At 60.7% G+C, this 57671-nt stretch carries 50 protein-coding genes (2 of these 50 cut by a window edge); 19 read left to right on the top strand and 31 right to left on the bottom strand.

Annotated features, from left to right (window positions below):
- Positions 1-25: the 5' end (the start) of a carboxymuconolactone decarboxylase family protein gene (locus QZR30_RS09840; protein WP_056845868.1), read on the bottom strand. Its footprint begins 452 nt before the window's first position; only the first 25 of its 477 coding nucleotides appear in the window; its start codon is at positions 23-25; the stop codon falls past the left edge of the window.
- A gap of 131 nt (positions 26-156) precedes the next feature.
- Between QZR30_RS09840 and pdxR the strand changes: the two genes are divergently transcribed.
- The gene (gene pdxR / locus QZR30_RS09835; RefSeq protein ID WP_311903253.1) at positions 157-1578 is read left to right on the top strand and encodes a MocR-like pyridoxine biosynthesis transcription factor PdxR; all 1422 of its coding nucleotides are present in this window, start codon (positions 157-159) and stop codon (positions 1576-1578) included.
- On the opposite strand, the gene QZR30_RS09830 is transcribed toward pdxR, so the two are convergent.
- From QZR30_RS09830 to QZR30_RS09810, 5 genes are all read right to left on the bottom strand, one after another.
- Positions 1529-2839 (bottom strand): MFS transporter, encoded by a 1311-nt coding sequence (locus QZR30_RS09830; protein ID WP_046067987.1) that lies wholly within the window; start codon positions 2837-2839, stop codon positions 1529-1531. The genes pdxR and QZR30_RS09830 overlap by 50 nt on opposite strands.
- Before the next feature lie 185 nt (positions 2840-3024).
- Complete coding sequence (locus QZR30_RS09825; RefSeq protein WP_043049872.1) at positions 3025-3657, bottom strand: N-carbamoylsarcosine amidohydrolase; 633 nt, start codon at positions 3655-3657, stop codon at positions 3025-3027.
- Positions 3658-3667: 10 nt separating this feature from the next.
- Positions 3668-4420, bottom strand: coding sequence for a maleate cis-trans isomerase family protein (locus tag QZR30_RS09820; RefSeq protein ID WP_311903252.1), 753 nt, complete (start codon positions 4418-4420; stop codon positions 3668-3670).
- Positions 4421-4430: 10 nt separating this feature from the next.
- Positions 4431-5231, bottom strand: coding sequence for an alpha/beta fold hydrolase (locus QZR30_RS09815; RefSeq protein WP_046067989.1), 801 nt, complete (start codon positions 5229-5231; stop codon positions 4431-4433).
- Positions 5228-6361, bottom strand: coding sequence for an FAD-dependent monooxygenase (locus QZR30_RS09810; RefSeq protein WP_311903251.1), 1134 nt, complete (start codon positions 6359-6361; stop codon positions 5228-5230). Before QZR30_RS09810 ends, QZR30_RS09815 begins: the two co-directional genes overlap by 4 nt.
- 305 nt (positions 6362-6666) lie before the next feature.
- Between QZR30_RS09810 and QZR30_RS09805 the strand changes: the two genes are divergently transcribed.
- The 4 genes from QZR30_RS09805 (at position 6667) to QZR30_RS09790 (ending at position 12522) form a co-directional block, all read left to right on the top strand.
- Complete coding sequence (locus tag QZR30_RS09805; protein ID WP_043049868.1) at positions 6667-7719, top strand: 2,5-dihydroxypyridine 5,6-dioxygenase; 1053 nt, start codon at positions 6667-6669, stop codon at positions 7717-7719.
- Between the two features lie 214 nt (positions 7720-7933).
- Entirely contained in the window at positions 7934-8368 is a 435-nt protein-coding gene (locus tag QZR30_RS09800; protein WP_056845872.1) for a MarR family winged helix-turn-helix transcriptional regulator, read from the top strand.
- Positions 8369-8509: 141 nt separating this feature from the next.
- Positions 8510-8995, top strand: a complete 486-nt coding sequence (locus QZR30_RS09795; protein ID WP_046067992.1) for a (2Fe-2S)-binding protein — start codon at positions 8510-8512, stop codon at positions 8993-8995.
- Between the two features lie 2 nt (positions 8996-8997).
- Positions 8998-12522, top strand: a complete 3525-nt coding sequence (locus QZR30_RS09790; protein WP_311903250.1) for a molybdopterin cofactor-binding domain-containing protein — start codon at positions 8998-9000, stop codon at positions 12520-12522.
- A 54-nt stretch (positions 12523-12576) separates the two neighbouring features.
- On the opposite strand, the gene QZR30_RS09785 is transcribed toward QZR30_RS09790, so the two are convergent.
- Complete coding sequence (locus QZR30_RS09785; RefSeq protein ID WP_046067993.1) at positions 12577-13245, bottom strand: TetR/AcrR family transcriptional regulator; 669 nt, start codon at positions 13243-13245, stop codon at positions 12577-12579.
- A gap of 159 nt (positions 13246-13404) precedes the next feature.
- Here QZR30_RS09785 and ggt point away from each other — a divergent pair, with 159 nt between their 5' ends.
- Positions 13405-15129, top strand: a complete 1725-nt coding sequence (gene ggt, locus QZR30_RS09780) for a gamma-glutamyltransferase (RefSeq protein WP_056845874.1) — start codon at positions 13405-13407, stop codon at positions 15127-15129.
- Between the two features lie 60 nt (positions 15130-15189).
- The gene (gene xth / locus QZR30_RS09775; RefSeq protein WP_311903248.1) at positions 15190-15984 is read left to right on the top strand and encodes an exodeoxyribonuclease III; all 795 of its coding nucleotides are present in this window, start codon (positions 15190-15192) and stop codon (positions 15982-15984) included.
- On the opposite strand, the gene QZR30_RS09770 is transcribed toward xth, so the two are convergent.
- The 4 genes from QZR30_RS09770 to QZR30_RS09755 form a co-directional block, all read right to left on the bottom strand.
- Entirely contained in the window at positions 15981-17498 is a 1518-nt protein-coding gene (locus QZR30_RS09770) for an FAD-dependent oxidoreductase (protein ID WP_311903247.1), read from the bottom strand. The two genes, xth and QZR30_RS09770, sit on opposite strands and share 4 nt — an antisense overlap.
- A gap of 85 nt (positions 17499-17583) precedes the next feature.
- A complete protein-coding gene (locus QZR30_RS09765) occupies positions 17584-18114 on the bottom strand; it encodes an AAA family ATPase (protein ID WP_198719496.1) in 531 nt (176 codons plus the stop codon).
- The gene (gene pnuC / locus QZR30_RS09760; RefSeq protein WP_043049860.1) at positions 18111-18674 is read right to left on the bottom strand and encodes a nicotinamide riboside transporter PnuC; all 564 of its coding nucleotides are present in this window, start codon (positions 18672-18674) and stop codon (positions 18111-18113) included. The genes QZR30_RS09765 and pnuC overlap by 4 nt, the downstream gene beginning before the upstream one ends.
- A 111-nt stretch (positions 18675-18785) precedes the next feature.
- Positions 18786-20420 (bottom strand): methyl-accepting chemotaxis protein, encoded by a 1635-nt coding sequence (locus QZR30_RS09755; RefSeq protein ID WP_056845878.1) that lies wholly within the window; start codon positions 20418-20420, stop codon positions 18786-18788.
- 227 nt (positions 20421-20647) lie between these two features.
- Between QZR30_RS09755 and QZR30_RS09750 the strand changes: the two genes are divergently transcribed.
- Genes QZR30_RS09750 through QZR30_RS09740 form a run of 3 tightly spaced genes read left to right on the top strand, consistent with a single transcriptional unit; the run spans position 20648 to position 23209 of the window.
- A complete protein-coding gene (locus tag QZR30_RS09750; protein ID WP_274358451.1) occupies positions 20648-21478 on the top strand; it encodes an undecaprenyl-diphosphate phosphatase in 831 nt (276 codons plus the stop codon).
- Complete coding sequence (locus tag QZR30_RS09745; RefSeq protein ID WP_274358452.1) at positions 21475-21858, top strand: DUF1294 domain-containing protein; 384 nt, start codon at positions 21475-21477, stop codon at positions 21856-21858. The genes QZR30_RS09750 and QZR30_RS09745 overlap by 4 nt, the downstream gene beginning before the upstream one ends.
- 40 nt (positions 21859-21898) lie before the next feature.
- On the top strand, positions 21899-23209 hold the full coding sequence (locus QZR30_RS09740) for an amidase (RefSeq protein WP_059397412.1): 1311 nt from the start codon (positions 21899-21901) through the stop codon (positions 23207-23209).
- Here QZR30_RS09740 and QZR30_RS09735 read toward each other — a convergent pair.
- On the bottom strand, positions 23198-23554 hold the full coding sequence (locus QZR30_RS09735) for an MmcQ/YjbR family DNA-binding protein (RefSeq protein ID WP_046068006.1): 357 nt from the start codon (positions 23552-23554) through the stop codon (positions 23198-23200). The genes QZR30_RS09740 and QZR30_RS09735 overlap by 12 nt on opposite strands.
- Entirely contained in the window at positions 23551-24459 is a 909-nt protein-coding gene (locus tag QZR30_RS09730) for a LysR substrate-binding domain-containing protein (protein WP_056845880.1), read from the bottom strand. The genes QZR30_RS09735 and QZR30_RS09730 overlap by 4 nt, the downstream gene beginning before the upstream one ends.
- Before the next feature lie 125 nt (positions 24460-24584).
- Between QZR30_RS09730 and QZR30_RS09725 the strand changes: the two genes are divergently transcribed.
- Positions 24585-25196 carry an FMN-dependent NADH-azoreductase gene (locus tag QZR30_RS09725; RefSeq protein WP_046068008.1) on the top strand — a complete coding sequence of 204 codons (612 nt, stop codon included), beginning with the start codon at positions 24585-24587 and terminating at the stop codon, positions 25194-25196.
- 190 nt (positions 25197-25386) lie between these two features.
- The gene (locus QZR30_RS09720; protein WP_046068009.1) at positions 25387-26424 is read left to right on the top strand and encodes an alpha/beta hydrolase family protein; all 1038 of its coding nucleotides are present in this window, start codon (positions 25387-25389) and stop codon (positions 26422-26424) included.
- Here the strand turns inward: QZR30_RS09720 and QZR30_RS09715 are convergent.
- From QZR30_RS09715 to QZR30_RS09705, 3 genes are all read right to left on the bottom strand, one after another.
- Positions 26418-27590 carry an MFS transporter gene (locus tag QZR30_RS09715; RefSeq protein WP_046068010.1) on the bottom strand — a complete coding sequence of 391 codons (1173 nt, stop codon included), beginning with the start codon at positions 27588-27590 and terminating at the stop codon, positions 26418-26420. The genes QZR30_RS09720 and QZR30_RS09715 overlap by 7 nt on opposite strands.
- 118 nt (positions 27591-27708) lie before the next feature.
- A complete protein-coding gene (locus tag QZR30_RS09710) occupies positions 27709-29295 on the bottom strand; it encodes an ABC-F family ATPase (RefSeq protein WP_080944606.1) in 1587 nt (528 codons plus the stop codon).
- Between the two features lie 142 nt (positions 29296-29437).
- Positions 29438-30676: an MFS transporter gene (locus QZR30_RS09705; RefSeq protein WP_274354696.1), complete on the bottom strand. Its 1239-nt coding sequence runs from the start codon at positions 30674-30676 to the stop codon at positions 29438-29440.
- A 154-nt stretch (positions 30677-30830) separates the two neighbouring features.
- On the opposite strand from QZR30_RS09705, the gene QZR30_RS09700 reads away from it, so the two are divergent.
- Positions 30831-31643 carry a class I SAM-dependent methyltransferase gene (locus tag QZR30_RS09700; RefSeq protein WP_046068013.1) on the top strand — a complete coding sequence of 271 codons (813 nt, stop codon included), beginning with the start codon at positions 30831-30833 and terminating at the stop codon, positions 31641-31643.
- Between the two features lie 139 nt (positions 31644-31782).
- Here QZR30_RS09700 and QZR30_RS09695 read toward each other — a convergent pair whose 3' ends face one another.
- Complete coding sequence (locus QZR30_RS09695) at positions 31783-32169, bottom strand: TIGR03067 domain-containing protein (protein WP_046068014.1); 387 nt, start codon at positions 32167-32169, stop codon at positions 31783-31785.
- Positions 32170-32508: 339 nt separating this feature from the next.
- On the opposite strand from QZR30_RS09695, the gene QZR30_RS09690 reads away from it, so the two are divergent.
- Both QZR30_RS09690 and lpxO read left to right on the top strand, forming a co-directional pair.
- Positions 32509-33843 (top strand): LPS O-antigen chain length determinant protein WzzB, encoded by a 1335-nt coding sequence (locus QZR30_RS09690; protein ID WP_046068015.1) that lies wholly within the window; start codon positions 32509-32511, stop codon positions 33841-33843.
- A gap of 262 nt (positions 33844-34105) precedes the next feature.
- Positions 34106-35005 (top strand): lipid A hydroxylase LpxO, encoded by a 900-nt coding sequence (gene lpxO / locus QZR30_RS09685; RefSeq protein ID WP_059397409.1) that lies wholly within the window; start codon positions 34106-34108, stop codon positions 35003-35005.
- 17 nt (positions 35006-35022) lie between these two features.
- Here lpxO and ligD read toward each other — a convergent pair whose 3' ends face one another.
- Complete coding sequence (ligD, locus tag QZR30_RS09680) at positions 35023-37521, bottom strand: DNA ligase D (protein ID WP_311903245.1); 2499 nt, start codon at positions 37519-37521, stop codon at positions 35023-35025.
- A 24-nt stretch (positions 37522-37545) separates the two neighbouring features.
- Entirely contained in the window at positions 37546-38385 is an 840-nt protein-coding gene (ku, locus tag QZR30_RS09675; RefSeq protein ID WP_046068018.1) for a non-homologous end joining protein Ku, read from the bottom strand.
- A 185-nt stretch (positions 38386-38570) separates the two neighbouring features.
- Between ku and QZR30_RS09670 the strand changes: the two genes are divergently transcribed.
- Entirely contained in the window at positions 38571-38885 is a 315-nt protein-coding gene (locus QZR30_RS09670) for a hypothetical protein (protein WP_046068019.1), read from the top strand.
- A gap of 11 nt (positions 38886-38896) precedes the next feature.
- Positions 38897-40054 (top strand): PQQ-dependent sugar dehydrogenase, encoded by a 1158-nt coding sequence (locus QZR30_RS09665; protein WP_046068020.1) that lies wholly within the window; start codon positions 38897-38899, stop codon positions 40052-40054.
- A gap of 69 nt (positions 40055-40123) precedes the next feature.
- Here the strand turns inward: QZR30_RS09665 and QZR30_RS09660 are convergent, their stop codons facing one another.
- Both QZR30_RS09660 and QZR30_RS09655 read right to left on the bottom strand, forming a co-directional pair.
- On the bottom strand, positions 40124-40603 hold the full coding sequence (locus tag QZR30_RS09660; RefSeq protein WP_046068021.1) for a nuclear transport factor 2 family protein: 480 nt from the start codon (positions 40601-40603) through the stop codon (positions 40124-40126).
- Positions 40604-40658: 55 nt separating this feature from the next.
- Positions 40659-41222, bottom strand: a complete 564-nt coding sequence (locus tag QZR30_RS09655; protein WP_056845939.1) for a TetR/AcrR family transcriptional regulator — start codon at positions 41220-41222, stop codon at positions 40659-40661.
- Between the two features lie 125 nt (positions 41223-41347).
- Between QZR30_RS09655 and pssA the strand changes: the two genes are divergently transcribed.
- Positions 41348-42691 carry a CDP-diacylglycerol--serine O-phosphatidyltransferase gene (pssA, locus tag QZR30_RS09650; RefSeq protein ID WP_046068022.1) on the top strand — a complete coding sequence of 448 codons (1344 nt, stop codon included), beginning with the start codon at positions 41348-41350 and terminating at the stop codon, positions 42689-42691.
- Positions 42692-42764: 73 nt separating this feature from the next.
- On the opposite strand, the gene efeO (QZR30_RS09645) is transcribed toward pssA, so the two are convergent.
- The 4 genes from efeO (QZR30_RS09645) to efeU are packed head-to-tail and all read right to left on the bottom strand — an operon-like array spanning position 42765 to position 46984.
- Positions 42765-43583: an iron uptake system protein EfeO gene (gene efeO / locus QZR30_RS09645; RefSeq protein ID WP_046068023.1), complete on the bottom strand. Its 819-nt coding sequence runs from the start codon at positions 43581-43583 to the stop codon at positions 42765-42767.
- A gap of 24 nt (positions 43584-43607) precedes the next feature.
- Positions 43608-44912, bottom strand: a complete 1305-nt coding sequence (gene efeB / locus QZR30_RS09640; protein WP_056845940.1) for an iron uptake transporter deferrochelatase/peroxidase subunit — start codon at positions 44910-44912, stop codon at positions 43608-43610.
- 13 nt (positions 44913-44925) lie between these two features.
- Complete coding sequence (efeO, locus tag QZR30_RS09635) at positions 44926-46128, bottom strand: iron uptake system protein EfeO (RefSeq protein WP_311903244.1); 1203 nt, start codon at positions 46126-46128, stop codon at positions 44926-44928.
- Positions 46129-46138: 10 nt separating this feature from the next.
- The gene (efeU, locus tag QZR30_RS09630) at positions 46139-46984 is read right to left on the bottom strand and encodes an iron uptake transporter permease EfeU (RefSeq protein WP_059397407.1); all 846 of its coding nucleotides are present in this window, start codon (positions 46982-46984) and stop codon (positions 46139-46141) included.
- Between the two features lie 169 nt (positions 46985-47153).
- Between efeU and QZR30_RS09625 the strand changes: the two genes are divergently transcribed.
- Positions 47154-48176, top strand: coding sequence for an AraC family transcriptional regulator (locus QZR30_RS09625; protein ID WP_046068026.1), 1023 nt, complete (start codon positions 47154-47156; stop codon positions 48174-48176).
- 285 nt (positions 48177-48461) lie between these two features.
- Here QZR30_RS09625 and QZR30_RS09620 read toward each other — a convergent pair whose 3' ends face one another.
- The 6 genes from QZR30_RS09620 to QZR30_RS09595 form a co-directional block, all read right to left on the bottom strand.
- Positions 48462-49175: a zinc-dependent metalloprotease family protein gene (locus QZR30_RS09620; RefSeq protein ID WP_311903243.1), complete on the bottom strand. Its 714-nt coding sequence runs from the start codon at positions 49173-49175 to the stop codon at positions 48462-48464.
- Positions 49176-50161: 986 nt separating this feature from the next.
- The gene (locus QZR30_RS09615) at positions 50162-50686 is read right to left on the bottom strand and encodes a hypothetical protein (protein WP_046068028.1); all 525 of its coding nucleotides are present in this window, start codon (positions 50684-50686) and stop codon (positions 50162-50164) included.
- 290 nt (positions 50687-50976) lie between these two features.
- Positions 50977-52392, bottom strand: a complete 1416-nt coding sequence (locus QZR30_RS09610; RefSeq protein WP_057022387.1) for an efflux transporter outer membrane subunit — start codon at positions 52390-52392, stop codon at positions 50977-50979.
- Entirely contained in the window at positions 52389-55568 is a 3180-nt protein-coding gene (locus tag QZR30_RS09605; RefSeq protein WP_311903242.1) for an efflux RND transporter permease subunit, read from the bottom strand. The genes QZR30_RS09610 and QZR30_RS09605 overlap by 4 nt, the downstream gene beginning before the upstream one ends.
- A gap of 15 nt (positions 55569-55583) precedes the next feature.
- Positions 55584-56825 (bottom strand): multidrug efflux RND transporter periplasmic adaptor subunit MexE, encoded by a 1242-nt coding sequence (gene mexE / locus QZR30_RS09600; protein WP_046072445.1) that lies wholly within the window; start codon positions 56823-56825, stop codon positions 55584-55586.
- 265 nt (positions 56826-57090) lie between these two features.
- Positions 57091-57671, bottom strand: the 3' portion of a protein-coding gene (locus tag QZR30_RS09595; RefSeq protein ID WP_046068031.1) for a LysR substrate-binding domain-containing protein. Its footprint extends 337 nt past the window's final position; only the last 581 of its 918 coding nucleotides appear in the window; its start codon lies off the right edge, out of view — the gene reads right to left on this strand; it ends in the stop codon at positions 57091-57093.

Raw genomic sequence — 57671 nt, 5'->3', positions numbered from 1 at the left:
GGGCGTAATCGAGACGGTGTTTCATCGTGCGATCCTTGTAGGTTTGGGGGATGCGCCATTTTCGCGGCGGCAGTTGCCCGTCGACAGGGGCATGATTGGACAAGTGGGTTGGGACATGATCAGACTCCCATCCGCCTTGCCAACGAGCTGAATACGATGCCGTCACTGCCCAAATACCAGGAAATCTATCGGCGCTTTCGCCTGGCTATCGACCGGGGCCAACTGCGTCCTGGCGAGCGTGTCCCTTCGGTTCGCGCACTGGCCCAGGAGCTCAAGGTGGCGCGGGGTACCGTTGAGGCGGCGTATCAGTTGCTGGTCAGCGAAGGTTTTTTCCAGGCCCGTGGGCAGGCCGGTACGGTGATTGCCGCAACGCTGGCACCGGTCAAGTTAAAGCCATTGCCCAGGCAGCCATCGCTGGTCAGCGGGCCGCGCCCACTGCAAATGGGCTTGCCAGCGCTGGATGCCTTCCCGCGTAAATTGTGGGCACGCCTGGTCACCCGGCAAGTGCGGCGCATCGATGCCGACAGCCTGGCGATGGGCGACGAACAGGGAGCCCAGGCATTGCGGGTGGCGATTGCCAGCTACCTGGCGTTGTACCGCGGCGTGGAATGCACGCCCAGCCAAGTGTTTGTGTGTGCCGGCTACGCCGGGTGCCTGACACTGCTGTGCGATGCATTGGGCATGGCGGGACAGGCTTGCTGGTTCGAAGACCCGGGCTACCTGCATGCACGACAATTGTTGCGCCATCAGGGGGTGACGCTGGTGCCGGTGCCTGTGGATCACGATGGGCTGGATGTGCAGCAGGGCATCCAGAGCGGCGAGCAGGCGCGACTGGCGATCGTCACACCGGCGCACCAGAGCCCGCTGGGGGTGGCTCTGAGCCCGACGCGGCGACGGGCCTTGCTGGGGTGGGCTCGGGCGCAGGCCAGTTGGGTGGTCGAGGATGATTATGACAGCGAGTTTCGCTACCAGGGCCAGCCCTTGGCTGCGCTAAAGAGCCAGGACGCCGATGACCGGGTGATCTATGCCGGCAGCTTCAGCAAGATGCTGTTTCCCGGTTTGCGCTTGGGTTACCTGGTGGTGCCGGCGGCATTGATCGACACATTTCAGCACAGTGCCAAGGTGTTGCAGCAGCGCAGTGCACAGCTACTGCAGCTGACGGCGGCGGACTTTCTGGAGCAGGGGCACTTCACTCGGCATTTGAAGAAGATGCGCGGCTTGTATGCGCAGCGCAGGGCCATGCTGGTGCAAGCGCTGCAGGCGCATTGTGCAGCGTTTCTGCAGGTGGATGAGCAGGCCGGCGGGATCAATTTGCTTGCGCGATTGCGCGTGCAGGTGCCGGATGTGCAGGTTGCAGAGGCCGCCAACATGGCCGGCCTGGGCGTTCAACCCTTGTCCGGCTGGACCCTCGAAGCCGGGGGCGAGCAGGGATTGCTGATGGGGTTCACCAATGTGGCAACGCCAGGGCAGGCCACGGACCTGGCCCTGAAGCTGTTGGAGATCTTGCAGGCGTGTGCGGCTCAAGCGCTCAACGGTTCACCAGTTTCGCTGGCAGCGCAATCACCAGCAAACTGCTGAGCATCAGGCAGCCGGCAAAAAACCACAGCGCGCCCGCACTGCTGCCGGTTAGGTCGATCGCCACGCCCATCAGCGAGTTGCTCACCAGGCCTGCGATATTGGCAACCGAACAGGCCAGGGCAAACCCGGTGGCCGCGGCAGTGCCTTTGAGAAAGGTCGCCGGCAGGCTGAAAAACACCGGCACGGCACCGATGATGGCGGCTGAGGCAATCGCGAACAACGCCACGGTGGCAGCTACGTTATGGGTGAAGAAAGTGCTGGTGGCCATCGCCGCTGCGCCGATGAAAAACGGCACGATGATGTGCCAGCGGCGTTCGCGGTGCTTGTCGGAACTGGCGCCGATCAGCAGCATGCCGAGCAGTGCGGCCACGCTGGGCAGCGCGGTGAGCATGCCGATATGGAAGGTGTCGGTGACCCCGGCATTGCGAATGAAGGTGGGCATCCAGAAGCCCATGGCATAGGCACTGAGCAGTATCGAGAAGTCGATACCGCCGAGCATCCACACCTTGAGGTTGAAGAAACCGTCACGGAAGCTGTGCTTGCTGCCGACGCCATCGGCGTCGTCTTTGCGCAGCTCGTTTTCCAGCAGGGCCTTTTCCTCATCCGACAGCCATTTGGCTTGCTGGTAGCTGTTGGGCAGCGCCCAGAACGTCAGCACCCCAAGCAACACGCTGGGTACCGCTTCGATCAGGAACAGCCATTGCCACCCGCGCAGCCCGGCCATCTGGTCGAAGTGGCCCATGATCCAGCCAGACAGCGGACCGCCGATCACGCTGGACAGCGGCAGGCCGATCATGAACAGCGCGATGATGCGCCCACGCCTGTGAGTGGGAAACCAGGTGGTCAGGTAATACAGCACCCCCGGCAGGAAACCGGCTTCGGCGGCACCGAGCAAAAAACGCAGGATGTAGAACTGGGTGGTGGAGGTGACCAGCATGGTGCAGGCCGAGAGCAAGCCCCAGGTGATCATGATGCGCGCGATCCAGATCTTCGCGCCGACCCGCTCCAGCACCAGGTTGCTGGGCACTTCAAAGATGATGTAGCCGACGAAAAACAAGCCGGCGCCAAGGCCGAAGGCGGTTTCGCTGAAGTGCAACTGGTCGAGCATCTGCAGCTTGGCGAAGCCGATGTTGATGCGGTCCAGGTAGGCAGCCAGATAACAGAAACACAGGAACGGGATCAGCTTCCAGGTGATCTTGTGGTAGAGCGTGGTGACGGGGTCGGCGACTGTAGTCGCGGGCACAGCATTCGCAATGGGCATGGGGTGTCTCCTGGCGGTGACTTATGGTTTTTATACAGCCGCTTTTGTTCCAGCACTTCGGCGTGCTGTTAAAGCGACGTCCAAAGGCAGTGTCAGAAGACTGAAAGCTGCGCCGAGGTTATCAACCTCGGCGGCTCACAGTTTTGTGCAGGACCGCACTCTATGGCGCGGTTCCGGATGAAACGTCATTGCTCCTTGAATTGGCGCATCGCGTCTTGCTTGCTCACCACATCACCGTACTTGCTGTCGATATCGAACAGGTTGGCTTCGTGGGGCGCCGGATGGCGGTCGCCGACGCATTCACGCACGACAATGGTGCGGAACCCGTGCTGCACCGCGTCCACCGCCGTTGCGCGGATGCAGCCGCTGGTGGAGCAGCCGGCCAGCACCACGGTATCGATACCTTGGGCGTGCAGCATCGGGGCCAGGCTGCTGCCGAAAAATGCGCTGGCGTACTGTTTGCTGATCACCACTTCATCAGGCTGGGGCAATACCTCGGTGCAGAACGCCGCCAGTGGGTTGCCTTCGATCATGTCTTTCATCACCGGGGCCTTTTTTACCCAGATACCGCCGTCGGCGAAATGGCCGGGATGGTAGCGGATATTAGTGTGCACCACCGCAATCCCGTATCGGCGTGCACAGGCCAGCAGTTCGACGCTTTCAGCCACGGCGCTGACCACGCCGGGCGCGAACAGTGGCGCGCCTTCGCGGGTGTAGCCCTGCATGAAGTCGATCATCAGTAGCGCGGCTTTGTTGCCGAAGCCGATGCGGTTGCCCCACACGCCCTGATAGTTGGCGTCGGCGGATTGTTCACTCATTTCAATTTCCTCAGTAGGCGCCGGAAAGCAGGGCTCCGGCCCCGGGAACGATGGGTTCCAGGTCCAGGGCCTTGAGCATGGCGTAGGTGGTGGCGATGGCGGCGGTGAGCACAGGTTTGCCGGTTTGCGCCTCGACCTTGGCCACCACCGGCAGCGACTGCATCTGCACGCAGGCCGACAGCACGATCACGTCGACGCCTTCCAGGTTCATGCCGGCAACGATGGTCGGCAGGTTGGCCGGGTCGTGGCGGGCCACTTCGAGGTTGTCCGGGATCTCCAGGGCGCGCCAGTCGACGACTTCAAAGCCTTCTGCGCGGATGTAGTTCACCACCAGCTCGGTCAGCGGTTTCATATAGGGCGCAACAATCGCGATACGCTTGGCGCCCATCACCTTCAAGCCTTCAATCAAGGCGCCTGCGCTGGTGATCACCGGGGCATTGGCGTCGTTGTCAGCCGTAGCCTGGCGCAGGCGCTGTTCGGAGTTGCGGTGGTAGCCCAGGCCCTTGGCCATGATCGCCACCAGGCAGGCGTACCCCAGCACGTCGACCTTGGCGTCTGACAATTCGATGGCGCAACGGTCGGACTCGCCATCCATCGCCGCCAGTTCTTCCTTGCGCACTTGCTTCATGCGCATGCGGCTGGAGTGGAAGGTAAAACGTTCAGGACGGATCGCCTGGCGCGCGTTGAGCATGGCCGGGATCTCGGTTTCCATGGTGGTGTTGGAACTGGGCACGATCTGGCCGATGCGGTAGGGCTTGAGCATGGGGGTGTCCTTATTGTTGGGTGAGGAAGTCGCCAAGGGCATCGAAAAAGCCCTCAAGGTCGTCCCACGGGATCATGTGCCCGGCATTCGGCACGCGCGCGACCTGGATACTCGGTTGCAGGGCCTGGATTTCGGCGATGTCTTGATCGAGGATCACCCCGCCGCGCCCGGCCACCATCAGCAGGGCAGGGGCCTTGAGGTGGGGCAGGTGCTGGTGGAAGTCCACCGTGTGGAAGTCATTGAAGGCACGCACGATGGCCGGTTCGTAGCAGGTGTGCAGCCACTCCGCGCGCAGTTGCAGCTGCTCATCGGTCCAGGTGGCGCAGAAGGCGCGCATCGCCTGGGCATCCATGCCAATCAGTGACTGGCGGATCGAGTCGACATACCAGGGCAGTTTGCTCGGGTATTCCCGCCGGCCAGGACCGGACACCGGCGGGTCGATCAACACCATGCGGTTGACGCCTTGCGGGTGCTTGATCGCACTGTGCACGGCAAAGCGCGCACCCATGGAATGGCCGAACAGGTGGTAGCTGTCCAGGCCCAGTGCGTCGGCAAATGCGCCAATGTCCTCGGCGCAGGTGTCGGCGCTGTAATCCAGTTCCGGCCCGGTGGACGACAGCCCGCGCCCGCGTACATCCAACACGTAGGTATCGAACTGCTCACCCAGGCGCTCGGCGACGAAGCCCCAGGTAATCGCCGGGCTGGTGATGCCCGGGATCAGGATCAGCGCCGGGCCTGTGCCGCCGTAGCGCAGATAGTGCTGGCGAATGCCATTGGCCTGCACGTTGCCGCCATGGAGAAAGGTACTCATGCGGCCACCCCCGACTTCAGCTCCTGGGCATACAGGTCGTAGCCGTACACCCAGGCCGGGTCTTCCTGGGTGCGTAGCCAGGTGTTGGCATTGGACACCGCTTGTACCCGGGACGCGCGTTCCTTGCGGTTGGCTTCATACAGTTCGAAGGCGTTGCGGTAGTCGCTGATCCCGGTTTCCTGCAGGCAGCGGGTGAGCATGGCGGCATCTTCGATGGCCATGCCGGCGCCCTGGGCCATGTGTGGCTTCATCGGGTGGCAGGCGTCGCCGAGCAAGACCAGGCGACCGCGACTCCACAGCGGCAGCGGGTTGCGGTTGCGCAGCGGCCACTTGGTCACGCTGTCGGTGGATTCGATCAGCGCCTGCACGGTGGGGTGGTAGCCCTTGAAGGCTTCGAACATTTCCTCGCGGCTGCTGTTGACGAAGGCGCCCTGGAAGTCCCATTCGGCATGGGGTACGCCGGTCACGTAGTAGTACTCGTCGCGCTTGCCTGTGGTGTAGTAGACCATCATGTGGCGATCCTCGGTCCACCACTTGATGCAGTCTTCGAACTTGAGGTCGTACTTGGCCAGTTGCTCGCCTCGGATCAATGCGCGGTGCGCCACCCAGCCGCTGTACAAGGGTTTCTCCACCCCCAGCAGTTCTTCGCGAATCTTCGAATTGATGCCGTCGGCGCCGATTACGATGTCGGCATAGGTCACCGTGCCGTCGGCGAAGGTCAGGCGCACCTGGGTATCGGTTTCTTCGAGGGTTTCCAGGCGCTTGTTGAAGTGCAGGGTGTCAGGCTGCAGCGTGGACATCTGCAACGCATGCAGGTCGCCACGGTGCACGGTGATGTAAGAGGCGCCATAGCCGGTGAGCGGGATACGCGAGAGGTAATCACCACTTTCGCCGCAGCGGCTGAACCAGTGCTCAGGGTGCGACCCCATCAGGTCCAGCTGGTTCTCGATGCCCATGCGGCGGAAGATTTTCATGATGTTGGGCCCCATGTGGATCCCCGCGCCCAAGCGGGAGAACTCCGGCGCCTGTTCGTAGACATCTACGCTGAAGCCGGCTTGCTGCAACAAGGTGGCCGCAGCGGCACCGCCCAGGCCGGCGCCGACTATGGCGATTTTTTGTGTGCTTCCCATGGGGCGTGATCCTCTCTTTTTGAATTCAGGCGGCGTCTGTCCGCAAGGTTTTTAAAGTGTATACGCTCATTTTTTAAAATGGGAAGCCTGTGTGAGGAAATTTATTTTTTGGTATTTATAGGCTGGTGTAACCAGCTGTGGCTAATGAATATTGAATATGTGTGGATTGGTAACGTTTTTATCTGGCACTTGCAGTCCGTCTGCAAATCAGGTCTCATCATTCTTAAATGGTGTATACGCTATAAAAATGCACTAAGTTGAAGCGCGCTGCCCGAACAGGGTGCAGCCCCTCAGGAGACAGGAAAATGCCGGTAAGCGACTGTGAACTGACCCAGATGTTTGAACACGTGTTGAAGCTGTCCAAGGTCGACCCGACCCAGAGCGTCGCGGTGCTCAAGAGCCATTACTCCGACCCGCGTACTGTGCGTGCCGCCATGGATGCGGCGCAGCGCCTGGGGGCCAAGGTGTATGCGGTGGAATTGCCGTCGTTCAACCATCCCCGGGCGATGGGCAACGACATGACCGCCTACTGCGGCGACACCGCGCTCACTGGCAATATTGCCGCCCAGCGTGCCCTGGAGGCGGCGGACTTGATCGTCGACACCATGATGCTGCTGCACTCGCCGGAGCAGGAGCAGATCCTCAAGACCGGCACGCGCATCCTGCTTGCCGTCGAGCCGCCGGAAGTGCTGGCACGCATGCTGCCGAGCGAAGAGGACAAGGTGCGTGTACTGGCCGCCGAACAGCTGCTGAAGAAGGCGCGCTCGATCCACGTCAAGTCCCGCGCCGGCAGCGACTTCCGCGCTGCTTTGGGCCAATACCCGTCGGTGACCGAGTACGGCTTCGCCGATGAACCGGGGCGCTGGGACCACTGGCCCAGCGGCTTCCTGTTCTCCTGGCCCAATGAAGAAACCGCCGAGGGCGTGCTGGTGCTGGACATCGGCGACATCCTGTTGCCGTTTAAGACCTACACCCGTGAAAAGATCACCCTGGAAATCGAAAAGGGCTTTATTACGCGGATTCACGGTGGGTTCGAGGCGCAGTACCTGAGCGACTACATGAAGTACTTCGACGACCCCGAGGTGTACGGCATCTCCCATATTGGCTGGGGCCTGCAACCACGGGCGCAATGGACGGCCATGGGCTTGCACGACAAGAACGACGGCATGTGCATGGATGCGCGGGCGTTCTATGGCAACTTCCTGTTCTCCACCGGGCCGAATACCGAGGTGGGCGGCACGCGCAAGACGCCGTGCCATATGGATATCCCGCTGCGCAACTGTGATGTATATCTGGACGATGAGGCGGTGGTGCTGGGTGGCGATGTGGTCGCGCCAGCGCGATCGCTGGCACGCTGAGTATGCGTGTGGGAGCTGATAGATATAGAGATCCAAGTGTGGGAGGGGGCTTGCTCCCGATGAGGGCGTGTCAGTGAGTGCATCAATACCTGACCCACCGCCATCGGGAGCTAGCCCCCTCCCACAGGTTGAGCGTGATTCTTCAAGGGCATCTTGAGTCCGTTCACTAACCCCGCCATCATGCCACCCATCCAAACCACCCACCGAGCCCGCCGTGCCTGATTCCTACGTTTTTTCTGAACAAGTCGGCCACCTGCTGCGCAAGGCCTACCAGCGCCACTTAGCGATATTCCAGCAGAATGTCGGCGACTCCCAGCTCACCGCCGTGCAGTTCGTGACCTTGTGTGCGTTGCGCGATCAGGGTGCAAGCTCCCTCACTGAATTGGTCAAGGCCACCGCCGTGGACCAGGCGACCATCCGCGGTATCGTCGAACGTCTCAAGGCCAAGGCGCTGATTACCCTGGACCCGGACCCTGCAGACAAGCGCAAGGTAGTAGTCGACTTGTCTGCCTCAGGCGCCGAACTGGTCGCGCAAACCGCACCGCGTGCGGCCCAGATCAGCGAATTGACCATGAGCAATCTCAACCCCGCCGAGCGTGTGGCGGTCCTGTTTCTGCTGCGCAAGATGATTGACGATCCCCAGGAATAACCTGCGCTGGCATCGTTTTTGCTCTGTGTTGATGTAGTAGCCACTTCACCAGTCGAGTGTGTCGCGAGGCCTCAGGTCCGCGACGTTTTTTTTGACTGTTTGATGTAGTAGGCACTTCATCAACCGGCACAGGCGAAGCGAATGACCAGCCAACCCATCACGGTAACGCTTGAGGTCAACGGCCAGACAAGCGAAGTCAGCGCCATGGCGGATACACCGCTGTTACTGGTACTGCGCAACGACCTGCAACTCAATGGCCCCAAGTACGGCTGTGGCCTGGGGGAGTGCGGTGCCTGCACCGTGATCATTGATGGCGTGGCCGCACGTTCCTGCGTGTTCCCGCTGTCGGGTGCATCAGGGCGCAGGATCGTCACCCTTGAAGGCCTGGGTACGCGCCATGCGCCGCACCCGGTGCAGCAGGCGTTCATCGACGAGCAGGCCGCGCAATGCGGCTACTGCCTCAACGGCATGATCATGACCGCCAAGGCCCTGCTCGACCGCAACCCCAAGCCCAGTGAAACCCAGGTACGCAACGAGCTGTCGGGCAACCTTTGCCGCTGCGGCACTCATATCGAGATCCTGCGCGCGGTATTGCGTGCGGCACGCCTTATGAACGTGGATGGATGATCATGACCGAAACGACCCTTTCCCGTGAGCAGTGGCTGGCCAAGGCCGGTGTATTGTTGATTGTCGATGATGTATTGCCGCCTTCGGGGCCGGTGGCCAAGGGCGGCACGCCCACGGTGAAACCCAAGGAGCTGGGGCTGTTTATCGCCGTGAACGATGATGGCCTGGTGTATGCGTTCAATGGCCATGTGGACCTGGGTACCGGCGTGCGCACGGCGTTGGCGCAGATCGTCGCCGAAGAGCTGGACCTGGGCATGGACCAGGTGAGGATGGTGCTGGGCGATACCGCGCGTGCGCCGAACCAGGGCGCGACCATTGCCAGTGCGACCTTGCAGATTTCCGCTGTGCCCCTGCGCAACGCAGCGGCAGAGGCGCGACGCTTTTTGCTGGCGCGGGCGGCAGGACGCTGGGGCGTCAGTACCGCCAGCCTCAAAGTCGAGGCCGGTGTTATCCACGCCGCCGATGGGCGCACCACCACCTATTCCGAGTTGGTCAGCGGCCAGCATGACCAAGTGCGCATCAGCGGCAACGCGCCGCTCAAGGCCACCGCGGACTACCGCCTGGTCGGCCAGGATACGGCCCGCGTGGACATCCCCGGCAAAGCCACCGGCGAGCTGACCTACGTGCACGACATGCGCGTGCCGGGCATGCTCCATGGCCGGGTGGTGCGCCCGCCGTATGCGGGGCTCGACTGTGGGGAGTTTGTCGGCAATAGCCTGTTGAGTGTGGACGAAGCCTCCATCGCCCATATCCCCGGCATCGTCGCGGTGGTGGTGATCCGGGATTTTGTCGGCGTAGTAGCGTTGCGCGAAGAACAGGCGATCAAGGCTGCCGCCGAGCTGCAGGTGCAATGGAAACCGTGGGCTCACGCGGCGCCGGATATGCGCGACGTGGCGCAGGCCATTCGCGCTAACCCGCGCGTGCGCCGCACCGTGCTTGATCAGGGCGAGGTCGACGCCGCCCTGGCCACTGCCAGCCAGCGTATGCCGCGCACTTACCTGTGGCCCTACCAGATGCACGCCTCCATCGGCCCATCCTGCGCGGTGGCGGATTATCAGGACAACGGCAGCCGCGTATGGTCCGGCAGCCAGAACCCGCACCTGCTGCGTGCCGACCTGGCCTGGCTGCTGGAATGCGATGAAGCCCTGATCGAGGTGATCCGCATGGAAGCCTCCGGCTGTTACGGGCGCAACTGTGCCGACGATGTGTGCGCCGACGCCTTGTTGTTGTCCCGGGCGGTGGGCAAGCCAGTGCGCGTGCAATTGACCCGTGAACAGGAACATCTATGGGAGCCCAAGGGCACCGCGCAATTGATGGAGGTGGACGGCGGCGTGAACGCCGATGGCAGCATCGCCGCCTATGACTTCGAAACCAGCTACCCGTCCAACGGCGCGCCGACCCTGGCACTGCTGCTGACCGGCCGCGTCGAACCGGTGGCGGCGATGTTCGAAATGGGCGACCGCACCTCGATCCCGCCTTATGACATCGACAATATGCGCGTAACCATCAATGACATGGCGCCTATCGTGCGGGCCTCGTGGATGCGTGGCGTGTCGGCTTTGCCCAACACCTTTGCCCACGAATCCTATATCGATGAACTGGCCTTCGCCGTCGGCGTCGATCCGGTGGAATACCGCCTGCGTTACCTCAAGGACCCGCGCGCCATCGACTTGGTGAAATCTACCGCCGAACGCGCCGCCTGGTCCCCACGCACCGCGCCGATGCAAACCGCCAGCGATGACCACCTGTTACGTGGCCGCGGCTTTGCCTATGCGCGCTACATCCACAGTAAGTTTCCCGGCTTCGGCGCGGCCTGGGCCGCATGGGTAGCGGACGTGGCCATCGATAAACACACCGGCGATGTATCGGTGACGCGGGTGGTGATCGGCCATGACGCAGGGATGATGATCAACCCGGCGGGAGTTGAGCATCAGATTCACGGCAATGTGATCCAGTCCACCAGCCGTGTGTTGAAGGAGCGGGTGACCTTCGAGGAGTCCACGGTGGTGAGCAAGGAGTGGGGCGGTTACCCGATCCTGACCTTCCCCGAGGTGCCGAAGATCGATGTGCTGATGATGCCGCGCCAGGACCAGCCGCCCATGGGCGCCGGTGAATCGGCGTCGGTACCCAGTGCGGCGGCGATTGCCAATGCGATCTATGACGCCACCGGTATTCGTTTTCGCGAGTTGCCGATCACCCCGGAGCGAGTACTGGCGGCATTGAATGCCGGCACCTTGGCTGAGCCGGCCAAGTCGCCACAAAAACGCCGCAAATGGTGGTTCGGCGCGCTGTTCGCGACCCTCGGAGCACTGCTGGCCACGGCTTGGCCGTTGCACAGCGAAATCGCGCCTATCGCACCGCCAAGCCCCGGCACCTGGTCCAAAGCCACCCTGGAGCGCGGGCGCCTGCTTGCGGCGGTCGGCGACTGCGCGGTGTGCCATACGGCGCCGGGCGGAGCGCCCAATGCCGGCGGCCTGGCAATGCAGACGTCGTTCGGCACCTTGTACAGCAGCAACATCACCCCGGATGTGAACACCGGCATTGGCGCCTGGTCGTACCCGGCATTCGAACGGGCAATGCGTGACGGCATCGGGCGCGACGGGCGTAACCTGTATCCGGCGTTTCCCTATACGGCGTTTCGCAATATCAACGAGGCGGACATGCAGGCGCTGTATGCCTACCTGATGTCCCAGGCGCCGGTCAGCCAGGCACCAACGCCGAACGCGATGAAGTTTCCGTTCAATTTCAGACCCTTGATGGCGGGGTGGAATGCACTGAACCTGAGACGCGGCGAAATCACCCCGCAGCCTGAGCGCAGTGAACAATGGAATCGCGGCAATTATCTGGTCAATGGCCTGGGACACTGCGCCGCGTGTCATTCGCCGCGCAACCTGATGGGGGCGCAAAAGGGCGGCAAGGCATTCCTCGCCGGCGGTGTGGTAGATGGTTGGGAAGCCCCGGCGCTGACGGGGTTGTCCAAGGCCCCGACACCATGGACCGAAGACCAGCTGTTTACCTATTTGAGCACTGGCTATTCCGACGCCCATGGTGTGGCGGCGGGCCCGATGGGGCCAGTGGTGAGCGAATTGTCGAAGCTGCCGAAGGCGGATATTCGTGCAATGGCGGTGTACCTGGCTTCGCTCAGTCACGAAGCAGCAGCGCAGGCACAGGTCGCAGCAGCGGCTGTACCGAATCCGAACGGGCGACGCGTCTTCGAAGGTTCATGCAAAGCCTGCCATGCCGATGGGCTGGGGCCGAAACTGTTTGGGGTCAGCCCGTCATTGGCGACCAACACCAATGTGTTCAGCGACCAGCCGGATAATTTGATCAAGGTGATTTTGCAAGGCATCCTCCAGCCGGCGACCCGCGACCTGGGGTATATGCCGGGGTTCAAGGACAGCTTGTCGAATACCCAGGTGGCGGATCTGGTGGCCTACTTGCGCGGGCAATTTGCGCCGAACGCGCCACAGTGGCAAGGGCTGGAACAGAAGGTCGCCCACTTGCGTGCCAACCCCGGCAGCCATTGATTGTGCGAGGGGGCGGTGGCGCAGCGATTCGACTTGCCCCCCGATGCCAGTAGTTCAGTTAATAAAACCCTCGGCTGACACACTGTCAGGCATGACGCCGCGCAGCACCAGGTCGGTGATAAATGCCAGCCAATCCTGCTGTTGGCCTTTGTTCGACAGGTCTTCACCCAGGAACGAACTGAGGGTATGGCGGTTGGAGTTGTAGAAGTAGCACAGCGAAGCAATCATCAAGTACACATGCTTGAGGTCGATGTCCTGGCGAAACACGCCCTGGGCCTGGCCGGCCTCGATGATCGGGCGCAGCACGCCGACCGCCTCACCGGACAACCGGCGCATTTCGCTGGACTGCCGGGCATGCTTGCCCTGATGCAGGTTCTCGATACTCAGGATCGCCACGAATTCGGGATGCTTGACATAATAGTTCCAGATAAACGCCACCAGCTCGCGCAGGGCCTGGGCCGGTGCCGCAAGGTCCAGCTTGAGCTTGCTCTCGGCCTGGTTGAACTGCTCGTAGATATGCTCCAGCACGCAGGTGAACAGTTGTTCCTTGCTGCCGAAGTAGTAATAGAGCATGCGGTCGTTGGAGTCTGCGGCCTTGGAAATGCTGTCGACGCGCCCGCCGGAATAGCCGTCGCGGGTGAACACCTTGACCGCCGCCTGCAGGATGCGCGCCCGCGTCTGGTCGGCCTGTTGGGCGCGGATACCACTCTTCTTGATCGCCATCTATAGGGCCTTGCTAGACACTCAGGGCGCGAAATATAGCATGGGCGTTTTCGGGCCCGTTCTACCACCGACAGGTTCTGTAATAAAAACGCCATTGCGCTGGGGAATAAATCCGCGAGGGGCTATTTTGGTGCATCTCAATAACCAGAGTAGCCATGGATGAAATACCTACCTTTGAGCCGCACCTTGATTGCCACGGTGCTGGTGTTGACGCTCAGCGGCGTGCAAGCCGCGTCACAGGCCCCGGTCGCCGGTGAAAATGGCATGGTGGTGACGGCCCAGCATCTGGCCACGCATGTTGGCGTGGATGTACTCAAGGCCGGGGGCAACGCGGTGGACGCGGCAGTGGCCGTAGGCTACGCGCTGGCCGTAGTGTACCCGGCGGCGGGCAATCTCGGCGGCGGCGGTTTCATGACTGTGCAACTGGCCGACGGGCGCAAGACCTTCCTCGACTTCCGCGAAAAAGCCCCGCTGGCGGCGACTGCCGACATGTACCTGGACAAGGCCGGCAACGTGGTCGAGGGCCTGAGTGCCAAAGGCCATCTGGCGGTTGGCGTACCGGGCACCGTTTCCGGCATGGAACTGGCCCTGAGCAAATACGGCACGCTCAAGCGTGACCAGGTGATAGCCCCTGCGATCAAGTTGGCGGAAAACGGCTTTGAACTGGAGCAGGGCGATATCGACCTGTTGCATACCGCCACCGGCGAGTTCGAAAAAGACCAGGATTTGCGCGGGATCTTCCTGCACAACGGCCAACCGCTGCAGGTGGGCCAGAAACTGGTGCAGAAAGACCTGGCCAAGACCCTCAGGGAAATCTCCGCCAAGGGCACCGACGGGTTCTATAAAGGTTGGGTGGCCAAGGCCCTGGTGGACTCCAGCCAGGCCGGCAAAGGCATCATTACCCAGGCCGACCTCGACAAGTACAAGACCCGCGAGCTGGCGCCCATCGAGTGCGATTACCGTGGCTACCACGTGGTGTCGGCACCGCCACCCAGCTCGGGCGGCGTGGTGATCTGCCAGATCATGAACATTCTCGAAGGCTACCCGATGGCCGATCTGGGCTATCACTCGGCCCAAGGCCTGCACTACCAGATCGAAGCGATGCGCCATGCCTATGTGGACCGCAACAGCTACCTGGGCGACCCGGATTTCGTGAAGAACCCGATCGAACACCTGCTCGACAAGAACTACGCGGCGAAACTGCGTGACGCCATCGAGCCGCACAAGGCCGGGGATTCCCAGGCGATCAAGCCGGGGGTGTCGCCACATGAAGGCAATAACACCACCCACTATTCCATTGTCGACAAGTGGGGCAACGCGGTTTCGGTGACCTACACCCTCAACGACTGGTTCGGTGCCGGCGTCATGGCGAGCAAGACCGGGGTGATCCTCAACGATGAAATGGACGACTTCACCGTCAAGGTCGGCGTGCCGAACATGTACGGGCTGGTCCAGGGTGAGGCCAACGCCATCGCGCCGGGCAAGGCGCCGCTGTCGTCGATGAGCCCGACCATTGTCACCAAGGATGGCAAGGCGGTGATGGTGGTCGGTACGCCGGGGGGTAGCCGTATCATTACCGCTACCTTGCTGACCATCCTGAATGTCATCGACTACAAGATGAACATCCAGGAAGCCGTGGATGCACCGCGCTTTCACCAGCAATGGATGCCTGACACCACCAACCTGGAGACCTTCGCCGTCAGCCCGGACACCCAGAAAATCCTCGAAAGCTGGGGCCACAAGTTTGCCGGCCCCCAGGATGCCAATCACCTGGCGGCGATCCTGGTGGGGGCGCCGTCCCTGGATGGCAAGCCGGTGGGCAACAACCGCTTCTATGGGGCGAACGACCCACGGCGTAATACGGGCTTGTCCTTGGGGTATTAAAGGAACATCCGGGTCCCTTCCAGGCTCTACCCCAAGAGCCCTGGAAGAGGATCCAACCTGATGAAAGCGCTGAAAATCGCCACCTTCAACATCAACGGTATCCGCGCGCGCCTGCCTAACCTGTTGCACTGGCTGCAGCGCGAGCAACCGGACATCGTCTGCCTGCAGGAACTCAAGGCGCCGCAAAGCCTGTTCCCCTATGCCGAGTTTGAAACCGCCGGCTACGGCGCGATCTGCCTGGGCCAGGCGTCGTGGAATGGCGTGGCGATCCTGGCGCGGGATGCGCAGCCCTTGGAAAGCCGGCGTGGTTTGCCCGGCGATGACAGCGACACCCAGAGCCGCTATATCGAAGCGGCAGTGCATGGCGTGTTGGTCGGCTGCCTCTACCTGCCCAATGGCAACCCGCAACCGGGTCCGAAATTCGACTACAAACTGGCCTGGTTCGAGCGCCTGATCGACTATGCCAAGGCCCTGCAAGCCAGTGAGCATCCAGTGTTGCTGGCGGGGGATTTCAATGTGGTGCCCACCGACCTGGACATCTACAACCCGCGGTCCTGGCTCAAGGATGCCTTGTTGCAGCCCGAGAGCCGTGCCTGCTACCAGCGATTGCTGGAGCAGGGCTGGACCGATTCCTTGCGCCACCTGTATCCCGAAGAACGTGTCTACACCTTCTGGGATTACTTCCGCCAGCACTGGCAGAAAAACTCCGGCCTGCGTATCGACCACCTGTTGCTCAACCCCGCGCTCAAGCCGTACTTGAAAGACGCCGGCGTCGATGCCTGGGTCCGCAATGAAGCCCACGCCAGCGACCACGCGCCGACCTGGATTCAGCTGGGTACGCGCAAAAAGCGCTAACCTTCGCGAATCAATCCAAGGGCCTCGGCCTTGTTCAGCGGATGCTGCATACGCTGGGACAGGCGTGCCATCGCCTGCGGGTACTCGCAGGCGACCACGGCTTGCACCTGATCGTCATGACAGAGCAGGGCGATGAAGTGGTGTTGCTGCAAGTCGCCTTCGATGTGCAGGCGGTTCCAGTGCTGTCCATGGCCGAGTACCTCGAAGGTCTTGCCGAAGTGGTAGGTCCAGAAGAAGGGCACGTCGGCGTAGGCCTGGGCGGCGCCGAGCATGTTGCGTGCCGCCAGCACCCCCAACTGCTGGGCCAGGCGCCAGTGTTCGATGCGTGTTGACTGATGGTTCCAAGGGAAGGTCAGGTTATCGCCGGCAGCCCATAACCCAGGGGCGGCTTGCAGGTGGTGATCGGCCAGCAGCGACTGGTCCTCGGCTTTACTGACACCCTCGATAAAACCCGTGGCAGGCGTTACGCCGACACCGATCACCACCAGATCGGCAGCCAGTCGTTTACCGTTTTTCAGCAGTACCGTACCGACCGCGCCGTGGCCGTCCAGGCTCACCGGCTCGGTATTGCTGTGGAAGATCACGCCATTGTCTTCATGCAACTGTCGCAGGGCGGCGCCGATGCGTCGGCCCAATTGCGCGGCAAGTGGAACGTCATGGCGGCTGACCACTTGCACCACCAGGCCGCGCTGGCGCAGGGCCGATGCGGCTTCCAGGCCGATGAAGCTGTCGCCGATGATCACTGCGCAGGCTGCCGACTCTGCGGCCGCGTCGATGCGTGCGGCATCTTCGCGGCTGCGTAGCACGAATACGTTGCTCAGCACGGTGCCGGGAATATCCAGTGACTGCGGCTGGCCGCCGGTGGCAAGCAGCGCAGCGTCGTAGTCGAAGTGGCGGCCGTCGGCCAGTTCGATGCGTTTGGCAGCGGCATCCAGACGCTGCACCTCACCCTGGATACCGAGGGTGTCGAAGGGCGCGTCTTCCAGCAAGGGTGGCGTATCCTGCGGCGCCATTTGCCCTGCGATCACGAATTTGCTCAAGGCGGTGCGGTCGTAGGCCGGCGCCGATTCGCGGTCGATCCACAGCAGGCGCCCAGTAAAACCCTCGCGGCGCAAGGTGGCGACCGCTGCGGTACCGGCCGCTCCCGCGCCGATCACCGCGAAGCAACGCGAGTCATCGACCACGACCGTGGGTGCAGGGTCAACTGGCGCGTCACCGACACTGACCACACCATCGCGAACCTGCACCGGATATTGCTTGAGCGCCACTAAGGCTGGCGGTTCGAGCACCGCCCCATTGGCCACGGCAAAGGTTGCCTTGTGCCAGGGGCAGACGATGCGGCCTTGGCAGATAACCCCTTCTTCCAGTGGCGCACCGGCATGGGGGCAATCGGCCTGGAAGGCGCGTACCTGGCCTCCACTGCGTACCAGTAACAGCGGGTGCGCCGCCGTTTCGACGCGAACGCCACGGTTCTCGGGCAAATTGATCAGGCGGGCAACGATGCGCATATTCATAGGCCAGTCTCCTTTGAAAGGTTGACTGGCGGTCACAGCGATGGACTGCGTTGACCCGACGGTCGGTGCAGGTGGCGGTGCGTTGCTATGCGGGTTGGGCGAGCAGTCGCTCTACTGCAGCGAATGCCGCCGTGCGGCGGTCTTGCCAGCTTCCGCGAATCACCAGCACCGGCTGTCGATGCTGCTGCATCCAGTCCAGGCTCGCCTGAAAAAACGCGCGGCGGTCTTCAAGCTCCGGCTGGCAGCGCTGGCCGTCGGCGCACCATTGCACATCCTCGGGAGAGAGCAGCAGGTGCAGGTCGTAATGCCGGGCCAGCAGTTCGCTGTCGAGCCAGCCGGGGTAGTCGCCGAACAGGGTCTGGCTCCACAGTTTGTTGGCCAGCAGGTGCGTGTCGAGCACCAGCAGGCCAGGGCGTTCGGCGCGGGCAGCGTCTTCCCATTCCAGCTGCCCACGGGCAATCGCCGGGATATCCGCCAGGCAGGTGTCACGCTGATGGTGATCGATGAAATATCGCACGTACTCGCCGACCATCAGCCCGCCGAAGTGTGCGTGCAACTCGGCAGCCAGCCAACTTTTACCGCTGGATTCCGGGCCTGCCAGCACTACCACCTTCATGGCTGTAACGCCGGGTCGGCGCGCCATTCACGCCAGCCTTGCACAGCGATGGCGGTGAACAACGCGTAGAGCGCGGCGGTGAGGTAGAGGCCTTTGTAGAGGAAGAGCCCGACGAATATTACATCCACCACAATCCACAACGGCCAGCACTGCAGGCGTTTTTGCGCCATCCACATTTGCGCCACCAGGCTGAAACCGGTAAGGGCCGCGTCGAGCCATGGCTGTGCGGCGTCGGTCCAGTGGGCCATGGCGGCGCCGAGCAACAGGCTGCCAACGGTGCCCACGGCCAGGCTGGTCATGATCGCAGGTACCCCCAGGCGGGTGACCTGGCGACCCTGCCTGACCTCGCCGGCGCGGGTCCACTGCCACCAGCCATAGACTTGCAATGCGGCGTAGACCACCTGCAGCAGCATGTCGGAGTAGAGTTTTACCTCGAAGAATACCCAGGTGTAGAGCAGCACCATCACCAGGCCGATGGGCCAGCACCAGGGGTTCTGCTTGACCGTCAGCCAGACAGCGATCACCCCCAGGGCGGCGGCGAACAGTTCAAGCCCGGACATGGTGGATCCTTGGGAAGTGGGAGAGGGCGGTGATTGTACCTAGAGGCCAGCGATCTTCAAACTTGCGTGCAATGGGCATACATCGCACCGCCCCTCCCACAGTTGCCGGCGCTAGATTCGGAATTGGCGCAGCAACCCATCAAGCTGCTCACTCAGCCCACGCAACTGCCCACTCGCCACGCTGGATTGTTCCGCCGCCAGCGCCGTGCTGTGGGACAACCCTGCGGCCTGGGTGACGTTCTGGTTGATATCTTCGACCACATGGGCCTGTTGCAGGGTGGCGCTGGCAATCGAGGCGTTCAAACCGTTGAGGTTGTGCAGCGCCTGGCCGATGGCGGTAAGGCTGGCCCCCGCCTGGCCGGCCTGCTCGATGGTCAGTTGCGAGGCGCTGTGGCTGTCGCTGATGACCTTGACCGCCGCTTCCGAGTGACCTTGCAAGCGCTCGATCATTGCCTGGATTTCGGCGGTGGATTTCTGCGTGCGCTGGGCCAGCAGGCGCACTTCATCGGCGACCACCGCAAACCCACGACCCTGTTCGCCGGCGCGGGCGGCTTCAATGGCGGCATTGAGGGCGAGCAGGTTGGTCTGGTCGGCGATGGAGCGGATCACTTCCAGGACGCCGCCGATCTGAGTGCTTTCGCTGGAGAGCGTGCGAATCACCTCTACGGCCTGGCTGATGGTGCTGGAGAGCTGATCGATCTGTTGCAAACTGCCGTCGATGTTGACCTGGCCCTGTTGCGCCTGGGCTTGGGCATCGCGCATTTCGCTGGCGGCATGTTCGGCATTCTTCGCCACGTCCTGCACGCCGTAGGTGACTTCATTGATAGCAGTAGCCACCAGCTCCATCTGCTGCGATTGCTGCTGGCTGCGGTCGTGGGCCTGGCTGGCGTTGTGGCCCAGCTCCGTGGACGACTGGCCCAGGGCGGTCGCGCATACCTGCAATTGGCCGACCACCTGGCGCAACTTGGCGGTGAAGCTGTTGAAATGCCGGGCCAGTTGGGTGAGCTCGTCGCTGCCGTGGGTGTCGAGGCTGCGGGTCAGGTCGCTTTCGCCGCTGGCGATATTGCCCATGGCGTTCACCGCCGCCTGCAACGGCTGCACGATACTGCGGGCAATCAGTGATACCAGCAGCCCCATGACCAGCACGATGCCCAGCACGATGAACGAGGCTTTCCACACCTGAGCGTTGAATTCGGCCTGCACATCATCCACATAGACGCCGGAGCCGATAATCCAGCCCCAGGGTTCGAACAGCTGGATATACGAAGTTTTCTCCACCGGTGCTTCGGCCCCAGGCTTCGGCCAGCGGTAGTTGACGATACCGGCGCCCTTGGCCTTGGCCAGGCTCACGAACTCGTTGAATACGGCAAAGCCGTCCGGGTCGCGAATCGCCGAGAGGTTCTGGCCATCGAGCTTGGGGTTGGCCGCGTGCATGATCATCACGGGGGTGAGGTCGTTGATCCAGAAGTAATCATCGTGGTCATAGCGCAGCCCGCGCACTGCGCTGAGGGCTTGCTGCTGCGCGGCATCACGGGTCAGTACGCCGGTCTTTTCCAGGTTCTGGTAATAGCTGAGCACGCCGCTGGCGGTCTGCACCACATGCTGGGTCTGTTGGCGCTTGGCCTGGTAAAGGTCGCCACGGATCTGGTTGAGCATCAGCAGCCCCAAGGCCAACAGCATCAACACGGCGACTATCAGGATCAGCCAAAGGCGGCGGCTGATCGACATGCTGCGCAAACTGTTCATCGTCCTGTCACTCCATGCTCTTTATAATTGTGGTGCTGCTTCGAGATTTCCGGCGTGTCTGATAGGCTTTCGGCCCGGAATCGGAAAACCTGAGTACTGCCTGATTTTTCACGGAATTTTTGCAGACCGGCGTTGAGAATCAACCGCGGGCGCTTGAGTGCGCTCGTCGTCAGTGAACTTTAAAAAAACTTAAGAGGCATGCCCCGCGCGTGACCTTTGGAGACAGCATGGATTTTTGGACCGCCATACAGGCATTGATTCTCGGCATCGTCGAGGGGCTGACGGAGTTCCTGCCGATCTCCAGCACCGGCCACCAGATCATCGTCGCCGACCTGATCAATTTCGGCGGCGAACGTTTCGAAGCCTTCAATATCATCATCCAGCTCGGTGCGATCCTCGCGGTGGTCTGGGAGTTTCGCCGCAAGATCCTCGACGTGGTCATCGGCCTGCCGACCCAGCCCAAGGCCCGGCGCTTCACCGTCAACCTGATCATTGCCGTGTTGCCGGCGGTGGTATTGGGGGTGATTTTTGCCGACCTGATCAAGCACTACCTGTTCAACCCGATCACCGTCGCCACCGCCCTGGTGTTGGGGGGCGTGATCATGCTGTGGGCCGAGCGCCGCCAGCACGCGGTGCGCGCTGAAACCGTGGATGACATTACCTGGAAAGACGCCCTCAAGGTCGGCCTGGCCCAGTGCCTGGCTATGATCCCGGGTACTTCGCGCTCCGGTGCGACGATTATCGGCGGCCTGCTGTTTGGCCTGTCGCGCAAGACCGCCACCGAGTTTTCGTTCTTCCTGGCCATGCCGACCATGGTCGGTGCGGCGGTGTACTCGGGCTACAAGTACCGTGACCTGTTCCAGCCGGCCGACCTGCCGGTGTTCGCCATTGGCTTCGTCACCTCGTTCATTTTCGCGATGATCGCGGTCAAGGCATTGCTCAAATTCATCGCCAGCCACAGCTACGCAGCGTTTGCCTGGTATCGGATCGCCTTCGGCCTGGTGATCCTGGCGACCTGGCAGTTCGGCTGGATCGACTGGACAGCGGTCAAGCCATGAGCATCCAGCACCCACGCCTGAAAGCATTTATTTTTGTGCTGCTGTGCGCCGCGCCGCTGTTGGGCTCGGCTTTGCTGTGGTATCGCGGTGAGACGGTGATCCCGTTAGCGGCATATGGCGTGGTCAGCGTGGTGGCGTTTTTCCTGTACTGGAGCGACAAGCGCAAGGCGCAGACCGAAGGCTGGCGCACCCCGGAAAACATCCTGCATGCCGTCGAGCTGGCAGGCGGTTGGCCGGGTGCGTTGATCGCCCAGCAGGTGTTCCGGCACAAGACGCGCAAGGTGTCCTATCAGGTGCTGTTCTGGGTCATCGTGCTGTTGCACCAGGTGTTCTGGTTGGATCAGCTAGTGCTGGGCGGTACGCTGTTGTCGATTTTGTAGGGACCTGCTCAACGCACTGGCACGCATTGGAATAATAAGAATGTCATGCTCTGATTCATTGCTACGCCACTCGGCGACTGAGCTTGCGACGCTGATCCGGCAACGCAAGCTCACCTCCACGGCTGTTGTGTCGGCCTATCTCGCCCGCATTGAAGCGCTCAATCCACCGATTAACGCCCTGGTGCAAGTGCGCACGCAGGCGGCGCTGGCCGATGCCTGGTCGGCGGATCGTGCACTGGCTCAAGGCAACTGCCGGGGCCCGCTGCATGGCGTGCCATTTACCGTTAAGGATGTGTTCGATACCCAGGGCGTGATATCGGCAGTGGGCCTGACTGATCGGGCTGACTATTTGCCGAAGCAGGACGCCGTGGTGGTCACACGCATGAAGGCCGCCGGTGGCATTCTGCTGGGTAAGAGTAACTGCCCGCCGGGTGGTGGCGGTGGGGTGACCGACAACCCTGTCTACGGCGCGACGCGCAATCCCCATGCGCTCTCCCATGGCCCTGGCGGCAGCAGCGGTGGCGAAGCGGCGGCGATTGCCGCAGGCCTCTCACCCTTGGGGCTGGGCAGTGATTCCGGCGGCAGCCTGCGAGTGCCTGCGCATTTTTGTGGTATCTGCACGTTGAAGCCCACCAGCGGCCGAGTTCCTAATACCGGCGTTTTTGATCACCCAGGCGGTTTGAGCGACCCGCGCAGCCAGATCGGCCCGATGGCCCGGCATGTGGACGACTTGGCGCTGGTGCTCCGGGTGATTGCTGGTGAGGATGGGCGCGATTCAGGGGTAATTCCAATGCCCCTGCACGATGCGCCCGTTCACGGCGTCAGCGGCTTGAAGATCGCGTGGTACAGCGACGGCGGCATTGAGCCCGTTGACTCGATCACCGAGGCCATGCTGCAGGCTGTCGCCGGTCACCTGGAAAGCGCAGGCGCGTTGGTTCACACGGCTTTTCCCTCGGTACTGAGTAGCGCTCGCGGTATAACCGAGCGTTATTGGTCGATGAGCGCGGGAACGGGCGCGCAGTCCGTCCAGTTGTTATCAGACTGGGACCGGTTTCGCAGTGCCATGCTGGAATTCATGGCGAGCTACGACCTTATCCTGTGCCCGGTCGACGCCGCCGCGGCGCCACGCCTGGAAGAGCTTCGGCCAGGGCTGTTCAACCATACGTTGCCCTACAGCCTGGTCGGCTGGCCCTGTGTAGTGGTGCGTGCGGGAACGGATGCCGGGGGCCTGCCGTTGGGCGTGCAGATCGTCGCTCGGCCGTGGCACGAGCACCTGGCGTTAGCAGCGGCGCGCGTCATTGAGCGGGCGCTGCCGTTCACACCATGTGTCGTCGCCCAGTCAGCCATCTAGCCTGAGCCCGACCTGGGTGCGCTTGGGCAGCTTGCTCACCACCAATTGGTGGGAGCGCTGCAACAGGCCGCGCAGCTCGTCGGCGCCCAGCGGGTAGGGCGTGTTCATGATGATCCACTGTGCTCGGGCCAGATAAGGCGCCGGGTGGATGCCCGGGCGGTCGACGTGGCCCAGGAACAGGTCCTTGTCCACTTTGAACGCCAGCGATTCACCACGCAGGTTCTGCAGGGCGAACATCTTGTTGCCGGCAATCGAGAACACGCGCACGCCGCCCCATTTGTAGTCTTCCCGCGCACCAGGCAGGCCCAGGCAGAACGCGGCGACTTGTGCTTCGCTCAGGCTCATAGCAAACGGTCTCCACAGCCTTTGAAGCCTTCTTCCAGGTAGTCGATCCAGGCGCGGATGGCTGGCAGCACACCACGTCGATGCGGGTACACGGCTTGCAACCAGCCACCCGGCAATGACCATTGCGGCAGCAATTGCACCAGGCGGCCACTGGCCAGTTCTTCCTCGCAATACATCATCGGCAGCACCGTGAAGCCCAGACCCATGATGGCGCTGGCCTTGCGCACGATAAAGTCTTCGATGCCCAGCCGGGCCTCCATCACCAGGTCGTAGGGGTTGCCCTGAGGGTCGAGGATGCGCTGGTGCACCATGCGATCCGCCTCAAGTGCACCAAGTACGGGCAGTTGCCTGAGGTCGTCGAGGGTATGTACCTGCCGCTCACGCATCAGCGCGGGGCTGGCGACCAGTACGGTCTGGGCCTGGCGCAGGCGCTTGGTCACCAGCAGCGGGTCTTCATCGCCCAGTTCGCGTACGCGCAGAGCCACATCGATGCCTTCGGCCACCAGGTCGACGCGGCGGTTGACCAGGGTCATATCCAACTGCACCAACGGATGCGCGGCAAGAAACCCGGCCACCAGTTCCGGCAGGATGTGTTGGGCCAGGCCCACCGGGCAACTGACCCGCAGGCGCCCACGGGGCTCGCTGGACATGCTCGCCACGGCCTCATCGGCCATCTCCGCTTCCAGCAACATGGCCTGGCAATGGCGCAAGTAGCGCTCGCCGACGGCGGTCAGCGTCAGTTGCCGGGTAGTGCGTTGCAACAGGCGGGCGCCCAGGCGTTCTTCTAATTCGGCGATGCGCCGTGACAGCCTGGATTTGGGAATCCCGAGTAGCCGCCCGGCCGCAGCGAAACCGCCGGCTTCGACGACTTTGGCGAAATAGTAGAGGTCGTTGAGGTCTTGCATGCTGGGCCTATTGTCCTGTCAGTGGGACAAACTATCGCATTTTAGCTAGCTTATCGACCATTGGTTTCATGCGTAGCATCACCACCATCTGATCGCCACTGTCGATCCCACCTCGGAGATCCACCATGAAACTACTGCATATCGATTCCAGCATCCTCGGCGACAACTCCGCTTCCCGCCAGCTCAGCGCCGGTGTGGTCAAGGCGTGGCAAGCGGCTGAACCGGGCGTGGAAGTGACTTACCGTGACCTGGCCAGCGAAGGCATCAACCACTTCTCCGGTGCCACCCTGGGCGCATTGGGTACGGCCGAAGAACTGCGCGATGCGGCGCAAAAACACGAGGCTGAACTGAGTGCAACGTCGCTGGCTGAATTCCTGGCTGCCGATGCCGTGGTCGTGGGTGCGCCGATGTACAACTTCACCATTCCTACCCAGTTGAAAGCCTGGATCGATCGTATCGCGGTCGCCGGCCAGACCTTCCGCTACACCGAAGCCGGCCCGGAAGGCCTGTGCGGCAACAAGAAAGTCATCATCGTCTCCACCACTGGAGGCTTGCATGCGGACCAGGCCTCGGGCGCCGCCCATGAAGGCTACTTGAAGCTGCTATTCGGCTTTTTCGGCATCACCAATATCGAAATCGTTCGCGCCGAAGGCCTGGCCTACGGTGATGAAGCTCGCAGCAAAGCGTTGAGCGATGCCAACGCGCGGATCAACCAGCAGTTGTTCGCAGCTGCGTAAGGCTTTTGTAAATAGCATCTTTCCCGGTTTCATTCTGAGGCCGGGCGCCTAAACTCTGTATTCTGATCGCCTGAACGCGAGCGGAGTACGGAGTTTTTTTGTTTATGGCCCAGGTTATGCAACCATTGCTCCAATACCCTGGGCTTTTATTCGCCATGCCGGTTTTTGCGCAGCAAAGGTGGACGTCCCCATGATGCGTCTTTGTGCTGTTTTGGCTCTCTCCCTGCTCGGCGGCCTGTTTTCAGTGCATGCCGCCCCGGCACCGCACCCCCATTGGAGTGTGGGCTTTCATCGCATGAGTGTGCTCGACCCGCTGGATTCGCAGCCGATGAAAGCCATTGCGTTTTACCCTTCCACCGAGGCCGAGCACACCACGCCACTGGGCGCGTATCAGGTCGCCGCCAGCGAAGATTCCAAGGTCGCCATCGGCCGTTTCCCGATGCTGATGCTGTCCCATGGCAATACCGGGACGCCTTTGGCCTTGCACGACCTGGCTACTTCCCTGGCACGCAAGGGGTTTGTGGTGGTGGCAGTGCTGCACCCTGGCGACAACTACAAGGACCACAGCCGCCTGGGCACCGTGAGCAACCTGTATGGCCGGCCGATCCAGATTTCCCAGGCCATTACCGCCGCGCTGGCCGACCCGATGCTGTCGCCTTTCGTCGATATTGATCAGATCGGCGTCATCGGCTATTCAGCCGGTGGCGAAACGGCGCTGATCCTCGCGGGCGCCAAGCCTGATTTCGAGCGCCTGCGCCGCTACTGCCAGCAACGCCCCGAGGACCGCGATGCCTGCACCACCAACGGCGAGCTGGTGGTCGACCGCGATGACTTGCAGCCCCAGGCCGACCCGCGTATCCATGCCCTGATGCTGATGGCGCCGCTGAGCCTGATGTTTGGTCGCCATACCCTGGCGGACGTGCACGTGCCGGTGCTGCTCTACAGTGGCGACGGCGACCAGTTGGTGGCGGTGGACAAGAACGCCGCCGCCCTGGCGCGTAAGCTGCCGCAGCCGCCGGATTTCAAGCTGTTGGCCGGGGCAGGGCACTTTGTGTTCATGGCGCCGTGTGACAGTAATCAACTGGCGACGATGCCGGCGATCTGCACCGATGCCGATGGGGTTGACCGGGAAGGTATCCATCGCGACATGGTCTCCGAGGCCGGGCGCTTTTTCAGCCATACCCTCGGCGAGGTGACCCGCGCCGGCTTGCAGACCGCTGATCAGTAGGCGCGGCGCCTGAGCAGTACGGTGAGGGCGAGTGCACTGACCGACAGCAAGGCCGCGCAGAAAAAGATCCAGCCGTAGCCGAGGTTCAACGCCACGGCGCCCATCAGCGGTCCGGCAATCGCCAGGGCCAGGTCGAAAAATACCGCATAGGCACTCAACCCCGCACCGCGGCTGCTGTCCGGCACCTGCTTGATGGCCTCCACCCCCAGCGCCGGGTACACCAGCGACAAGCCAAAGCCAGTCAGGCCGGCGCCGATCAAGGCCGCGCCGGTGGACGGCGCCAGCCACAACAGGGTCAGGCCCAGGGTTTCGATGAGCATGCAGCCGATGGCGGCGGTGAACCCGCCAAAGCGGCTGATGGCGGAGATAAACACCAGGCGCGACAGGATAAAACACACGCCAAATACCGTCAGGCAGTACGCCGCACCGGTCCAGCCACGATTGAGGTAATACAGAGTGATAAAGGTTGTCAGCGTGCCATAGCCGATCGAGGCCAGGCACAGGCTGGTGCCGAACGGTGCGATTCGCCCGAACACCGCCCAGAACGGCAGCCGCTCACCGCGCACCACGGGCACTGAAGGCTTATTGCGGATCAGCACCAGGCCCAACGCCGCCAGCACTGACAGCGCAATACCGAGGCTGATGTAGCCATATTCCGCGACCATCACCACGCCTAATGGCGCACCAATGGCAATGGCGCCGTAGGAGGCGATACCATTCCAGGAAATCGAACGCGCGGTATGTTCGACGCCTACCGCGCCCATGCACCAACTGATGGTGCCCACGCCGATCAGGCCCTGGGCCACGCCCAACAACAAACGGCCGACGATCAGAATCCCCAGGCTCAAGCTCGGCAGGCTTTCCAGCAGCGTGGCGATAAAGGTCAGCACACCACTGATCAGGATGCCGGCCAAACCCAGCACAATCGCGCGCTTGGTGCCGACGTTATCCGACATCCGCCCGGCCATCGGGCGGCTGAGCAGCGTGGCCAGGTATTGCGAGCCAATGGCGATACCGGCCACTACCGCGCTGAAACCCAGTTGTTCATGCACATAGCCTGGAATCACCGCAATCGGCAGGCCGATGCAGATAAAGGCGATGAAGGTATAGAAGACGATGGAGACGATCTGCAGGGTGATCGACAGGGAGGAGGGGGAGGCAGACATGGCACTCGTTCGCTGGCGGGCGGTACGGCCATGATGGCATAACCCGCTATCAAATGCGGGGGGGGCTTGCCCCCTCCCACATTTGGACCTGCTTTTTTCTTGCAGCCAAGCGCTGTTCTTAGAACACCACGCCCTGGCTACGCAGGTAGTCGTCATAGGTGCCGCTGAAGTCGATCACGCCGCTCGGGCTCAACTCGATGATGCGGGTGGCCAGGGACGATACGAACTCACGGTCATGGCTGACGAAGATCAGCGTGCCCGGGTAGTTCTCCAGCGCCAGGTTCAGCGCCTCGATGGATTCCATGTCCAAGTGGTTGGTCGGTTCGTCCATGATCAGCACGTTTGGCTTTTGCAGGATCAGCTTGCCGAACAGCATGCGGCCTTGCTCGCCACCGGAGATCACCTTGACCGACTTGAGGATCTCGTCGTTGGAGAACAGCATGCGCCCCAGGGTGCCGCGGATCACTTGCTCGCCCTGGGTCCACTGGCCCATCCAGTCGAACAGGCTCATGTCGTTTTCGAAGTCACTCGCGTGATCCTGAGCGTAGTAGCCCAGTTCTGCAGCGTCGGTCCACTTGATGCTGCCGGCATCCGGGGTCAGTTCGTTGACCAGGGTACGCAGCAGGGTGGTCTTGCCGATGCCGTTCGGGCCGATGATCGCCACGCGCTCGCCGGCTTCAACCTGGAAGCTGAAGTCCTTGAACAGCGGCTTGCCGTCAAAGCCTTTAGCCATACGCTCGACGATCACCGCCTGGCGGTGCAGCTTCTTGGTCTGTTCGAAACGGATGAACGGGCTGACGCGGCTTGAAGGCTTGACTTCGGCCAACTGGATCTTGTCGATCGCCTTGGCACGGGAGGTCGCCTGCTTGGCTTTCGAGGCGTTGGCCGAGAAGCGGCTGACGAAGGATTGCAGTTCGGAGATCTGCGCTTTCTTCTTGGCGTTGTCCGACAGCAGTTGCTCGCGGGACTGGGTCGCCACGGTCATGTACTCGTCGTAGTTGCCCGGGAACAGGCGCAACTCACCGTAGTCCAGGTCAGCCATGTGGGTGCACACGCTGTTCAGGAAGTGACGGTCGTGAGAGATGATGATCATCAGGCTGGAGCGCTGGGTCAGGATGTTTTCCAGCCAGCGGATGGTGTTGATGTCCAGGTGGTTGGTCGGTTCGTCGAGCAGCAGCACTTCCGGGTCGGAAAACAACGCCTGGGCCAGCAATACGCGCAGTTTCCAGCCAGGGGATACTTCGCTCATCGGGCCGAAGTGCTGTTCCAGGGGAATGCCCAGGCCCAGCAACAGCTCGCCGGCGCGGGATTCGGCGGTGTAGCCGTCCATCTCGGCGAACTCGGTTTCCAGCTCGGCCACGGCCATGCCGTCGTCTTCGCTCATTTCCGGCAGCGAGTAGATACGGTCGCGCTCGGCCTTGACCTTCCACAGCTCCTCGTGGCCCATGATCACGGTGTCGAGCACGGTGAATTCTTCATAGGCGAACTGGTCCTGGCGCAGTTTACCCAGGCGCACATTCGGCTCCAGCATGACCTGGCCGCCGGACGGGTCAAGGTCGCCGCCGAGGATTTTCATGAAGGTCGACTTGCCGCAACCGTTGGCACCAATCAAGCCATAGCGGTTGCCGGCGCCGAACTTGACCGAGACGTTCTCGAAGAGCGGCTTGGCGCCGAACTGCATGGTGATGTTAGCTGTGGAGATCAATTACTTTACCTATCAATGGGTTGCGAGCGTGACGGCAGGTGCCTTCAGGCATGCGTCAACAGCGACATCAAGGCGCGAAACCCGGTCGCTGAGCGAAAAATTTTGGATGTGTGTTGGAATTTGGCGCGCATTGTCGCATATGTCAGGCAACAGTTGTATGGCGAGCGAAGGATGGTTTCGCCAACGTCTCCGGCACGGCCAGCCATAACAGCAGCAACGCAATGCCTGCCACGCCGGCCAGCGTCAGGAAAGCCGCGTTGTAGCCAGCCTGCTGCACTACGAAACCGGCCAGGCTGTTGCTCAGCGCCGCGCCCAGGCCGAACACGGTGGAGAGGGCGCCCAGGCTGACGTTGAAGCGCCCGGTGCCTTGGGTCAGGTCCTTGACGATGACAGGGAACAGCGCGCCGAAAATACCGGCACCGATGCCATCGAGCATTTGCACTGCTACCAGCCAATAGGGGTCGCTGGACAGGGTATAGAGCAAGCCGCGCAGCGGCAGGATCAAAAAGCCAGCCAGTAACAGTGGCTTGCGCCCCCATACATCGGCCTTGAGCCCTACCAGCCAGGCCATCGGCACCATCACCAACTGCGCAGCGACGATGCAGGCTGAGGTCAGCGGTGTCGCCATCTGCAGGTTGATCTGCGCCAACTTCTGGCTGACCAGTGGCAGCATCGCGGCATTGGCAAGGTGAAACAGCGCGCAGCAGACGGCGAACAGCAGCAGCGGGCGGTTGGCCAGCAGGACTTTCAGGCCCGAGGGCTGCTCATGGTCGTTGTGATGGGCGGGGTCGAAGCCGCGGGCTACCTCATGATCAATCGCCTTGGCCGGCACGCAACTCACGGCGATGACACTGGCCACTGCCATAAACGCCATCAGGTAGAACACCACCACTGGCCCATACAGATACGCCAGGCCTCCGGCCAGCAATGCGGCCACGGCGTTGCCTGCGTGGTTAAAGGTTTCGTTGCGCCCGGTGCGTGATGTAAAGGCACGGGGGCCGGTGATGCCAAGGGAGATGGCGCAAATGGCCGGGGCAAATACAGAGGCGGCTACGGCGCTGGCGGCTTGGGTCAGCGCCACCCAGCCAAATGAACTGACGAAGGGCAGCAGCAGGCAACTGGCGGTCACCAGCAGCGCGGCGATGGCAATCACTGCACGCTTGCTGCGCGTTCGGTCGATCAACGCCCCCGCCGGGCCCTGGGTGATCAACGCGGCGATGCCAGCCAGGGTCATGACCACGCCGATACTGGCGGGGTCCCATTTATGGACCGCCAGCAGGTAAATCGCCAAGTACGGCCCGAGACCGTCGCGCACATCCGCGAGGAAGAAGTTCAGGCTGTCCAGGGATAAGGCAATGCGCAGGTCTGAGGGAGGGGCCACGGTGCGTTCTTCGAGAGCGGCGTCCGGGGGCCGAACACACGTTGGGGTAATGACCTGCAAGCTCGACGATAAGTTTCGCCGAAGCCGAGGGTTTCATCCTGCAGGTATTTGTCTTACTTTCCCAAGCCCGCGGTACTGACTTTCTGGAGAAGCAATGGACATGCCCTCAGCGCAAGAGGCGATTGCCAGCAACAAGAACGCCTGGGATGAGTCTGCCCGGCTGCACAAAGACACCGCGACCTGGTCGACGCTACTGGGCCAGGTCGCCAAGCCTGATTTCTCCTGCCTTGATCCCACCATTACCGCGGTGCTGCAAGAGGTCGGTGTGGCGGGCAAGGATGTGGTGCAACTGGGTTGTAACAACGGGCGCGAAAGCCTGTCGTTGTATAGCCTGGGCGCGCGTTCGGTGGTGGGGATCGACCAATCCGGGGCGTTTCTTGGGCAGGCGCGGGAACTGGCTGCAGTCTCGCCCCATAGCCCCGAGTTCATAGAGAGTGACATCCACGCTTTGCCGGAGCGCTTGCACGCGCAATTCGATATCGCCCTGGTGACCATTGGTGTACTGGGCTGGATGCCGGATGTGGCGTTGTTCATGCAGCATGTCGCCCGTGTGCTGAGACCTGGCGGCACGCTGGTGATGTACGAAACCCATCCCTTCCTTGAGGTGTTCGACCCGCGGGCGGCCAACCCGTTGCTGCCTGCCAGCTCTTACTTCCAGCGTGAGCCTTTTGTGCTGCAGGAATCCATTGTCTATGAAGGGCAGGGCGAACTGGCCGGACCGACATCCTATTGGTATGTGCACACCCTGGGCAACGTGGTCAGCGGGGCAATCGCTGCGCACATGCAGATTGGTCATTTGCGGGAATACCCGCACTCCAATCGGGAAGAACTCTACGATCAATATGAACATCAGGCAGCGCAATTGCCCCTGTGCTTTACCCTCACGGCCACCAAGCCGGTCGAATGACAGCGTTTGGCTCACGCAAAAAAAAGCCCGCGAGGAGAGGCGGGCCAAGTGATTCACTGGAGTAGGTAGGCCCGACTCTAACGGGCGGAAAGTGAAGGTCTCGTGAAAATACCGTGATCGAATCGGATAAACGCGTCGATTACCGCCGCCGCACGAAGGTGCGCATGGTTTGCCCAGGGCCGGTGCTGAATACCGTTGGCCTGGGCATGCCTTCGTCCGCGGCAATAAATACAAAATCGTCGCCTTCGAGCCGGTAACTGGCGGGTAACCGCTTGCCTGCATCATCGCCGATGGCGTCAATCCAAGTGATGCTCTTGGGCGCGGTATCGGCGTCCAGCGCAAACCGGCCAGCCAGCAATATATCGCCGGTTACCGTAACAACTTCGAAGCGGTCTGCGTTGATAGTCGTGATAGCACCCGGCGCACTGTGAGCGTCGTCGGGGTTGAGTACGCCACCGTCTTCGAGGGCCGTTTGTTCCCAGGCACCTTGAAGAGCGTGAAAGTCAGCGGTTGACAGAGGTGACATGCAAATTCCTTATTGATGATCCAAGACGTATTCAATTGTACCGAGGGTGAGGCCACAAAGCGGGGACGCTGATTTTTTTCTTTATAAGACAGGTATTTGACAGCATTTTCATGTTGTATTGACTACGATGGTATTGAGGTTAGTCCGACATGGCTGTTTCATTTGGACTACTCATCGATATAAAACCGAAATAATCCTCCAAGCTGTGGGATATTTCAGCGGACTAAGTGGTCAGATCGCCATTGGTCCGCCGCAGCCAGGGCGTTGTCCCTGATTTTTGAAGTCATTCGGACTTCTGAGAATGATGGCCTTTTAGTATTATTTTAAGGTGTTCTTATTTTGAATCGAACTTCCCCACTCCCGCCTTCCGCAGCGTCTGATGAAATTGATCTGTTTGAACTGTTTCACGCCATTTGGCGGCAAAAGAAGCTCGTCATCGGTTGTACGCTTTTGGCAGGTGTATTAGGTGCGGGGTATGCCTTCCTGGCGCCCAAGACGTATGAAGTCAGCAGTGTGCTGCGACCTGCGGCAATCAACGAACTGGATGCCTTGAACCGTTCGGAAGTTTATAAGTTGCCTCCCGCTGATGCGTTGCTGAAGGTAGGCGCCCAGTTGGATTCCTACGAGGCCCGTCTAGGCTTCTTCAAGGACCATGAAGAGTTGTTCAAGGCGTTCAAAAAACCGGGACAAAGCCTTGAGCAGAGCTTTGAGGAGTTCAACCGCAATTCCGTCAATCTGATCCTGCCCGACCCGAAGAAATCCGATTCGCTGAGCAACTATATCCGCCTGGAGCTGCAATACCCGGCCGACGTCGATGGCGTCGCGATCCTCAACGGTTTTGTGGACTACGCCATTGCCGCGGAACGCCAGCAAGTCGGTGCCGATCTCAAGGTCATCGTCAATAACCGCTTGACCGAGCTCAAGGGCAAGATCGACGCCGCCCGCTCCAACTACGATACCGACAAGGAGTCCAAGATTGCCAAGCTGCTTGAGGCTGACCGTCTCAAGCGCGCCCAGCTACAGGACGAACTCAGCGCGCTGCGCCTGCAGATGAAGATGGAGCGCACCAATCGCCTGGCCGAGCTGGCGGAAGCCATCAGCATTGCCAAGTCCATGGGTATCCGCACACCGACCACGCCGTCCTCCATGGCCGACGCCACGCGCAGTTCGGGCCAGGTCATGCGCACCGAGGTGAACAATCAGAAGATCCCGCTGTATTTCATGGGCACTGAAGCATTGGAGGCCGAACGCGCCGCATTGCAACAGCGTACCAGCGATGATTTCACCAACCCGCGCATTGCCGAGATCGGCAAGGAGTTGCAACTGCTGGAAAGCAACCGCGAGGTCGAGGTGTTGCGCAAGCGGGGCAATGAAGACATCTTCCTGCAGGACGTAGAGCCGCTTCGCGCTGAAGTCGCCAGGTTGCGCGGCTTGAACATTGACATGAGCAATCTGAAGCTGGTGACGATCGACCGCCGTGCCCAGGAACCTTTATCGCCGGTCAAGCCGAAAAAACCGCTGGTGATCGCCTTGAGTCTGGTCGGTGGCATGCTGCTTGGCCTGATGATCGCGCTGATCCGCTACTTCATCCGTAGCCGTAGCCAGGCGTTACCTTATACGGCATTGGGTGATAGCAGTTTTGCCCGTCGCGAGGGTAAAGACGAGTCCTTGTAATTGTGACTGCCCAGAAACAGGCGGGCGCAAAGGCCCGCCTGCTCATACCCCCAGCACAATCAGTGGACAGGTTTTCACAATTCTTAGTTAACCTTTGGTTACAAAGTGTGGCTAAATAACGGCCAGTGGTTCCACGCCGAGGGGTTGCCCGACCGGTCGTGCCGCCTGTATGTGAATTGTGATTTCAGGTGCTGCTTATCATCCTCGGCCGTTGTGGGCCCGCAGGTGCAGCCTGTTCTCTCCCTGACTTGTGACGAATCCCTTGAAACTCATCATTGTTGCTCTCTACGTTGCCTCCATTGCGTATGTACACCTGCGCGGCCGGGTGCGGCACAAGCTGGGGCGCCAGCTTAGCGATCACTCGACGTTCCTGGCGCCGGTCAACTGCTTTCTGTACCTGTTCTCCAAGCAGCCAAGCCGCCCCTATCTCTCACCCAGCGACTTTCCGGAGCTGAGCCCTTTGCAGGAACATTGGGAGCAAATCCGCCAGGAAGGCCAGAACCTGATGAGGGCAGGGGAGATCAAGCGTTCGGACCAGTACAACGACGTGGGTTTCAACTCGTTCTTCAAGTCGGGCTGGAAACGCTTCTATCTCAAGTGGTACGGCGACAGCCACCCCTCGGCGATGAAGCTATGCCCACGCACCACCGAGTTGGTGCAAAGCATCGGCTCGATCAAGGCCGCCATGTTCGCCGAGCTGCCGCCAGGCTCCAAGCTGGTGCGCCACCGTGACCCGTACGCAGGCTCCTATCGCTACCACTTGGGGCTGGATACGCCCAACGACCCGGGCTGCTACATCAATGTGGATGGCGAGAGTTATTACTGGCGCGACGGCGAGCCGGTGATGTTCGATGAGACCTACATCCACTATGCGGAAAATACCACCGCGCAGAACCGCATCATCCTGTTCTGCGATATCGAACGCCCGATGAAATACCGCTGGGCGGCGGCGTTCAACCGCTGGTTCAGTCGCAACGTGATGGCGGCGGCGGGTTCGCCCAATGACGAGGGTGACAAGACCGGTGGCCTGAACCGTGCCTTTACCCGCCTGTACAAGATCCGCCTGCGCGGCAAAGAACTCAAGAAGCGTAACCGCACACGTTACTACCTGGAAAAATGGGCGATCTTTGCCGGCTTGGCGCTGATCTTCATTCTTATCTGAACTTGGTAGGGCGCGAATCACTGCGGTGGCTTCGCGCCCAGCCTGTCCCACATCTTTTTGCTGATCTTCTGTCGATTGGCGTAGCCGGCCCACGCATCCTCCTTCAGACCCTGCAGCCGCTCGTGCAGGTTCGCCACCGTCCACTGCTGGGCGCCACGCAAGTCTTTCAATTCATCCCGACTGACCGGCACCGACACCGGCAAGCCCGGCCGCGCCCGCACGGAATAAGCTGCCACGGTACTGGCGCCGCGGGCGTTGCGCAGGTAATCGATAAAGATCTTGCCCACGCGGTTTTTTGGGCCGCTGGTGGCGGTGAAACGCTCCGGCAGCTGCTGGGTCATGAACTGGGCCATTGCCTTGGCGAATGCTTTCACGGTGTCCCAGCCATCGCGCCGGGCCAGCGGCACAATCAGGTGCAGGCCTTTGCCGCCGCTGGTCTTGACGAAGGCTTGCAAACCCAGTTCATCGAGTACCGACAAGGTCAACTGTGCCGCCTCCAGCATGGCTTTCCACGGCAAGGCCGGATCCGGGTCGAGGTCCAGCACGAACAGGTCGGGGGTTTCAATCTTGTCCGTCGTGGCGCCCCAGGTATGCAACTCGACGGTGCCCATTTGCACAGCGCCGACCAACGCGTCCTGGCTGTCGATTTCCATCAGGCGCGCGTGGCCAGGGTCCAGCGCCTGGTCAAGTTGCTTGATGTGGGGAATGGCCATGCGCTCGGAGTGCTTCTGAAAGAACTGTTCGCCCTCAATGCCTTCTGGTGCCCTGAGCAGCGACACGGGCCGGCTGCGCAGGAATGGCAAGATCCATTGGCTGATGCCGGCATAGAACTGTGCCAGTTGCTGTTTCTGCGTGCCGCTTTGTGTGTCGATGACGCGCTCGGGGTGGGTGACTTTCACCCCACTCTCGGTGGTTTTTGCCTTGGGCTTCTTGGGCTTCTCCAGGAATTTTGCCGTGCGTGGTTGTTCATGGATGATCTGTGCGGCGGGCTTATCCGTGCGTAAACCGAGAAACGCCGCCTGGCGCACCACACCCTCACGGGTCCACTCAGTAAATTGCACTTCGCCCACCAGCGTCGGCTCAACCCAATGCACGCCTCGGGCCTGAGCGCTGGTCAGTGGCTTTTCCAGTGGCGAGGTTTTGCGTTCAAGGGCGGTGAGTTTGGCGTAGATGCTCTTCAGCGCCGCCTGATCAAAGCCGGTGCCTACACGCCCGGCGTAAACCAGCCCGTTGTCGTCGTTGACCGCCAGCAACAGTGCGCCAAACCCACTGCGCGAACCTTGCGGGCGGGTGTAGCCGACAATCACGAACTCCTGGCGCAAGCGGCATTTGAGCTTGATCCAGTCGGCGCTGCGGCTTGATACGTAGAGGCTGCCGGCGCGCTTGCCGATCACACCTTCGAGGGCCAGGTCACAGGCACTTTCGAAGATATCGCGCTGGTTGGCGGCGAAAGCTTCGGAGAAGCGCAGCAGCTTGCTACGGCTGCCGGAAAGCGCCGACTTGAGGGCGGCCCGGCGTTCTTCTACCGCCACGTTGCGCAGGTCTTGCCCATCGAGGAAGGGCGCATCGAACAGGTAATAGACGATATCCAGGCTGCGGCCAATATCGAAGGCATTCTGCAGCGCCTGGAAATCCGGCAGACCGTCGGCGTTGAGACTGACGACTTCACCGTCCAGCCAACTGTCCTTGAGCTTGAGCGCCTCCAACGCTTTCACCTGGCGGGGCAAGCGCTCGGTCCAATCGTTGCCGTTGCGGGTAAACAGGCGCACCTCACCGTCGCGGATACGTGCCAGCATGCGGTAGCCGTCGAATTTGATCTCGTACAGCCAGTCGCCAGCAGGGGCGCGGTCGACCAGGGTTGCCAGTTGCGGGGAGAACTGGTCTGGAAGGGCGGAGGTTGCTTTCTTGGGTTTTGCAGCTTTCCTGGTTTTGCTGGCGGCCTTGACTTTGCCCACCGAGGCGTCGCTGAGCACACTGTCGGGCTGGGCCCGGACGATATCGTAGTCGGCCGCCGGGCGGGCCTGCTGGTCTTTTTCCTTGATCAGCAACCATTGCTCCTTGTCGCCGCTGCCTTTGAGCCGGGTGCGCACCAGGGCCCAGTCCCCCGAGAGTTTCTCACCAACCAGAGTGAACTTGAGTTTGCCGGCTGCGTAGGCCTTGTGCGGATCATCATGGGGTTGCCATAAGCCACGGTCCCACACGATTACATCCCCGGCGCCGTATTGGCCGGCGGGAATGCTGCCCTCGAAACTGCCGTAGCTCAGGGGATGGTCCTCGACATGCACCGCCAGGCGCTTCTGGGTCGGATCCAGGCTCGGGCCCTTGGGCACGGCCCAGCTCAACAGCACACCGTCGAGCTCCAAGCGAAAGTCATAGTGCAGATTGCGCGCATCATGCTTCTGGATTACAAAACTCAGGGCCGAGGTTTTGCGCTTTGTGGCTGGTGAACTGCCGGCCGGTTCGGCGGTGATCTCAAAATCGCGTTTGCGGTTGTACTCGCTCAGGGGCTTTGCCATGTCATTCTCCAACCGATGGCGGACTCAAGAGGCTTTTTTACTGGACTTTTTTGCGGCGGGCTTCTTGGCTGCCGGTTTGCCCGCCAGACTACGCTTGAGCAATTCCGTCAGGTCGATTACGTCGGCAGATTTGCGCTCTTCGCTGCCCTCGGCCGTTTCTACATCTTCGATCTTGCCAGCCTTGGCCTTCTTCGCCACCAGCGCCATGATCTTGTCCTGGAAACTGTCGCGGTACTCATCGGGCTGCCAGTCGGCGCTCATGTCTTCCACCAGGCGCTTGGCCATGTCCAGTTCGCCCTTGGCCAAAGTCGGCTTGGTCACATCGCTGCCCAGTTCCAGCTCATCCAGGCTGCGCACTTCGGCAGGCCAGCGCAACATCACCAGCACCAGGGCCGACTCCAACGGCATCAACGCGGCCAGGTGCTGTTTGGTGTGCAGCACGACATTGGCCAGGGCGACCTTGCCGGTTTTCTTCAGGGTTTCACGCAGCAGCGCATAGACCTTGCCGCCGCGTTTGTCCGGGGCCAGGAAATACGGCGTGTCGATGTTTTGCAGCGGGATCTGGTCGCTGGCGACGAAGGCGATGATCTCGATAGTCTGTGTCGACTTGGGGTGGGCCGAGCGAATTTCATCTTCGCTGAGCACCACGTAGCGACCTTTTTCATAGGCGACGCCCTTGACGATATTCTCCTTGGTGACGTCCTTGCCGGTGGTCTTGTTGATGCGCTTATAGCCCACCGGGTCCATGCTGCGCTTGTCCAGCCAGTCGAAATCGACACCCTGGGATGACGTGGCCGAGACCAGCGATACCGGGATGTGAACCAAGCCGAAACTGATAGCGCCTTTCCAGATTGCCCGCGGCATAGATGCAACTCCTTAACGAAGAGACTGTGTTCTGGTGACTCATGGGCCAGGACAAAAGTTTCGACGAGCAGATGCTCGGACAGATCGTGTTACACCTGATGAGAAACTATTTAGTGTCACAACGCGAACCCTCGGGGTAGCGTGTTATCGAACGCAGGTAGTACTCGGCATAGAGAGGTTTGGTCATGAACCGTTGTGTACGTCATCTTGCAGTACTCGCGCTGGGTCTGGCCCTGGCGCCATTGGCCCAGGCGCAAAACCTGCCGGGCCGTTACGACACCAATAACAGCCCGATTCATCGCGCCAACCCCAACAGTATGCAGGGCACCCAGCCCAATGCGCCGGCTGTTCGTGGAATCCAGACTACCCCGACCAGCCCCCGACCGACTGTGGAAAACGGCGGCATCGGCAACCGTTATCCGAGGCAGGAAGCGGCCCCGAGCCGTCCGGCCACCGAACCCAAAGCGCCCACCTATGATGCCAACGGCAATCGCCGCTAAGGACTCGTCCTATGTTGCTACGCAAAACCCTGTTGGCCGCATTGTGCGCCACCGTGCTTCTGCCGTTGAGCGCGGTACACGCCGCCGATAGCCAGCAATTTCCCAGTGAGCAAGGCAGCGTCACCGCCGCGCCGATCGCCAAGGGCCTGGACCACCCGTGGGCGCTGGCGTTCCTGCCAGACCAGCAAGGTTTCCTGGTGACCGAGCGTCCCGGGCACCTGCGCTTTGTCAGCCCTGACGGCAAGCTTTCCGCGCCATTGACGGGCGTGCCGCAGGTATGGGCCAAAGGGCAGGGCGGCTTGCTCGATGTGGTGCTGTCGCCGGACTTCAAGCAGGACCGTATGGTCTACCTGTCTTACGCCGAAGGGGGCGGTGAAGGCGGTAAAGCCGGAACCGCCGTAGGGCGCGGGCGTCTGGCTGACGACTTGAGCGGCCTGAAGGATTTCAAGGTCATCTTGCGCCAGGAGCCCAAGCTGTCCACCGGCAATCATTTTGGTTCGCGGCTGGCGTTTGACCGTGACGGCTACCTGTTCGTGACCCTGGGAGAGAACAACGACCGCCCGACGGCCCAGGATCTGGATAAATTGCAGGGTAAGGTCGTGCGCATCTATCCGGATGGCCGCGTACCCGATGACAATCCCTTCGTCGGCCAGCCCGGTGTACGTCCCGAGATCTGGTCCTACGGCCAGCGCAACCCCCAAGGCCTGGCGCTGAACCCGTGGAGCGGCACGATCTGGGAAAACGAACACGGCCCCCGTGGCGGTGATGAAGTCAATATCATCGAACGTGGCAAGAATTATGGCTGGCCGCTGGCGACCCATGGCATCAACTATTCCCTGCTGCCTATTCCCGAAGCCAAGGGCAAGACGGTGGAAGGCACTGTGGCGCCGCACCATGTGTGGGAGAAGTCCCCGGGCATCAGCGGCATGGCGTTCTATGATGCCGACCGCTTCAAGGCCTGGCAGCACAACGTGTTTATTGGCGCGCTGGTCAGCCAGGAACTGATTCGGTTGCAGTTCGATGGCGACAAAGTAGTTCATGAGGAACGCTTGCTGGGCGAGTTGAAAGCGCGGATTCGCGACGTGCGGCAGGGGCCGGATGGCTTTCTGTATGTGCTGACCGATGAAGATGATGGCGTGCTGTATCGGGTCGGGCTCAATCAGGACTGATTACGCTCGTGTGGGAGAGGGCAAGCCCCCTCCCACATTTGAATCTCACCTGGTTGCAGAACGGGAGTGTTACAGGCCCAAGTCCGACAACCCCGGATGATCATCCGGGCGACGACCCAGCGGCCAGTGGAACTTGCGTTCGCTTTCCTGGATAGGCCTGTCGTTGATGCAGGCAAAGCGGTTGGCCATCAGGCCGTTCTCATCGAACTCCCAGTTTTCATTGCCGTAGGAACGGAACCAGTTGCCCGAGTCATCGTGCCATTCATAGGCATAACGCACGGCAATGCGGTTGCCGGTGAACGCCCACAGTTCCTTGATCAATCGGTAATCCAGCTCCTTGGCCCATTTGCGCGCCAGGAACTGCTTGGCTTCTTCGCGGCTGTGGGCAAATTCAGCGCGGTTACGCCACTGCGTGTCCAGGGTGTAGGCCAGGGACACGCGCTGCGGGTCGCGGGAGTTCCAGCCGTCTTCGGCCAAGCGGACTTTTTCAATGGCCGACTCGCGGGTAAACGGCGGCAGGGGCGGACGGACTTCTGTTTGTGCTGACATTGGGCGGCTCCTGAATACAATTAAGTTAGATCGAAAGTTGCCTGGCCAGTGGGGTTCAAAGTTGCAATAACGTTCGCGCCATGCATTGCGCATTATCGGCAGCTGTTGAATCGCCCATGACCAGGGCAACGGTAATGGCGCCATCGATCAGGATCAGCAGTTGCGCGGCCTGCCGTTCCGGGTCGGGGGTGCCATGTGCTTGGCACAGCTCAAGTGCGTACTCGAACAGTTTTTGTTTATGCGCTTTGGCCAGCAGGCGAACCGGGTCTTGCGCGTTGCCGGTTTCACCACTGGTATTGATAAAGGCGCAGCCACGGAAGTCCGCCGAGCCGAACCAGCGCCTGAGGGCGTCGAACAGCGCCAGCAGGCGCTCGCCGCTGCCTTCACTACGCTCTACTTCGTCGCGCAACCATTGCATCCAGCGCTCGTCGCGGCGTTGCAGGGCGGCAATCACCAACTCGTCCTTGTTGGCGAAGTAGCGATAGATGCTTTTTCTCGACACGCCGGCGGTTTTCACCAGCAAGTCCATGCCGGTGGCGGCAATGCCATGCCGATAGATCAACTTCTCGGTCACGTCGAGGATAATGTCGCGGGTTTCACTGCTGGCTATATCATTCATGCCGAACAAAGTAGAACGATCGTTCTTCATGGTCAAGCGGCGTTTTTCATTTGTCGATGACGAGACCTGAGCCGCCCCATGGTGTAAGCTCGGGGCCTCTTCGGATTCGACCCATTGCGAGCCCTATGCCGACGTTCTTCAAACGTTCCCTGTTGCCCAAGCTGCGCGGTTTTCCATTGTCCCCCGAGGCCATCGAGGTGCTGCCCAGCGCTGACGCGTATCGTCGCTGCCTGCTGGAGAAAATCGCCCAGGCCACGCGGCGTATCTACATTGTTGCGCTGTACTTGCAACAGGACGAAGCGGGGCAGGAAATCTACGACGCCCTGCACGCTGCCAAGGCTGCAAGACCCGAATTGGATATCGTGGTGATGGTTGACTGGCTGCGGGCCCAGCGCGGGTTAATCGGCGCCGGCAAGCAACCGGGCAACAGCGCCTGGTACCAGGCGATGACGCAAAGCCACGCCAGCGAAGTGCCGGTGTATGGCGTGCCAGTGCAAACCCGCGAGCTGTTCGGCGTGTTGCACCTCAAGGGCTTTGTCATTGATGACAGCGTGGTGTACAGCGGTGCCAGCCTGAACAATGTGTACCTGCACAAGTTCGACAAATACCGCTTCGACCGTTACCACCTGATCCACAGCCAGGCCCTGGCCGATTCGATGCAGCACCTGGTGGAACATGGCCTGGTCGCGTCCAAGGCGGTGCATCGCCTGGACCTGCCGAACCCGCCCACCACCCGCAGCCTGCGCAATGACATCGGCGACCTGCGCAGCCGCCTCAAGCATGCGGCCTATGACACCACGGCAGGGCAGTTGCCCAACGGCCACCTGTCAGTCAGCCCGTTGCTCGGTGTCGGCAAGAATAACCCGCTGAGCCGGGTGATCCTCGAGCTGATCGCCAGCGCCCAGCAGCAACTGATCATCTGCACGCCTTACTTCAACCTGCCATTGCCGGTGACCCGCGAGATCAACCGCGCCTTGGCGCGTGGGGTGAAGATCGACATCGTGGTCGGCGACAAGACCGCCAACGACTTCTACATTCCGCCCAGCGAGCCGTTCAAGGTGATTGCGGCATTGCCGTACCTGTACGAGATCAGCCTGCGGCGTTTTGCCAAGCGACACCAGCCAATGATCGACAGCGGCCAGTTGAACCTGCACCTGTGGCACGATGGCGACAACACTTACCACCTCAAAGGCTTGTGGGTTGACCAGCGCTACACTTTGCTTACCGGCAACAACCTCAACCCTCGGGCGTTCCGCCTCGATCTGGAAAACGGCTTGTTGATCGACGATCCCAAAGGCCAATGGCTGGCGCCGCGGCGTACCGAGTTGACGCAGATTTTCCAGCACACCACGCGTATCCAGGGTTACCAGCAGTTGCAGACGCTGGTGGATTATCCGCCAGCGGTGGGCAAGTTCCTGCGCCGGGTCAGCCGGGTGCGCATCGAGCGTTTGCTGTACCGCATCCTGTAGCCGAATAAGCCACGGGTAAAAAAACACCCAGGCCCCTCAACGGGACCTGGGTGTTTTTTTTTGCGCGAAGCGCTTAGTTCAAGCCCAACTTGCCGCGCAGCATCGACAGGTCTTCAGCCAGGGTGTTGACCGGGCCGACCAGCGCCTTGCGGTCGTTGTCCTTGACCTTGTCGTAGGTCTCGAAGCCGCCATCCTGGGTCTTGTACTTGGCCAGGATCTTGTTGACGGTGGCGAAGTTCTTGTCGACCTTGGCCAGGAAGGCCTGGTCTTGCTGGCCGATCTGGCCACGGAACAGGTCGACGATTTTCTTCGCGCCATCGATGTTGCCCTGGAAGTCATACAAGTCGGTATGGCTGTAGCGATCTTCCTCGCCGGAGATCTTGGTAGCGGCGACTTCTTCCAGCAGCGCGGCGGCGCCGCCGACGACTTTTTCCGGCGGGAAGGTCAAGCCGTCGACGCGGGTCTGGAGATCATTCACATCGGTGTTGAGCTTGGCGGTCAGTGCCTCCAGGCCCTGGGTCGAGTTCTGCGCGAACAGCGCGTATTCAATCCGGTGAAAGCCGGTGAAGTCTTCGGCCGTCACACCTTTTTCATGGTCATCGACACGCGAATCGATGGACGCGTCGAGGTCGCTGAACAGCTCGGCGATCGGCTCGATGGCCTCATAGTGCACGCGGGTCGGCGCATAGAGCTTCTTGGCGGTGGCCAGGTCACCTTTATTGATGGCGTTGGTAAACGCTTGGGTCTGGGTGACCAGTTCGCCGATTTCCTCGGTGACATAGATCTTGTAGTCCGATACCGGGCCTACCAGGTCGAGCGGCGCGGTAGCAGCGAAGGCAGCCAGCGGCGCAAGGCTCATTAACAACGACAACGCGATAGACGACTTCTTCATGGGGGCATTCCGCTCTGGTTTGTTTTAGGTCTTGGCAGTGGTTTGGGAAGACGTTGCGGCGAGCAGCGTGCGCCCAAGGAAATCCTTGGGCCCGGTGACGCCTGGCAAGGTGAAGAAATAGCCGCCACCCACCGGCTTGAGGTATTCCTCCAGGGGCTCGCCGTTGAGCCGGGTTTGCACGCTGATAAAACCTTTCTCCAGGTCGGCCTGGTAGCAGATGAACAACAACCCCATGTCCAGCTGACCGTTTTTGTTGACGCCGTTGGAGTAGTTGAAGGGCCGGCGCAGGATCAGGTTGGCCTGGGTCTGCGGGGTGCGCGGGTTGGCCAGGCGGATATGGGCGTCGAGCTTGGTCAACTTGCCTTCCGGGTCTTTGCTGTAGTCCGGAACCTGGGTTTCATGCTGGCCATCCATGGGGGCGCCCGTGGGTTTGACGCGGCCTATGATGCTTTCCTGTTCTTGCAGCGGGGTGCGATCCCAACGCTCGACAAAGTTACGGATGATGCGCACGGCCTGGTAACTGCCATGGGCGGCCCAGGCCGGTTCGTCGCTGCCGGGTTGGACCCAGACGATCTGGTCCATGGCCTTGGCATCGTTGGAGTCCGGGTTGGCCGAACCATCGCGAAAACCCAGGAAATTGCGCGCACTCTGCGCAGGCTCGCCGGGCTTGGCCGGTGCCTGGGGCGGCACGCTGCCTTCCTGTTTCCAGCGCACCAGCAGCAGGTCGGGCAGGTTCTTTACGATGTCGCGCAGGGCGTGGATATTGGTGTCCGGCGTATTTGAGCTGAACTGCAGGCTCAGGTCGCCGTGGCATTGCGCCGGTTCCAGCGCATCGTTGGGAAAGCCGACCATGCGACTAAGGCGCTTGGGTTTGACCGCCCTGAGGCCGAAGCGCTCATCGAACAACGACTCCCCCACCGACACGGTAATGGTCAAGTTATCCGGCGACACCACCGGACCGAGGATGCCGGAATCGGTAGGTGGCAATTTCGGATCGACTTGGGGCACGGTGCCACCGCTCATCAGGAACGCGATGCGCTCGTTCAAGGTACGGAACAGCCGCTCCAGATCTTCACGGTCGCTGGCCAGTACATCGAACGCCACGACCATGCCGCAGGCCGGGCGGGGTGTGACGATGCCGCTTTGGTGCTGGCCGAAAAACGCCTGGCGGTCATGGGTCTTGTCACTGCGCGGTGCGCTGGTCACCTGCTCGGCCGCTGCGGCCATGGCTGGGCAACTCAAGCTGCTGCCGGCAATTGCCGCGCCAGTGGCGGCCATGCCCAGCAGGACGCGGCGGCGTTGGAGATCAAACTGTGGTGTATCACTCATAGTGCGGTCGTCTTCACTGCAGGCCGGAAAGGCCAAGGGCGGGGTCGATTCCATCGAGTGCGGCGGCCAGTGCCTTGGCCTTGTCGGCGATCTGCTTGCGCTGATCGTCGGTGACGCTGTCGTAACGGGCGTAGTGGTTGTCGACCTTCAATCCATTGAGCTCGGCATCGAAGGCGGTGAGCGCGCTGTCGATGTGGGGCAGCAGGTCGGCGGCGGACTTGGTCAACAATGGACGCATCAGGTCGACCACCTTGCGGGCGACCTGCAGGTTGGCGGCAAATCCATTCAGGTCAATATGGCTGTAGCGCTCCTCTTCACCGCTGACCGCGCGTACATCCGCCAGACTGTTGAGGTTGCGCACCACAATGCTGACCAATTGCTCCGGCGGCAGGGACTGGGCCAGCAGCTGTTGCTTGAGGGTGGTGACGTCGGCGACCAAGCGTTGAGCGACAGGCGCCAGGCCATCGAGGCTGCGTTGCTGGAACAGGCTGTATTCAAGGCGGTGGAAGCCGCTGAACGCAGGATCCTGCTCGCGTTTTTCAAAGTAATCGGCGCGGGCGTTGATGGCGTTATCCAGCTCGGCCAGGCGCTGGGCTGCCGGCGCCAGGCGCTGATAGGCTTCACGGGCCGGCGCATACAGCGCCTGTGCCTGTGCCAGGTCGCCGGCGTCGATGGCCTGTTGCAGGGCGGCTGCGGCCTTGATCAGGGCGTCGCCCTGGCCGCTCAGGTACACACGGAACTCCGACAGCGGACCGATAAACGCCACCATTGACGGCTTGGCCTTGGCCTGGGCGTCGGATTCAGCGGTCGGCGTCACGTGCAGCGAGCCACGGGGATTGCTCAGCAGGCCACAGGTGATCGCGTAGTCGCCGGGCTGCAGATTGGCGTTGATCACCTGGCTCAGGCCCGGTGCGATATTTTCCCGCTCTTCGACCACCAGCACGCCATCGAGGATTTCCCATTCCACAGCACGGTCGGAGCGGTTGATGATACGAAAGCTCGCACGTCCGGCCGGTACGGTAAGGGCGTTGGGCTCACAGGCGTGGGCGTGGATCGTCACCGCGATTTCATTGTGGTTGACCTGGCGTTTGGTAGCGGCCAGTTGCGAGGCGTAGTAGAACAGGCCACCGGCGGCGATCATCACCACCACCGAGCCGGCCACGCCCCAGCGCAAGGCACGGGACGGCGGGGCCGATTGAGGGGTTGGGTTGGACAAGGGACGGTCCTTACTGGCTGGAAACGGAAGAGGTCTTGGCGACGGGCTTGGCGGGGGGCGAGGGCATGAAGAACATCACCAACGCCACCACCAGGTAAATCACATAGGCACCCAGGGTGCTGACCGTCGGCGCCTCCTGGTAGCCGAACATGCCGGCCAGTACTGAGCCCAACGGGCTGTCCATCGGCAGCGCAGCGCTGAAATCGAACAGCACGGTCTGCCAGTGGTTCCACACGCCGGCCTCGTGCAGGGCCTGCACCGAGTTGGCGAGAATGCCGGCGGCCACTACGAGGATGAACAGGCCGGTCCAGCGGAAAAACGCGCCGAGGTTCAGCCGCATGCTGCCGGAATAGATCAGGAAACCGACGACGATGGCCAGGATCAGGCCGAGCAGGGCACCGACCGGCGCGCCCGGGCCTTCGCTCTGCTGGAACACGGCCAACAGGAAAAATACCGTCTCCAGGCCTTCGCGGGCCACGGCGAAAAACACCATGGCGATCAACGCGATCACTTGGTGCCTGGAGCCTGCCAGCGCATGGTCAAGGGATTCGTGCAAGGTATGCTTGATCGAACGCGCCACCTTGCGCATCCAGAACACCATGGAGCTGAGGATGCCCACGGCAACCAGGCCGACGATGCCTTCGAACAATTCCTGCTGCTTTTGCGGAAATTCCGCACTGACCAGTTCCAGACCGCCGCCCACCAGCAACGCCAGGGCCGCGGCCAGGAATACGCCGATCCACACCGCCGGCATCCACTGGCCACGGCCGGTCTGCTGCAGGTAACTGGCGATGATGCCAACGATCAAGGCGGCTTCAATGCCTTCGCGCAACATGATTAAAAACGGAACGAGCATCGGGCACCGGGGGCGTAACTAGTTAGGAAGCTAAGTTGTAACATAATGATACTCATTGCTAAACAAGAAATATTGACCTTTGCTGAACCTGGGCTGAACGGTGGTGGCGAAGCGCAACCGCCTTTATGATGCACGCCACTGAAGTAGCCGTCGGATTGGCCAACAGCTCATGTCGGAAAAAGACACCATCTCAATCCACCTCGTGCGTGAAGCCCTGTTGCAGAGCTGTGCGCCTGGGGCGGCCACCGTTGAGGCGTTAAGCAAGGTCGGGATTGATCCCGCATTACTGGAGCAGCCAAGCGCCCGGGTTGCGGCCACGGCCTATGCGCGCCTGTGGCGCTTGCTGGCGCGGCGCACGGACGATGAGTTTTTTGGCATGGACCCGCGCAAACTCAAATCCGGCAGCCTGGCGTTCCTGTGTCGCGCCGCCATGACCCAACCCAACCTGGCTGCGGGCCTGGAGACCGGCCTGGAGTTTCTGTCGCTGATGTTCGAGCGCATGCCCGCGCAGTTGGTTCGCCAACAGAGCCTGGCGGAGATCGTCCTGCTCGAACCCGAGCCGGAGCCCAAGCGTGGGTTCACCTATTTCACCTACTGGATGATCGTGCACGGCGTTGCCTGTTGGCTGGCAGGGCGTCGAATCCCAATCCTTGCCATCGAGTTGCGTTGTGCGCAGCCGGACTTCTGTGACGATTACCAGGTGATGTTTTCCGATAACCTGCGCTTTGATCGACCCCGTACCCGCATGATCTTTTCTGCGGACTGCCTGGACCTGCCGATCAAGCGCAGCCCGCAGGAGCTCCAACGTTTCCTGGCCCATGCGCCGGCCAATATTCTGGTCAAGTACCGCGACCCCGAGAGCCTTGCTACCCGCATCAAGCATAACCTTCGGCAGATGCCTCCCGACGCCTGGCCTGAAACCGACGGGCTTGCGGCTACGTTGTGCATTTCCGCGTCCACATTGCGTCGACGCCTGGCGGAAGAAGGCCAGACCTATCAGGGCCTAAAGGACAGCGTGCGCAAGGAACTGGCGATTGTGTGGCTGGCGGAACCGCAGATCAGCTTTGCCGAAATCGCCACGCGGCTGGGGTTTGCCGATGCGAGTTCGTTCTACAAGGCTTTTCGTAAGTGGTCAGGGTCCAATCCCGGGCACTATCGGAGTTTGATCTTGAACGAGCCGAGTCGGCTCTAACCGATGTGTAGACAGTGCGCCAAGATCCTCCTTAACGCACTGATAAAACGCCTTGGGCTCAAGCTCGCGCATTGAGCTTTAAATTACTTCTGGAAGAAGATACCTCTTCAGATTGATAATTTTTTTCATCAAGTTTGAGTGTGCCGGCGGCTACGGACTCCTCAGTCGCCAAGAGCCCATCCTCGGGGCTAAAAAATGATTCGATGCGCCCAATCAACCCTTTCTTTACGTGCTGCCGACGACCAGTGCATGCGTCTGCCCGACGTTAGCGATGGGCGTCGAGTATTAAGTCGCTGGGTTTTGCAAAGGATGGTTGCTGGCAAGGTTTGGGGGCTTCTTAGTAAAGGGGGGATAAAGGGTGCTTACAAATTTCTTGTCTTCTTCTGATATTGTTTTCGGCCTAAAGACCGACTCTCCGTCACTGTCAGTCTCGAAGGTGTAGTGCATTATTGAATCGTTGTCATAGGGACTTAATGTGAGTGAGCCATCGTCGGGAAGAGGTGGCGTGTCTTCTAAATCAGGATCGTCCAGGTTTCTATATGGGTGCTCATGTTCATGCTTTAGACCGAGCACATGCCCCCACTCATGCATGACCGTATCGGCTATGTGTTCCGGGGAGGCGTTTGTGCCGATGGTGACATGAGCTTTCGCGTCTGGATGAAGTGTATTTTCTGTGCCTATCCAGGCATACCCTTCTTCGCTATAAGGATCGACTTCAATTCTTACATCTGCGTCTTTGGGGTCGGCGACGAATTCAAAGTTTAGATTTACATAGGGAGCCCATTTGTTAATGTTTTCTCTGATCAATTCTTCTTCTTTTTGCGTCGTGCCAACCATGCCTATTTTTATCGTGGCGCCCTGTGGCCAAAGGTAACCAGTGTCAGCGACGCCACGCTTTTGCCTGCTCCTGGCCGAAGCTGTGGTTTGATCGTCATTTAGAATATCAGGCGTGTTATAGGTCGATGGGAGCGGTGGAGAGTGGGTTGCGTTAATATTCAATGGTAACTCCTTAGTGAACCGTCCTGGTGAAGAGCCTACATGCCAGCGTCCTATGCAAGTACGTAATAGGTGGCGGTCGCTTTCGAAATGGTTCCGTCGGGGCTTGGCTAATTCACTATCGTGCGCGGGCAAATGTTATCGGTGTCGCAGGAAATGCCCTTGTGCCTCTCAGCTCGATAAGGTTAGGTTTTACGTGCTTCAGTCAGATTTATAAGGCAGCATTATCGGAGTTTGATTTTGAACGAGCCAATTCAGTTCTAACCGCTGTTATGCAGGACTAGGACATTTCTCACTTATTCCTTCATCTGGGTATGACAGAGCGGTCCTTCTATGTTTTAGGAAGCGGCTGGCATCTTTGGCGCTTGATTTCGTGCACCGTAAGCAACGTGTTCCTACCTGCATTAGTGGGTGCTTGATATCTGCTGGGTTGATATCGAGTGTCGTGTGCTGGCAGCCGTTGCTTACCGTGAGGTGCGCTTATGGGGAAATAAAAGATCCGATATTTCGAGTGAGTATTTATTCATTATTTACTGATTTGAGGTGAGATCATGAAAGGTCTTATTGCGTTGCCGTGTGTCGCGTTAATGCTTTTGTCTGCTCAGGTGTCGGCCTTGTGTCTGTATATAAGTGATAGCTATAGCGGGCTTTTGCAACCTGGTGTCGAAACGACTGTGTATGGCCCGTTCACAATAACTTCTGCTAATGGATGTGCGGGTGCGACTATTGATGTCTCAGCTTCCACGGGAGGAGGGAGGGCGCCACAGTTGATTATTCAAAAGCAGTTGGGAGTTTCTTGGCAATCTGTTGCGACAAGCTTTGGGAGCAGCGCTTCATACTCTGGATCGTTTGGTACCTATCGAGTCGCTATGTTCAATTCTGACCCTGATGTGAAATCCTACTCAGGCACAGCCAAATACGGCCGCTGAAGGCCTGCAATGGCAGTGCGTTAAGATCCTCCTTAGCGCACTGCCCAAACGACTTGGAATTCAAGCTCGCTCATGAATCTTTAAATCACTTCTGGAAGAATTGACGAAGTAGGTCAATGCACCTATCGCGTGATTAGCATCTATCATCCCCCGCCGCCACCTTAAAGTATCTTCTTTCACGTCTGCAGGATTATTTTCAAGAAAATCATTGTAGTCCTCAAGCCGCTCATTAAACAAAGCGATGGCGTTGAATTTAACGTCTGTGTCTGTAGGGCGACCATCTGCACCACTCGCCAAGTTGCCTTCGGCGAATATTACATATGCATGTATATCTATCATTTCATTGTCGAATAATTGTCGCGCTACTTTTCTGAGTTCATTCGAGCTTATGGCTGTCATGTCAAAGTCCTTTAAATACTCTTTCAGGTCGGCGATTTTTTTTGTTTCACTAAGATTGAGTGTGTCAGCTGCTACGGTCTCCTCAGTGATCGTGAATGCATTCGTTATTTGCTCAGGGTTTTTAATAACGTAAGCATTGGTTGCCTTGGTATACCTCATCTGCTCAGCAGTCAACATGATAGCCATGTCGCCTTCCTCCATTGTTAAGTGACACTGGGTTGTCGACGCTTGTGCCAATTACTTTAGCGTGGGTGTAACGCTTGCCTACATGAAGTGCACAGTTGTTTCTGAAGTATTTAAACCTGGAAGCCAGATATAGCGCGGTACTAAGAAATTACCTACGAAGGACTTCTTAATTGTCTTACAGAAACAGCTTTCAATATTTTAGGAAGTTCTGGCAAAAAAAAGCCCCGTGACCGAATGATCCACGGGGCTAAAAATTGGCTGGATGCGACCAACCAAAGGAGCTCTTTACATCACTTGCTGCTGGCGACTACGGTATCTGGCTGCCAACCACCACCCAATGCCTTGTAGATCGCCACGATGCCGCGATACAGATCCACTTCGGCCTGGGCCTGGGAATCTTCGGCAGCCAGGCGTTCGCGCTGGGCGTCGAGCAATACCAGGAAGTCCACGGTGCCTTCGCGGTAGCGGATCGCCGCGAGATCGGCGGCGGCGCGGCTGGATTCGCTTTGACGGATCAGCGAGACCAGGCGTTGTTGACGCTTGCCGTAATCGCTGAAGGCGTTTTCAGACTCTTCCAGCGCCAGCAACACCTGCTGCTCATAGGTCGCCAACGCGCCGTCGGCTTCGGCATTCGCACCGCGCAAACGCGCACGCACACTGCCCAGGTCAAATGCGGCCCAGGTAATGCTTGGGCCCAGGGACCAGGCATTCGCCGCGGCCGAACCGATCTGCGAGCCCCGCCCGGCGGTGAAGCCTAGGAAGCCGCTGAGGCTGACCCGTGGGAACAGGTCGGCCTTGGCCACGCCGATCCGTGCAGTGGCGGCGGCCAGCTTGCGTTCGGCGCTGAGAATGTCCGGGCGACGTTGCAGCAATTGCCCTGGGTCGCCAATCGGCAACGCCTTGGCAATCGCCGGCAGGTCTTTGGGGCTCAGGTCCACGCTCAGCTTGTCGGGGCGCTGGCCGAGGAGGGTGGCGATGCGATTGCGTTCGCGCACTTGTTCGGCCTGCAGTTGCGGCACGCTGGCTTCCACCGCCGCCAGGCGCGCATCCGCACGCTCCACGTCGAGCTGATCACCGACGCCGGCATCACGCAGGCTGACGGTGATGGCGCGCGATTCCTGCTGATTCTTCAAGTTGTCCAGGGCGATGCGTTCACGCAGTTGCGCCCCGCGCAGCTGGCCGTAGGCATCCACCAGCTCGGCAATCATGGTGACTTGCAGTTGGTACAGGTCGGCTTCGGCCACCTGCTGGTCGGCGTCGCTGGCTTCCAGGTTACGGCGGATGCGTCCAAACAAGTCCACCTCCCAGGCCATGTCCAGGCCCAGGTCGTAGCGCTCGCTGTTGACGCGCTTGGTGGTCTGTCCGGGAATCTGGCCCTTGCCCACATCGCTGCTGGCGCGGGAGGTGACCACCGGCATGATGTCGTTGGCGGCATCATCGCGGATCGCCCGTGCCGCTCGCAGGCGGGCGAAGGCCACGCGTAGGTCGCGGTTACCGCTCAGTGACTGGGTCACCAGTTGGTCGAGGGTCGGGTCGTCGAACTGCTGCCACCAGATGCCTTCGTACTTGGCATGGTCATAGCTTTTGCTGTCGGCTGCAGCCGTGATATTGGCCGCCTCCAACTGTTGGGTCTTGTAATCCGGGCCTACGGCACAGGCGGCGAGCGCCAATACCAGCAAGCTCGGCAGGAATACTTTCACACTCATTGCTGTGTCTCCAGCTTCAAGGCCTTGGCCGCTTTGCGCGCTTCCTGGCGCTCCACATAGCGCCGGATCAGTACGTAGAACACTGGCGTCAGCAACAGACCGAAGAAGGTCACACCGATCATCCCGGAGAACACCGCCACGCCCATGGCATGGCGCATCTCGGCACCGGCACCGCTGGACAATACCAACGGCACCACACCCATGATGAACGCGAACGAGGTCATCAGGATCGGCCGCAGACGCAGGCGGCAGGCTTCCAATACCGCGGCGAGCGGGTCGAGACCTTCCTGCTGTTTATCCTTGGCGAACTCGACGATCAGGATCGCGTTCTTGCACGCCAGGCCCACCAGTACGATCAGGCCGATCTGGGTGAAGATGTTGTTGTCGCTGCCCGAGATGATTACCCCGGTGATGGCCGACAGCAGCGTCATCGGTACGATCAGGATCACCGCCAACGGCAGGCTCCAGCTTTCGTATTGGGCGGCCAGTACCAGGAACGCCAGCAGTACGCAGAGCGGGAACACGAACAGCGCGGTATTGCCCGAGAGGATCTGCTGGTAAGTCAGGTCGGTCCACTCGTAGGTCATGCCGTTGGGCAATTCATCCTTGAGCAGCTTTTCAATCGCGGCCTGGGCCTGGCCGGAGCTGTAGCCCGGTGCCGCGTTGCCGTTGATTTCAGCGGTGATAAAGCCGTTGTAGTGCATCACGCGGTCCGGGCCCGAGGTGTCGCTGACCTTGATGAAGGTTGCCAGCGGGATCATCTCGCCTTTGTTGTTGCGCACTTTCAGCTGGCCGATCTGGTCGGAGTCCTGGCGGAACTGTTGCTCTGCCTGCACGTTGACCTGATAGGTACGCCCGAAGCGGTTGAAGTCGTTGGCATACAACGAGCCCAGGTAGACCTGCAGGGTGTCGAAGATGTCGCTGATCGCTACGCCGTGGGTCTTGGCCTTTTCGCGGTCGATGGCGGCATCGACTTGCGGCACGTTGACCGTGTAGCTGGTGAACAGGCCGAACAGTTCAGGCACCCCGTGGCTCTTGGCGATGACGTTCTGCACTTCTTTATACAGCTCGTCATAGCCGAGGTTGCCACGGTCTTCGATCTGCAGGCGGAACCCGCCAATGGTGCCCAGCCCTTGTACCGGCGGCGGCGGGAAGATCGCCATGTAGGCTTCTTCGATATTGGCGTATTGGCCGTTCAGCGCACCGGCGATTGCACCGGCCGACATGCTCGCGTCTTTACGCTCGTCGAAAGGCTTCAAGGTCACGAACACGATGCCGCTGTTCGGGCTGTTGGTGAACCCGTTGATCGACAGGCCAGGGAATGCAATCGCGGCTTCCACGCCGGGCTGTTTAAGGGCGATCTCCGACATGCGCTTCATCACGTTTTCGGTGCGGTCCAGGCTCGCAGCGTCGGGCAGTTGGGCGAAGGCCACCAGGTATTGCTTGTCCTGGGCCGGTACGAAACCCGTCGGGGTGTGGGCAAACCCGAAGAATGTCAGCACCATCAGGCCGGCGTATACGAAGAGGGCAATGCCGCTGCCGCGAATCACTCGGCGCACGGTGCCCACGTAGCCATGGCTGGCCTTTTCGAAAAAGCGGTTGAATGGACGGAACAGCCAGCCACCGAAGAGCTTGTCGAGGAACCTGGAGAAACGATCCTTCGGCGCGTCGTGAGCGCGCAGCAACACGGCAGCCAGGGCAGGGGACAGCGTCAGCGAGTTGAACGCCGAAATCACGGTCGAGATCGCAATGGTCAAGGCGAACTGCTTGTAGAACTGCCCGGTCAAGCCACTGATAAAGGCGGCCGGGATAAACACCGCACACAGCACCAGCGCGGTGGCGATGATCGGACCGGTGACCTCACTCATGGCTTTTTCGGTAGCCGGGAACGGTTCCAGGCCCAGCTCGATATTACGTTCGACGTTCTCCACCACCACGATGGCGTCGTCCACCACGATACCGATGGCCAGTACCAGGCCGAACAATGACAGGGCATTGAGCGAGAACCCGAACAGGTGCATCACCGCAAATGTACCGATCAAGGACACCGGCACCGCCACCAATGGAATGATCGAGGCGCGCCAGGTCTGCAGGAACAGGATCACCACCAGCACCACGAGGATCAGTGCTTCGAACAGGGTGTGTACCACCGCTTCGATAGAGCCGCGTACAAAGATGGTCGGGTCATAGGCGATGCGGTAATCCATCCCCGCCGGAAAGCTCTTTTTAAGCTCGGCCATCTTGCTGCGCACATCATTGGAGATGTCGATGGCATTGGAGCCGGGGCGCTGGAAAATCGGAATCGCAACGGCGGGCTGGTTATCGATCAGCGAGCGCAGTGCATATTGGCTGGAACCCAGCTCGACCCGGGCGATGTCCTTCAGGCGCGTGATTTCACCGTTGGCGCCGGCGCGAATCACAATGTTCTCGAACTCTTCCTCGGTGACCAGGCGGCCCTGGGTATTGACCGACAACTGGAAGCTGGTGTCACTCGGCGCAGGCTGGGCGCCCAGGGCACCGGCAGCCACCTGGCGGTTCTGCTCGCGGATCGCCGTGACCACATCGGTGGCGGTCAGGTTGCGCGAGGCGGTCTTGTTCGGATCCAGCCAAACACGCAGGGAGTAGTCACCCATGCCGAACAGCTGCACATCGCCGACGCCACCCAAACGGGCCAGTTCGTCCTTGATGTTGAGGATCGCGTAGTTGGACAGGTACAGCATGTCGTAACGCTGATCCGGGGAGGTCAAGTGCACCACCATGGTCAGGTCGGGAGAAGCCTTGTCCACGGTGATACCGATGCGTGTCACTTCCTCCGGCAGCTTTGGCTGAGTCCGCGTCACACGGTTTTGCACTTGCACCTGCGCGTTGTCCAGGTCGGTGCCCAGGGCGAAGGTGATAGTCAGGGTCAGTTTGCCGTCGGCGGTGGATTGCGAGGACATGTACAGCATGTTCTCGACACCCGTGATGGCCTGCTCCAGCGGTGCGGCCACGGTTTCGCCGATGACTTTGGGGTTGGCACCCGGGAAGTTGGCGCGTACCACCACAGTCGGCGGCACCACTTCCGGGTATTCGCTGATCGGCAGTTGGAACAGCGAGATCGCACCTGCGATCAGGATCAACAGCGACAGCACCGCTGCGAAGATCGGCCGCGAAATAAAGAAATTGGAAAAATTCATCTTGAGTCGTATCCCTTAATCCCGTGAAGTCGCGACACTGGCGAGCTTGGGCGCGGGTTTGTCCGGCGCCACTTGCTCCAGGTTGCTGGCTTCAAGCGCTTGTCGTTGTTGGGCCAAGGCGGCGAGGGTTTCCTTGCTGGCCATCGGGATGGTTTCCGGCGCGACCGGCGAACCCGGGCGCACGCGCTGCAGGCCCTTGACGATAACGGTGTCGTCCTTGGTCAGGCCGCTGCGCACGATGCGCAAGCCTTCGATCTTCGGCCCCAGCTCTACCGCGCGGTAAGCCGGCTTGTCGCCTTCCATCACCAGCACGAACTTCTTGCCCAGGTCGGTACCGACGGCTTCGTCGTTGATCAGCACGGCGGAGTAGGTGCCGCTGCCGACCAGCTTCAAGCGCGCATACAGGCCGGGGGTGTACTCACCCTTGCTGTTGTCGAACACCGCGCGGCCGCGGATGGTGCCGGTGGCCGGGTTGACCTGGTTGTCGACGAAGTTCATCTGGCCCAGGTGCGGGTTGCCGGTTTCATTCGACAGGCCCAGATACACCGGGGTGGTAGCGCCACGACGGCCCTGGCGGGCCAGTTCGGTGTACTTGAGGAACACACGCTCATCGGCGTCGAAGTAGGCGTAGACCTTGTCGGTGGAGACCACACTGGTCAGCGCAGTGGTGTCGGCGGTCACCAGGTTGCCGGCCGTGATTTCGGCACGGCTGACGCGGCCGCTGATCGGCGAAGTGACACGGGTAAAGCTCAAGTTCAGGCGGGCCAGGTCCAGCTGCGCCTGGATCCCGGCCATGGCAGCGCGGGCTTCCTGGGCGGCGGTGGTGCGCGAGTCGGCCAGTTCGGCGGAAATCGCATTGCTCTGGCGCAGGCGTTCGCCGCGCTGCGCTTCGTTTTCACTGCGGGTGGCGGCCGCCTTGGTTTGTGCGAGCTGGGCTTCGAGACGACGCACTTCAGCCTGGAAGGGGCGAGGGTCGATCTGGAACAACAGGTCGCCTTTCTTGACCAAAGCGCCTTCTGTAAAAGCGACTTGGTCAATCTGGCCCGAGACCCGAGGACGGATCTGCACGGTTTCCGGCGCTTCGAGGCGCCCAGTGAACTCGTCCCATTCGTTGACCGGTTGTTCCAGTACCTTGGCTACGCTGACCTTGGCTGGGGGCATGGCGGCCGCTTGATCCGGGGTCTTGCCGCAGGCGCTCATCACCACCACGGCCAGGATCGCCAAGGGGAAGCGCAAATGTTTGAGTGACTGTTCCATGAGGTGCATCCGCCAATGTATTTGAGATGGGCGGATCATGCGCGGCGAGGTGGTATGTCACGAATCGAATGAAGCAAAGGTAACTATCATTCGGAATGATATAAGCGCGTACTTAGCTCTCTAGCATGGGGGTTTCGTTAGGGTGCTATCAATAGGCGTGATGACAAAAGACTATTGCCGAGCGTGCAAGGAACCTTTGCGGCTTTTGGTCTTCGGCTTTTTCTGCACGTCAACCTTGAGAGCGGAGCGGGTGCGGTTGTGAGCGTCAGGAGCCGGACTTGACTGAATCTCGTGCATCGAACGCCTCGCCCAGGAAGTCGATCAAGGACCGCACCGATGGCATCAGCCCACGCCTGGACGCAAAGACGACGGTAATCACACCTTCGGCAGGCTGCCACTCAGGCAGCAACGCAATCAGGCGTCCATCGGCGATCTCATCGGCCACGACGGCGATCGGCAGATTGGCGATGCCGACACCACGCAGTGCAGCGTTTTTCAGGGTCGACATGTCGTCGCTGACCAGCCGCGGCGTGTGCTGGACCTGCGCCGTCGCGCCTTGCGGACCGTTCAACTCCCACAGGTACTGCGCCGTCGGGTTGCCCCAGTTGATAGTGGGCAGCCCGGCGATGTCGGCAGGTTGCAAGGGCAGGGGATGGGCCTGCAGAAACGGTGCGCTTGCCACCAGTGCCTGGGGGCTTTTGCCCAGTACCTTCATGACCAGCTCGCTGCTTTCCAGTGGCGGAAAACACAGGCTCAGTGCCAGGTCATAGCCCTCGCTGATCACATCGACCTTGCGGTTGAAGCTTTTTACATTGAGTTCGACGCTAGGGCACTGTGCCATGAATT

Origin of the sequence: Pseudomonas sp. rhizo25, assembly GCF_031931935.1 — a bacterium.
GTDB lineage: Bacteria > Pseudomonadota > Gammaproteobacteria > Pseudomonadales > Pseudomonadaceae > Aquipseudomonas > Aquipseudomonas synxantha.
Note: the sequence above shows the minus strand (reverse complement) of the source record. Positions and strands in the feature narration are given on the sequence as shown.

What these genes read in the sequence shown, in the direction of transcription:
- pdxR (WP_311903253.1), top strand. Translation starts at nt 157, where the DNA reads ATGCCGTCACTGCCCAAATACCAGGAAATCTATCGGCGCTTTCGCCTG.
- QZR30_RS09830 (WP_046067987.1), bottom strand. Translation starts at nt 2,839, where the DNA reads ATGCCCATTGCGAATGCTGTGCCCGCGACTACAGTCGCCGACCCCGTC.
- QZR30_RS09825 (WP_043049872.1), bottom strand. Translation starts at nt 3,657, where the DNA reads ATGAGTGAACAATCCGCCGACGCCAACTATCAGGGCGTGTGGGGCAAC.
- QZR30_RS09820 (WP_311903252.1), bottom strand. Translation starts at nt 4,420, where the DNA reads ATGCTCAAGCCCTACCGCATCGGCCAGATCGTGCCCAGTTCCAACACC.
- QZR30_RS09815 (WP_046067989.1), bottom strand. Translation starts at nt 5,231, where the DNA reads ATGAGTACCTTTCTCCATGGCGGCAACGTGCAGGCCAATGGCATTCGC.
- QZR30_RS09810 (WP_311903251.1), bottom strand. Translation starts at nt 6,361, where the DNA reads ATGGGAAGCACACAAAAAATCGCCATAGTCGGCGCCGGCCTGGGCGGT.
- QZR30_RS09805 (WP_043049868.1), top strand. Translation starts at nt 6,667, where the DNA reads ATGCCGGTAAGCGACTGTGAACTGACCCAGATGTTTGAACACGTGTTG.
- QZR30_RS09795 (WP_046067992.1), top strand. Translation starts at nt 8,510, where the DNA reads ATGACCAGCCAACCCATCACGGTAACGCTTGAGGTCAACGGCCAGACA.
- QZR30_RS09790 (WP_311903250.1), top strand. Translation starts at nt 8,998, where the DNA reads ATGACCGAAACGACCCTTTCCCGTGAGCAGTGGCTGGCCAAGGCCGGT.
- QZR30_RS09785 (WP_046067993.1), bottom strand. Translation starts at nt 13,245, where the DNA reads ATGGCGATCAAGAAGAGTGGTATCCGCGCCCAACAGGCCGACCAGACG.
- ggt (WP_056845874.1), top strand. Translation starts at nt 13,405, where the DNA reads ATGAAATACCTACCTTTGAGCCGCACCTTGATTGCCACGGTGCTGGTG.
- xth (WP_311903248.1), top strand. Translation starts at nt 15,190, where the DNA reads ATGAAAGCGCTGAAAATCGCCACCTTCAACATCAACGGTATCCGCGCG.
- QZR30_RS09770 (WP_311903247.1), bottom strand. Translation starts at nt 17,498, where the DNA reads ATGAATATGCGCATCGTTGCCCGCCTGATCAATTTGCCCGAGAACCGT.
- QZR30_RS09765 (WP_198719496.1), bottom strand. Translation starts at nt 18,114, where the DNA reads ATGAAGGTGGTAGTGCTGGCAGGCCCGGAATCCAGCGGTAAAAGTTGG.
- pnuC (WP_043049860.1), bottom strand. Translation starts at nt 18,674, where the DNA reads ATGTCCGGGCTTGAACTGTTCGCCGCCGCCCTGGGGGTGATCGCTGTC.
- QZR30_RS09755 (WP_056845878.1), bottom strand. Translation starts at nt 20,420, where the DNA reads ATGAACAGTTTGCGCAGCATGTCGATCAGCCGCCGCCTTTGGCTGATC.
- QZR30_RS09750 (WP_274358451.1), top strand. Translation starts at nt 20,648, where the DNA reads ATGGATTTTTGGACCGCCATACAGGCATTGATTCTCGGCATCGTCGAG.
- QZR30_RS09745 (WP_274358452.1), top strand. Translation starts at nt 21,475, where the DNA reads ATGAGCATCCAGCACCCACGCCTGAAAGCATTTATTTTTGTGCTGCTG.
- QZR30_RS09740 (WP_059397412.1), top strand. Translation starts at nt 21,899, where the DNA reads ATGTCATGCTCTGATTCATTGCTACGCCACTCGGCGACTGAGCTTGCG.
- QZR30_RS09735 (WP_046068006.1), bottom strand. Translation starts at nt 23,554, where the DNA reads ATGAGCCTGAGCGAAGCACAAGTCGCCGCGTTCTGCCTGGGCCTGCCT.
- QZR30_RS09730 (WP_056845880.1), bottom strand. Translation starts at nt 24,459, where the DNA reads ATGCAAGACCTCAACGACCTCTACTATTTCGCCAAAGTCGTCGAAGCC.
- QZR30_RS09725 (WP_046068008.1), top strand. Translation starts at nt 24,585, where the DNA reads ATGAAACTACTGCATATCGATTCCAGCATCCTCGGCGACAACTCCGCT.
- QZR30_RS09720 (WP_046068009.1), top strand. Translation starts at nt 25,387, where the DNA reads ATGATGCGTCTTTGTGCTGTTTTGGCTCTCTCCCTGCTCGGCGGCCTG.
- QZR30_RS09715 (WP_046068010.1), bottom strand. Translation starts at nt 27,590, where the DNA reads ATGTCTGCCTCCCCCTCCTCCCTGTCGATCACCCTGCAGATCGTCTCC.
- QZR30_RS09700 (WP_046068013.1), top strand. Translation starts at nt 30,831, where the DNA reads ATGGACATGCCCTCAGCGCAAGAGGCGATTGCCAGCAACAAGAACGCC.
- QZR30_RS09695 (WP_046068014.1), bottom strand. Translation starts at nt 32,169, where the DNA reads ATGTCACCTCTGTCAACCGCTGACTTTCACGCTCTTCAAGGTGCCTGG.
- ligD (WP_311903245.1), bottom strand. Translation starts at nt 37,521, where the DNA reads ATGGCAAAGCCCCTGAGCGAGTACAACCGCAAACGCGATTTTGAGATC.
- ku (WP_046068018.1), bottom strand. Translation starts at nt 38,385, where the DNA reads ATGCCGCGGGCAATCTGGAAAGGCGCTATCAGTTTCGGCTTGGTTCAC.
- QZR30_RS09670 (WP_046068019.1), top strand. Translation starts at nt 38,571, where the DNA reads ATGAACCGTTGTGTACGTCATCTTGCAGTACTCGCGCTGGGTCTGGCC.
- QZR30_RS09665 (WP_046068020.1), top strand. Translation starts at nt 38,897, where the DNA reads ATGTTGCTACGCAAAACCCTGTTGGCCGCATTGTGCGCCACCGTGCTT.
- QZR30_RS09660 (WP_046068021.1), bottom strand. Translation starts at nt 40,603, where the DNA reads ATGTCAGCACAAACAGAAGTCCGTCCGCCCCTGCCGCCGTTTACCCGC.
- QZR30_RS09655 (WP_056845939.1), bottom strand. Translation starts at nt 41,222, where the DNA reads ATGAATGATATAGCCAGCAGTGAAACCCGCGACATTATCCTCGACGTG.
- pssA (WP_046068022.1), top strand. Translation starts at nt 41,348, where the DNA reads ATGCCGACGTTCTTCAAACGTTCCCTGTTGCCCAAGCTGCGCGGTTTT.
- efeO (WP_046068023.1), bottom strand. Translation starts at nt 43,583, where the DNA reads ATGAAGAAGTCGTCTATCGCGTTGTCGTTGTTAATGAGCCTTGCGCCG.
- efeB (WP_056845940.1), bottom strand. Translation starts at nt 44,912, where the DNA reads ATGAGTGATACACCACAGTTTGATCTCCAACGCCGCCGCGTCCTGCTG.
- efeU (WP_059397407.1), bottom strand. Translation starts at nt 46,984, where the DNA reads ATGCTCGTTCCGTTTTTAATCATGTTGCGCGAAGGCATTGAAGCCGCC.
- QZR30_RS09625 (WP_046068026.1), top strand. Translation starts at nt 47,154, where the DNA reads ATGTCGGAAAAAGACACCATCTCAATCCACCTCGTGCGTGAAGCCCTG.
- QZR30_RS09615 (WP_046068028.1), bottom strand. Translation starts at nt 50,686, where the DNA reads ATGGCTATCATGTTGACTGCTGAGCAGATGAGGTATACCAAGGCAACC.
- QZR30_RS09610 (WP_057022387.1), bottom strand. Translation starts at nt 52,392, where the DNA reads ATGAGTGTGAAAGTATTCCTGCCGAGCTTGCTGGTATTGGCGCTCGCC.
- QZR30_RS09605 (WP_311903242.1), bottom strand. Translation starts at nt 55,568, where the DNA reads ATGAATTTTTCCAATTTCTTTATTTCGCGGCCGATCTTCGCAGCGGTG.
- mexE (WP_046072445.1), bottom strand. Translation starts at nt 56,825, where the DNA reads ATGGAACAGTCACTCAAACATTTGCGCTTCCCCTTGGCGATCCTGGCC.